The 57,671-nt window shown below is 71.5% G+C and carries 49 protein-coding genes and 1 rRNA gene (1 of these 50 running past the window's edge); 10 read left to right on the top strand and 40 right to left on the bottom strand.

Annotation, left to right across the window (positions count from 1 at the left end; all coding sequences use genetic code 11):
- Positions 1-388 carry the start of a S8 family serine peptidase gene (locus tag AB0K60_RS00250; RefSeq protein WP_364046674.1) on the bottom strand. Its footprint begins 950 nt before the window's first position, so the window shows 388 of its 1,338 coding nt (coding positions 1-388); its start codon is at positions 386-388; its stop codon lies beyond the left edge, outside the window.
- 266 nt (positions 389-654) lie between these two features.
- Here AB0K60_RS00250 and AB0K60_RS00245 point away from each other — a divergent pair, with 266 nt between their 5' ends.
- Positions 655-2,118 (top strand): S8 family serine peptidase, encoded by a 1,464-nt coding sequence (locus AB0K60_RS00245; RefSeq protein WP_364046671.1) that lies wholly within the window; start codon positions 655-657, stop codon positions 2,116-2,118.
- Entirely contained in the window at positions 2,115-3,974 is a 1,860-nt protein-coding gene (locus AB0K60_RS00240) for a RiPP maturation radical SAM C-methyltransferase (protein WP_364046668.1), read from the top strand. Before AB0K60_RS00245 ends, AB0K60_RS00240 begins: the two co-directional genes overlap by 4 nt.
- A gap of 589 nt (positions 3,975-4,563) precedes the next feature.
- Here AB0K60_RS00240 and AB0K60_RS00235 read toward each other — a convergent pair.
- From AB0K60_RS00235 to AB0K60_RS00225, 3 genes are all read right to left on the bottom strand, one after another.
- Complete coding sequence (locus AB0K60_RS00235) at positions 4,564-5,010, bottom strand: hypothetical protein (protein WP_364046665.1); 447 nt, start codon at positions 5,008-5,010, stop codon at positions 4,564-4,566.
- A gap of 3 nt (positions 5,011-5,013) precedes the next feature.
- Positions 5,014-5,376, bottom strand: coding sequence for a hypothetical protein (locus AB0K60_RS00230; RefSeq protein WP_364046662.1), 363 nt, complete (start codon positions 5,374-5,376; stop codon positions 5,014-5,016).
- Positions 5,377-5,466: 90 nt separating this feature from the next.
- Complete coding sequence (locus AB0K60_RS00225) at positions 5,467-6,165, bottom strand: class I SAM-dependent methyltransferase (RefSeq protein WP_364046659.1); 699 nt, start codon at positions 6,163-6,165, stop codon at positions 5,467-5,469.
- Between the two features lie 105 nt (positions 6,166-6,270).
- On the opposite strand from AB0K60_RS00225, the gene AB0K60_RS00220 reads away from it, so the two are divergent.
- From AB0K60_RS00220 to AB0K60_RS00205, 4 genes are all read left to right on the top strand, one after another.
- A complete protein-coding gene (locus tag AB0K60_RS00220; protein WP_364046656.1) occupies positions 6,271-6,999 on the top strand; it encodes a TetR/AcrR family transcriptional regulator in 729 nt (242 codons plus the stop codon).
- Entirely contained in the window at positions 6,996-7,904 is a 909-nt protein-coding gene (locus tag AB0K60_RS00215; RefSeq protein WP_364046653.1) for an ABC transporter ATP-binding protein, read from the top strand. Before AB0K60_RS00220 ends, AB0K60_RS00215 begins: the two co-directional genes overlap by 4 nt.
- Positions 7,901-9,589 carry an ABC transporter permease subunit gene (locus AB0K60_RS00210; protein ID WP_364046650.1) on the top strand — a complete coding sequence of 563 codons (1,689 nt, stop codon included), beginning with the start codon at positions 7,901-7,903 and terminating at the stop codon, positions 9,587-9,589. Before AB0K60_RS00215 ends, AB0K60_RS00210 begins: the two co-directional genes overlap by 4 nt.
- A gap of 191 nt (positions 9,590-9,780) precedes the next feature.
- Complete coding sequence (locus AB0K60_RS00205; RefSeq protein WP_364046647.1) at positions 9,781-10,413, top strand: Uma2 family endonuclease; 633 nt, start codon at positions 9,781-9,783, stop codon at positions 10,411-10,413.
- A gap of 27 nt (positions 10,414-10,440) precedes the next feature.
- On the opposite strand, the gene AB0K60_RS00200 is transcribed toward AB0K60_RS00205, so the two are convergent.
- The 3 genes from AB0K60_RS00200 to AB0K60_RS00190 all read right to left on the bottom strand — a co-directional run bounded on the left by AB0K60_RS00200 (position 10,441) and on the right by AB0K60_RS00190 (position 12,934).
- Entirely contained in the window at positions 10,441-11,556 is a 1,116-nt protein-coding gene (locus AB0K60_RS00200; protein WP_364046644.1) for an SGNH/GDSL hydrolase family protein, read from the bottom strand.
- Between the two features lie 443 nt (positions 11,557-11,999).
- Positions 12,000-12,554 (bottom strand): hypothetical protein, encoded by a 555-nt coding sequence (locus AB0K60_RS00195; protein WP_364046641.1) that lies wholly within the window; start codon positions 12,552-12,554, stop codon positions 12,000-12,002.
- Positions 12,551-12,934 carry a hypothetical protein gene (locus AB0K60_RS00190; RefSeq protein ID WP_364046638.1) on the bottom strand — a complete coding sequence of 128 codons (384 nt, stop codon included), beginning with the start codon at positions 12,932-12,934 and terminating at the stop codon, positions 12,551-12,553. Before AB0K60_RS00190 ends, AB0K60_RS00195 begins: the two co-directional genes overlap by 4 nt.
- Positions 12,935-13,252: 318 nt before the next feature.
- On the opposite strand from AB0K60_RS00190, the gene AB0K60_RS00185 reads away from it, so the two are divergent.
- A complete protein-coding gene (locus AB0K60_RS00185) occupies positions 13,253-13,915 on the top strand; it encodes a hypothetical protein (protein WP_364046635.1) in 663 nt (220 codons plus the stop codon).
- On the opposite strand, the gene AB0K60_RS00180 is transcribed toward AB0K60_RS00185, so the two are convergent.
- The 4 genes from AB0K60_RS00180 to AB0K60_RS00165 all read right to left on the bottom strand — a co-directional run bounded on the left by AB0K60_RS00180 (position 13,868) and on the right by AB0K60_RS00165 (position 19,956).
- Positions 13,868-14,326, bottom strand: coding sequence for a hypothetical protein (locus tag AB0K60_RS00180; RefSeq protein ID WP_364046632.1), 459 nt, complete (start codon positions 14,324-14,326; stop codon positions 13,868-13,870). The two genes, AB0K60_RS00185 and AB0K60_RS00180, sit on opposite strands and share 48 nt — an antisense overlap.
- A gap of 50 nt (positions 14,327-14,376) precedes the next feature.
- Positions 14,377-17,640, bottom strand: coding sequence for an AAA family ATPase (locus AB0K60_RS00175; protein ID WP_364046629.1), 3,264 nt, complete (start codon positions 17,638-17,640; stop codon positions 14,377-14,379).
- A gap of 34 nt (positions 17,641-17,674) precedes the next feature.
- Positions 17,675-19,069, bottom strand: a complete 1,395-nt coding sequence (locus AB0K60_RS00170; protein WP_364046626.1) for an oxygenase MpaB family protein — start codon at positions 19,067-19,069, stop codon at positions 17,675-17,677.
- A 134-nt stretch (positions 19,070-19,203) separates the two neighbouring features.
- Positions 19,204-19,956, bottom strand: a complete 753-nt coding sequence (locus AB0K60_RS00165; RefSeq protein WP_364046623.1) for a Crp/Fnr family transcriptional regulator — start codon at positions 19,954-19,956, stop codon at positions 19,204-19,206.
- 208 nt (positions 19,957-20,164) lie between these two features.
- On the opposite strand from AB0K60_RS00165, the gene AB0K60_RS00160 reads away from it, so the two are divergent.
- A complete protein-coding gene (locus tag AB0K60_RS00160; RefSeq protein ID WP_364046620.1) occupies positions 20,165-20,755 on the top strand; it encodes a sigma-70 family RNA polymerase sigma factor in 591 nt (196 codons plus the stop codon).
- Between the two features lie 43 nt (positions 20,756-20,798).
- On the opposite strand, the gene AB0K60_RS00155 is transcribed toward AB0K60_RS00160, so the two are convergent.
- Entirely contained in the window at positions 20,799-22,364 is a 1,566-nt protein-coding gene (locus AB0K60_RS00155; RefSeq protein WP_364046617.1) for a hypothetical protein, read from the bottom strand.
- 17 nt (positions 22,365-22,381) lie between these two features.
- Entirely contained in the window at positions 22,382-22,804 is a 423-nt protein-coding gene (locus tag AB0K60_RS00150; RefSeq protein WP_364046614.1) for a hypothetical protein, read from the bottom strand.
- A gap of 273 nt (positions 22,805-23,077) precedes the next feature.
- On the opposite strand from AB0K60_RS00150, the gene recQ reads away from it, so the two are divergent.
- A complete protein-coding gene (gene recQ / locus AB0K60_RS00145; protein WP_364046611.1) occupies positions 23,078-25,234 on the top strand; it encodes a DNA helicase RecQ in 2,157 nt (718 codons plus the stop codon).
- Positions 25,235-25,504: 270 nt separating this feature from the next.
- Here the strand turns inward: recQ and AB0K60_RS00140 are convergent, their stop codons facing one another.
- From AB0K60_RS00140 to nadD, 4 genes are all read right to left on the bottom strand, one after another.
- Positions 25,505-26,608 carry a glutamate--cysteine ligase gene (locus AB0K60_RS00140; RefSeq protein WP_364046608.1) on the bottom strand — a complete coding sequence of 368 codons (1,104 nt, stop codon included), beginning with the start codon at positions 26,606-26,608 and terminating at the stop codon, positions 25,505-25,507.
- A 489-nt stretch (positions 26,609-27,097) separates the two neighbouring features.
- On the bottom strand, positions 27,098-27,733 hold the full coding sequence (locus AB0K60_RS00135) for a histidine phosphatase family protein (protein WP_364046604.1): 636 nt from the start codon (positions 27,731-27,733) through the stop codon (positions 27,098-27,100).
- On the bottom strand, positions 27,730-28,137 hold the full coding sequence (gene rsfS, locus AB0K60_RS00130) for a ribosome silencing factor (RefSeq protein ID WP_364046601.1): 408 nt from the start codon (positions 28,135-28,137) through the stop codon (positions 27,730-27,732). The genes AB0K60_RS00135 and rsfS overlap by 4 nt, the downstream gene beginning before the upstream one ends.
- Positions 28,138-28,255: 118 nt before the next feature.
- The gene (gene nadD / locus AB0K60_RS00125) at positions 28,256-28,867 is read right to left on the bottom strand and encodes a nicotinate-nucleotide adenylyltransferase (protein ID WP_364046598.1); all 612 of its coding nucleotides are present in this window, start codon (positions 28,865-28,867) and stop codon (positions 28,256-28,258) included.
- A 185-nt stretch (positions 28,868-29,052) separates the two neighbouring features.
- Between nadD and AB0K60_RS00120 the strand changes: the two genes are divergently transcribed.
- A complete protein-coding gene (locus AB0K60_RS00120) occupies positions 29,053-30,066 on the top strand; it encodes a M48 family metallopeptidase (protein ID WP_364046595.1) in 1,014 nt (337 codons plus the stop codon).
- Between the two features lie 126 nt (positions 30,067-30,192).
- Here the strand turns inward: AB0K60_RS00120 and AB0K60_RS00115 are convergent, their stop codons facing one another.
- The 23 genes from AB0K60_RS00115 to rrf all read right to left on the bottom strand — a co-directional run bounded on the left by AB0K60_RS00115 (position 30,193) and on the right by rrf (position 57,657).
- Positions 30,193-32,301, bottom strand: a complete 2,109-nt coding sequence (locus tag AB0K60_RS00115; RefSeq protein WP_364046592.1) for a protein kinase — start codon at positions 32,299-32,301, stop codon at positions 30,193-30,195.
- Positions 32,302-32,464: 163 nt separating this feature from the next.
- Complete coding sequence (locus AB0K60_RS00110; RefSeq protein WP_364046589.1) at positions 32,465-33,787, bottom strand: glutamate-5-semialdehyde dehydrogenase; 1,323 nt, start codon at positions 33,785-33,787, stop codon at positions 32,465-32,467.
- Positions 33,788-33,796: 9 nt separating this feature from the next.
- The gene (gene proB / locus AB0K60_RS00105; RefSeq protein ID WP_364046586.1) at positions 33,797-34,936 is read right to left on the bottom strand and encodes a glutamate 5-kinase; all 1,140 of its coding nucleotides are present in this window, start codon (positions 34,934-34,936) and stop codon (positions 33,797-33,799) included.
- Between the two features lie 199 nt (positions 34,937-35,135).
- On the bottom strand, positions 35,136-36,485 hold the full coding sequence (gene obgE / locus AB0K60_RS00100; RefSeq protein WP_364046583.1) for a GTPase ObgE: 1,350 nt from the start codon (positions 36,483-36,485) through the stop codon (positions 35,136-35,138).
- A gap of 120 nt (positions 36,486-36,605) precedes the next feature.
- Positions 36,606-36,863: a 50S ribosomal protein L27 gene (gene rpmA / locus AB0K60_RS00095; RefSeq protein ID WP_364046580.1), complete on the bottom strand. Its 258-nt coding sequence runs from the start codon at positions 36,861-36,863 to the stop codon at positions 36,606-36,608.
- 22 nt (positions 36,864-36,885) lie between these two features.
- A complete protein-coding gene (gene rplU / locus AB0K60_RS00090; protein ID WP_364048113.1) occupies positions 36,886-37,200 on the bottom strand; it encodes a 50S ribosomal protein L21 in 315 nt (104 codons plus the stop codon).
- A gap of 212 nt (positions 37,201-37,412) precedes the next feature.
- Entirely contained in the window at positions 37,413-40,331 is a 2,919-nt protein-coding gene (locus AB0K60_RS00085; protein WP_364046577.1) for an Rne/Rng family ribonuclease, read from the bottom strand.
- A gap of 105 nt (positions 40,332-40,436) precedes the next feature.
- A complete protein-coding gene (locus tag AB0K60_RS00080; RefSeq protein ID WP_364046574.1) occupies positions 40,437-41,219 on the bottom strand; it encodes a TIGR03936 family radical SAM-associated protein in 783 nt (260 codons plus the stop codon).
- 319 nt (positions 41,220-41,538) lie between these two features.
- A complete protein-coding gene (locus AB0K60_RS00075) occupies positions 41,539-43,461 on the bottom strand; it encodes a TIGR03960 family B12-binding radical SAM protein (protein ID WP_364046571.1) in 1,923 nt (640 codons plus the stop codon).
- A 118-nt stretch (positions 43,462-43,579) separates the two neighbouring features.
- A complete protein-coding gene (locus tag AB0K60_RS00070; protein ID WP_364046568.1) occupies positions 43,580-43,759 on the bottom strand; it encodes a hypothetical protein in 180 nt (59 codons plus the stop codon).
- Positions 43,760-43,844: 85 nt separating this feature from the next.
- Entirely contained in the window at positions 43,845-44,741 is an 897-nt protein-coding gene (locus AB0K60_RS00065; protein ID WP_364046565.1) for an aminoglycoside phosphotransferase family protein, read from the bottom strand.
- Entirely contained in the window at positions 44,741-46,183 is a 1,443-nt protein-coding gene (locus AB0K60_RS00060) for a hypothetical protein (RefSeq protein WP_364046562.1), read from the bottom strand. The genes AB0K60_RS00065 and AB0K60_RS00060 overlap by 1 nt, the downstream gene beginning before the upstream one ends.
- A 202-nt stretch (positions 46,184-46,385) precedes the next feature.
- Positions 46,386-46,643, bottom strand: a complete 258-nt coding sequence (locus AB0K60_RS00055; protein WP_364046559.1) for a hypothetical protein — start codon at positions 46,641-46,643, stop codon at positions 46,386-46,388.
- A gap of 187 nt (positions 46,644-46,830) precedes the next feature.
- Positions 46,831-47,997: a rod shape-determining protein RodA gene (gene rodA / locus AB0K60_RS00050; protein WP_364046556.1), complete on the bottom strand. Its 1,167-nt coding sequence runs from the start codon at positions 47,995-47,997 to the stop codon at positions 46,831-46,833.
- Positions 47,994-50,048 (bottom strand): penicillin-binding protein 2, encoded by a 2,055-nt coding sequence (gene mrdA / locus AB0K60_RS00045; RefSeq protein WP_364046553.1) that lies wholly within the window; start codon positions 50,046-50,048, stop codon positions 47,994-47,996. The genes rodA and mrdA overlap by 4 nt, the downstream gene beginning before the upstream one ends.
- Positions 50,045-50,560, bottom strand: a complete 516-nt coding sequence (mreD, locus tag AB0K60_RS00040) for a rod shape-determining protein MreD (protein WP_364046550.1) — start codon at positions 50,558-50,560, stop codon at positions 50,045-50,047. Before mreD ends, mrdA begins: the two co-directional genes overlap by 4 nt.
- Before the next feature lies 1 nt (position 50,561).
- Positions 50,562-51,617, bottom strand: a complete 1,056-nt coding sequence (gene mreC / locus AB0K60_RS00035) for a rod shape-determining protein MreC (RefSeq protein ID WP_364046547.1) — start codon at positions 51,615-51,617, stop codon at positions 50,562-50,564.
- Positions 51,617-52,648 (bottom strand): rod shape-determining protein, encoded by a 1,032-nt coding sequence (locus AB0K60_RS00030; protein WP_364046544.1) that lies wholly within the window; start codon positions 52,646-52,648, stop codon positions 51,617-51,619. Before AB0K60_RS00030 ends, mreC begins: the two co-directional genes overlap by 1 nt.
- 335 nt (positions 52,649-52,983) lie before the next feature.
- Positions 52,984-53,394: a nucleoside-diphosphate kinase gene (ndk, locus tag AB0K60_RS00025; RefSeq protein ID WP_364046541.1), complete on the bottom strand. Its 411-nt coding sequence runs from the start codon at positions 53,392-53,394 to the stop codon at positions 52,984-52,986.
- 162 nt (positions 53,395-53,556) lie between these two features.
- Positions 53,557-55,494, bottom strand: coding sequence for a hypothetical protein (locus AB0K60_RS00020; RefSeq protein WP_364046538.1), 1,938 nt, complete (start codon positions 55,492-55,494; stop codon positions 53,557-53,559).
- A gap of 11 nt (positions 55,495-55,505) precedes the next feature.
- Positions 55,506-55,904 carry a DUF4233 domain-containing protein gene (locus AB0K60_RS00015; RefSeq protein WP_364046535.1) on the bottom strand — a complete coding sequence of 133 codons (399 nt, stop codon included), beginning with the start codon at positions 55,902-55,904 and terminating at the stop codon, positions 55,506-55,508.
- 89 nt (positions 55,905-55,993) lie between these two features.
- On the bottom strand, positions 55,994-57,283 hold the full coding sequence (locus AB0K60_RS00010; RefSeq protein WP_364048111.1) for a folylpolyglutamate synthase/dihydrofolate synthase family protein: 1,290 nt from the start codon (positions 57,281-57,283) through the stop codon (positions 55,994-55,996).
- A gap of 257 nt (positions 57,284-57,540) precedes the next feature.
- Positions 57,541-57,657, bottom strand: a 5S ribosomal RNA gene (rrf, locus tag AB0K60_RS00005).
- Between the last annotated feature and the right edge of the window lie 14 nt (positions 57,658-57,671).

The raw sequence follows: 57,671 nt of genomic DNA, 5'->3' as shown, positions 1-57,671 counted from the left end.
AGACCGGGTTCGCCTCGACGCGCAGGACGTCCTCGTGGCGGGCCAGGTCCGCCAGTTCGGCGGGCGTGCCGGAGACGGCGACGGCGTCGGCGAGCCACAGGCCGTACGCCTCGGGGGCGGCGGCGAGCACCCGCGCCTGACGCTCCCGCAGTTCGTCGCGGAGATTCTTCCGAAACGCCTCCCCGTGGCCGTACCGCTCGGTGACCAGGCACAGCAGCTCCGCCCTCGCCGTGGCCAGGCGCTCGCCTTCCGTCATCGCACGGAGCCGGCGCAGCGTCTCGCGGCCGGGTTCCAGCGGCGTGGTCCGGACCAGCGCCGTGATCACCTCGTCCTCGCCCGCCCGCGCGACGTGCCGGCGGAAACCGTCGCTCAGCTTGCCCTCCGTCATCGCTCTCCCTCCGTGCGCGCTGCCGACGGTAAGCGGTGACGGGCGGGCGGCGCCTCAGGGTGCGACCCAGTGCTACGCCCGGTATGCGGCCCGACCCCAGGGTTTTCCCTTGGTCGCACCCTGGGGCGAGATCCCGGCCCGGGGCCGTCTACTGACCCAAGGACGCCGTGGGGGCAAGCCGTCATCACCGTGGGCGCGTGCACGCGCCGCGGACGTTTCGCCTGCCCCGGAACGGGTCCGTCCCCGTCGCTGGAGGAGTTGATCGGATGCCCGAGGCCGGATCCTTACCGGAGACTCTGTACGCCCAGGCGGTGCCGTGGCCCGCGAATGGCAGGCGGTCACTGTTCGATCATGATGTGGTCACGGAGGAGAACGTCCTGGCCTTCGTCCCGGACTTCGAGCTGGCCGAGGAGGCGGCGGACCGGTTGCGGGAGCGCGGGTTCACGGTCTACGACGAACGGGTGCCCGCGATCGGCATCTGTGGGCCGCCGTCCCTGTTCGAGGAGGCGTTCGGCTGCTCGCTGCTGGTCCAGGAGCGGATGGTGATGAAGTCCGACGGCGTCCAGGGCGCGGTGTCCTTCGTGGACTGCGTGGACGCCCGCGTGCCGGGTCTCATCGCCACCGCGGGCACCGGTTTCGACGACGTGCTGGTGGGAGTGGCGATCGAACGGCCCCGGCTCCTGTTCGAGGGCTCCATTCCCCCCAAAAGGGACGCCTGGCATCTGGCCGTTCCCGGCGACGTGGCGCTCGCCTGCAACGCGGAGCGGGCGCATCGCAAGGGATACACCGGATCGGGCGTCGCCGTGGCGATCGTGGACACCGGCTTCTACCGTCACCCGTACTTCATCGACCGCGGCTACCGGATCGACCCCGTCCGGCTGGGGCCGGGCGCCGAGCATCCGGACGAGGACGCGCTCGGCCACGGCACCGTCCTGGCCGCGAACCTCCTCGCCGTCGCGCCCGACGCGCGCCTCATGCCGGTGAAGATGAACCAGGCGAGCGCCACCGGCGCCCTCATCCGGGCGGCCCGGAGCCGACCCCACGTCATCGTCATCGGCTGGGGCGGCGACGTGGAGCGGGGGCCGCTGAGCGCCGCGGACCGGGTGCTGGCGATGGCGGTGGCCCACGCCGCTCATGACGGCATCGTGGTCGTCGCCGCCGCCGGCAACGGGCACTTCGGCTTTCCTGGGCAGCATCCGGACGTGATCTGTGTCGGCGGCGCGTACCGGGACGCGAACGGCCGCCTCCGCGCGTCCGACTACGCCAGCGGCTTCACCAGCGGCGTCTACCCCAACCGCGACGTCCCCGACGTGAGCGGCCTGGTCGGCATGCGCCCCGCCGGGGAGCCCCCGTCCGGGGAGGGATATCTCATGGTGCCGCTGCATCCGGGCTCCCGGATGCGGCTGACGTACGCCGAGCGCTCCGCCGACGCGGCCGCGGCGGACGACGGGTGGGCGGCGATCAGCGGCACCTCGGCCGCCGCCGCGCAGGTGGCCGGCGTCTGCGCCCTGATCAAGCAGGCCGTTCCCGAGGCGAATCGCGACACCATCCGCCGGTGCCTGCGCGACCACGCCCGCGACGTCGCCGAGGGGCACTGCTTCGACCGCCCCGGCATGAGCCACCCGGCCATCCCGGGGGCGTACGACCGGGCGACCGGAGGAGGACTGGTGAACGCGGCGAAGGCGATGGTGGCCACGGGCCAGATGCACCACCGCTACATCCGGGTGTGAGCCCGCCGCCGCCGGTGTACCCGCGCGTGCTGCTGCTCAGCATGCCCTGGCACGCCCTGGACAGGCCGTCGCTCGGGCTCAGCCTGCTCCAGGCCGGGCTGCTGCGCGACGGTTTCGCCTGTGACGTCCGCTATCTCGGCTTCCGGCTCGCCGACCGCATCGGCTCCGAGGACTACCAGTGGATCACCGACGAGCTGCCGACCACGGCGTTCGCCGGCGACTGGCTGTTCACCCCCGCCCTGTACGGCGAGCGCCCGGACGCCGACGCGGACTACGCCGCGCGGGTGCTGGGCCGTACCGGGGAGGGGCCGGGCCGGACGCTCGACCGGCTGCGGCGGCTGCGGGCGCACTGCGAGCCGTTCCTCGACGACTGCCTGCGGTCGATCGCCTGGCAGGACTATGACGTGGTCGGCTTCACCTCGACGTTCGAGCAGAACATCGCCTCGCTCGCGCTCGCCCGCCGGGTCAAGCGGCTGCACCCGCGGCTCGTCATCGTGTTCGGCGGCGCGAACTGGGAGGGCGAGATGGGCCACGAGCTGCACGCCCGCTTTCCCTTCGTCGACGTGGTCTGCAGCGGCGAGGGCGATGTGACGTTCCCGGCCTTCCTGCGGCGGCTGCGGAAAGGCGCCGACCCGGCGACCGTTCCGGGCCTGGTGCTGCGCCGGGGCGGCGCGAGCGTGCGCACCCCGCCCGCGCCGCCCATCGGCGACCTCGACCGGCTCCCGTTCCCCCGCTTCGACGCCTACCTCGCCGACCACGCGGCGAGCGCGAGCGTCGCGGACATCCCCCCGGAGCTGCTGCTGGAGACCTCCCGGGGCTGCTGGTGGGGCGAGCGGCGCCACTGCACGTTCTGCGGCCTCAACGGCGGCACGATGACGTACCGGGCCAAGAGCCCCGGGCGCGTGCTCGCCGAGATCGAGTACCTGCGCGGCCGCCACGGCGCCACCGCCGCGAGCGTCGTGGACAACATCCTCGACATGCGCTACTTCGGCACCCTGCTGCCCGCGCTCGCGGCTGCCGGGGCGCCGATGGACCTGTTCTACGAGGTCAAGGCGAACCTCACCGCCGCCCAGGTGCGGATGCTCGCCGCGGCCGGAATCCGGCGGATCCAGCCGGGCCTGGAGAGCCTCAGCGACCACGTACTGTCGCTGATGCGCAAGGGCACCACGGCGCTGCGCAACATCCAGCTCCTCAAGTGGTGCCGTGAGTTCGGCGTCCGGCCGGAATGGAACCTGCTGTACGGGTTCCCCGGCGAGACCCCCGAGGACTACGAGGGCATCCGCGCCCTGATCGACTCGATCGACTTCCTGCAGCCGCCGGGCGGCGTGCACGCCCTGCGGCTGGACCGCTTCAGCCCCTACCACGCGGACCCGGCCGCGTTCGGCCTGGTCAACGTCCGTCCGATGGCCGTCTACCGGCACCTGTACCCGTTCCCCGAGCCCGCCCTGCGCAGGATCGCCTGCTTCTTCGACTACGACCGCGCCGACGGCGTGGACCCGCTCTCCTACGCGGCCCCGGCCCTGGACCGGGTACGGGAGTGGATCAGGACCGGCCCCCGGGGGACGCTCGCCCTGCTCCGCCACGTCGACGGTCACTTCGTCCTGCTCGACTCCCGCGGCGGGCGCACGACCGGCCACCCTCTCCCCGGCTGGCGAAGCGCCGTCTATCTGCGCTGCGACCGGGTCACCGGGGAGCGCGCCGCCGTCGCGACGGGCGCCGCCCACGGCGCGGACGCGGAGGCCGTGCGCGCGTTCCTCGCCGAATGCCGCGACCGCCGCCTGATGGCCGGGGTCGGCGGCCAGTGGCTGGCCCTGGGCGTACGGTCCCCCGCCCGGATGGAACCGGACGATCTGTGACGCTCCTTGCGATCACCCTCAGACCCTCCGTTCGCGGACGGCTCTGATGCTCGCGCAGCGGGCCGACGGCGTGTTCCTCGGCGCAGGAGGCGCCTGTTCCGGAAGGCGCGGGCATCGGGGCGCCCCGGAGCACGACGTCGTCGTCTCGGGACCGGTACGGCTCCCGCGTCGCGTCGCGCGAGCCGTACCGGAGATCAGGTGGCGGTATGCCCGCCGGCCCCCGAGCCACGCGGCCAGGCTTCCCGGTCGCGGTCGCCGGGCCACCCGGTACGCGGAACCTGTCGTCGGCCCCGGCACGTCCGCTTGCCGCTCCGGCTCATTGGCGTGAAAGCACAAGACACGGAATGGCGGCCGCAGGAGGCCGGTGCCGGGCGACGATCGGTGCCGCCTGCCGGTGGCCGGGGCTGATCACGCCGGAAGCACTGCGTCCGTCCCATCATGGAGTCATGGGATGACTTGCTCAGCATAACAGAACGGACACGAGGTCCTCCGCCGGGGGCGGTGGAAGGTCACCACGCCCGCCCGATGCGGCCGCTCAAGCGACCGCCAGGCCACCCGCTCGCCCACAACCGAAATGCCGCCGGACGCGCTAGTCGCCTTTTCGATGCCGGAACAACCAGAAGAGCCCGAGAACCGGCAGCACGAGCGGGATGAACACGTAGCCGCTGCCGTACCCCGACCACACCGTGGCCCGCGGAAACGCCTCCGGATCGAGCAGGCTGAACGTGCCCACCACGAGCACCCCGGTGAGCTCGATCACGCAGGCGGCCAACGCCGTACGGCGAGCCCCCCGGATCAGCGCCACCGTCAGCACTATGTACACCAACGCCGCGAACGCCGACAACGAATAGGCCAGCGGCGCCTCGTCGAACCGCGTGGCGAGCTGCACCCCGGCACGCGCGCCCGCCGCCAGGGCGAACAGCGCGTACACGGCCACCAGAACCCGGCCCGGCCCGGTCCCCACGCCGCCCTTCGCGGAGTCCTTCACCTGCTCGCCGCCGTCCTTCCGCAGGCCCTCACCCGTCGCGCCGGCCATGCGTCACGCCGTACCCGACCACAGCTGCAGCAGCCGCCCGACGAGCGCCGGAAGCGCGAGGCAGGCCACCGCGACCACGCCGGTGCCCCACCGGGTGCGCTCCGCCATGCCCCAGTACGCCCCGAACACCGGGACCACCACCGTCGTGGCGAGATAGCCGAGAAAGACCACCGTCTGCTCGACCTGCTTGCCGCCGATGAGCTGCACGATCGCGATGACGGCCTGCACGAGCAGGGCAACCTCCAGCAGACCGAGCCCGACCAGCAGCACGACGCCGATCGGCCGGTTGCGGATCGCCGTGACGACCGCGATCAGGGCGACCACCAGCGAGCCGACGATCAGGCCGGTGGCGAGCGGGCCGATCATGGCGCGGCGAAGTCGGAGACGTTGGGCACGCCGAGTAGATTATCGGCTTCCCCGCCCGGTCTCCCATCCAGAGGCGGAAGACAGACACGCTCAGTCGAAGAAACGGCCGGCGTGCACCTCATCCCACTCGTACCCGTCGCCGACCGGCCGCAGGTCCGCGAACACGGTCGCCCCGTCGCACCCGGCGTGCACCGGATGCCACGAGCACATCCGGCAGATCCCCTTGATCGTCTGCACGTCGATCATCCGTACGTGCGTCGGGTCCGCGACCGCGTTCACGTGCCGCCACCACGGCGCGAGCACGTGCAGCAGCCCGCCCGGCCGCAGCACGCGCCGGATCTCCGCCAGCAGCGGCAGGTAGTCGGGCAGATGCTCCAGCACGTGCACGGCGAACACCCGGTCGGCCGCCCCGTCGCGGAACGGCAGCCCGGCCGACACGTCGGCCACCACGTCCACCGCCTTGGTCCGCCGCACGTCCACCCCGACGTGCTCGGGATCCTGCTTGACCTCCCCGCACCCCAGGTCGAGCACGACCGGCGCCCTGCCGCCGACCCGCACCCAGTCCCACACCGCGTACACGCCGTCCAGCCGCCCGAGCAGCGCGCGCAGCAGTTCCAGCTCCCCCTCCGCCGCCACGTCGCCCCGCACGTGCGCCACCCCGCCGTCGAAGCACACCTCGACCTCCAGCCCGGCCAGCCTGCGATCGTGCTTCAGCAGATCACGGGCGGCCTCGTCGAGGAACCTGTCGCGAAGGGCGAGACGGGCGGCGGATGGGCCTTGGCTCGGCATATGCCGCGTGTACCCGGCAATCGGGCGTACATGCCGACGGCTCTAACCCTTGGCGAACCGGAGCGCTATAGTCAGACCGACGGTCGGTTTAATTAAGGAGCGCGCATGGCCCGCACGGTCGATCAGGAAGCCCACGCCGCCCGGCGCGAGGAGTTCCTCGACGCGGCGAGCCGCCTCATCCAGACGAAGGGCTACACCCGGATGAGCATCCAGGACGTCATCGACGCGGTCGGGGCGTCGAGGGGCGCCTTCTACCACTACTTCGGCTCCAAGACCGCCCTCCTCGAAGGCGTCGTGCAGCGTATGGTCGAAACCGGGACGGCGGCGCTCGCCCCCGTCGTCGAGGACCCGCGCCTGCCCGCCCTGGAGAAGCTCAACGCGGTCTTCTCCGGGCTGGCGACCTACAAGACCGAGCGCAAGGACCTCATCATCGCCCTCGTCAGCGTCTGGGCGTCCGACGAGAACGTCCTGATGCGGGAGAAGTTCTACCGCGCCGTCATCGCCCGCATGACCCCGCTGATCGCCGCGATCGTCCGGCAGGGCGTGGCCGAGGGCTCCTTCACCCCCGGCGACGACCCCGACGCGACCGCCCTGGTCTTCGCCACGCTCGTCATGGGCGCCAACCAGACGGCCATGAACATGTACACCGCCCACCGGGCGGGCGCCGTCACCGTGGAGGAGATCGTGGCCGCGCTCGCCGCCTTCGGCACCGCCTTCGAACGTCTCCTCGGCATCCGCCCGGGCACGTTCGGACTACCCGACTACGCCACCGTCATCCGCGAATGGATCGACGCGTTCGACACCGCCTCACCCGCACAAGGGGGTACGGCATGACCGCCGTCATCGAGACCGACCGTCTCACCAAGGGCTACGGCTCCCGCCGCGGCATCATCGACCTCGATCTGCGCGTGGAGGAGGGGGAGACTTTCGGCTTCCTCGGCCCGAACGGCGCGGGAAAGACCACCACGATCCGCACCCTCCTCGGACACATCCGTCCCACCTCCGGCCGCGCCCGCCTCTTCGGCGTGGACGTCACGGCGGACCCGGTCGCGATCCACCGCCGCGTCGGCTACCTGCCCGGCGAGTTCACCCTCTACGACCGCCTCACCGGCGGACAGACCATCGAGTACTTCGGCAACCTGCGCGGCGGCGTGGACCCCGCCTACCGCAAGTCGCTCATCGAACGCCTGGACATCGACCCGTCCCGCAGATTCAAGGAGTACTCCAAGGGCAACAAGCAGAAGATCGGCCTGGTGATCGCCTTCCAGCACCGCCCCGAGCTGCTGATCCTGGACGAGCCCACCTCCGGCCTGGACCCGCTGGTCCAGCAGACCTTCCACGCGCTGGTCCGCGAGGCCCGCGACGAAGGCCGCACCGTCTTCCTGTCCAGCCACATCCTGTCCGAGGTCGAGGCCGTCTGCGACCGCGTGGCGATCATCCGCGACGGACGCCTCGTCCGCACCGGCCGCGTCGACACCCTGCGCGACCTCGCCCACCACCAGGTCGAGCTCCGTTTCGCCACGGACGTCCCGGCGGCCGAGTTCGCGAACCTGCCCGGCGTCTCGGAGGTCACGGTCGAGGACCACACCCTGCGCATGCGCGTCACCGGCCCGATGACCCCCGTCGTCCGAGCGGCGGCACACCACGAACTCCTCGACTTCGTCTCCCGCGAGCCAAGCCTGGAAGAAACGTTCCTCGCCCAGTACGGCACCGCCACCACGGAGATGAGCCCCCGATGACCATGCACCTGCCCCGCCTGGCGGCCCCTGCCGCCGCCGCCCCGCTCCCGCTGCGCACCCGCCTGTTCGGCCTCGGCAGCGTCTTCGGCAAGTCGCTGCACGACTCCCGCCGGGCGTTCACCGTCGAGGCCGTTCTCCTCGGCGGCGTCCTGCTGGCCGTCTCCGCCGGGGTCGGCTCGGCGTACCCGACGCAGCGGGCGCGCGACGAGCTGGTCCGCCTCGCCCACGACATCGGCCCCGCCGCCCAGGGCATCGCCGGCAAGGCGGTCAACGTCGGCACGATGGGCGGCTACGTCGAGTGGAAGTACGGCCCCGTCTTCCTCATGGCCGCCGCCATCTGGTCGATCCTGGCCCTGACCCGCACCCTCGCCGGGGAGGCGCGCGGCGGCAGCCTCGACATCGTCTCCGCGGCGCCGCTGAGCCGCCGCCGCGTCGCCGCCGAGAAGGTCGCCGCGCACGTGGCGCTGCTGACCGGCGTGGCGGTCATCATGGCGCTGGCGGCCTGGCTCGCGGGGGCGGCGTTCGCCAAGCTGCCCGGCGACGAGGTGCCGCTCCAGGCCGCGCTCGGCCTGGCGCTCTGGATCGAGGTGATGGCCCTGGCCTTCGGCGGCCTGGCGTTCCTGCTGTCCCAGTTCACCGGCCGCGCGGCGGCGGCGTGGATCGCCGGATTCGTCCTGGTGGCCGGGCCGCTGCTGAACAACTACCGCACGCTCGTCCCCGCCTTCGACCCGCTCGCGGAACTGACCCCCTGGGCGTGGACGGCCGATCACCTCCCGCTGGCGGGCCGGTACGACTGGGCCTCCCTGGCCCCGGTCGCCCTCCTGGCCGCCGTCTTCCTCCTGGCCGGAGTCGAGGCGTTCGCCCGCCGCGACCTGGGCGCGACGACCGCCTTCCGCGTCCCCGGCCTGCCGCCGCTCGCCCTCGGCCTGCGCGGCCCCGCCGGACGCTCCTTCGGCGAACGCCTGCCCCTCGCCGCCGCGTGGGGGCTCGGCGTCGCGGCCTTCGGACTCGCCATGGCCGCCGCGAGCGGCTCCCTCGCCGACGAGTTCGCCAGGTCCCCTGAACTGGCCGAGACGCTGCACCGCGTGTTCCCCGGCTTCGATCTGGCCACCGCGGGCGGCTTCCTCCAACTGCTCGTCCAGTTGCTCTACATCGTGGCCGGTTTCGCCGCCGTCACGCTCCTCTCCGGCTGGGCCTCCGACGAGACCTCCGGACGACTGGAGGTCGTGCTCGCCGCACCGCTGTCCCGCGCCGCCTGGGCCATACGCACCGGCCTCGGCGTACTCGCCGCGATCGCCCTCATGACAGCGATCATGGCCGCGGGCGTGGGCGTAGGCGCGGCAATCGCCGGCGACGACGCACTCACGCCGATGACCGGCACCCTCGCCCTGGGCCTGTTCGCCGCCGCCATCGCCGGAGTCGGCTTCGCGATCGGCGGACTGCTCCGGCCCTCGTGGGCCTCCCCGGCCGCCGCCGTACTGGTGGTCGCGACGTACCTGATCGACCTCCTCGCACCGGCCCTCGACCTCCCCGACCAGGTACGGCAACTCGCCCTCACCGCCCACCTGGGAATGCCGATGACCGACACCTGGGACGCCACCGGCGTGACGACCTGCCTGGCGCTCGCCCTCGGCGGCCTGGCTCTCGGCGTCCTGGGCTTCACCCGGCGAGACCTACGCCCCTGACCTCGGCCGGCCGGCCCCGCTCCAGGCGCCGGCCGCGGCCGTGACCGAGTCACAAGACCTACCGGGCGCGCCCCGGTGTCGCGACCGTGGAGATGGGGGCGGACTCGGCGGGGAAGCAGTTGTGAAATACGCACCGCACGAACGTCGTCACCGTGCGAGACTATCCCGGCGCTGATGAGAGGTGGCGATCAATGGCGGCCGAAGCAGCGGTGGCGAAGAGCACGATGGATCATCGTCCTTACACCATCCACGACCTGCTCACGCTCGACAACGGCTATCACCGTTTCGAAGTGCTCGACGGGACGCTCATCATGAGCCCCGCGCCTGGATACGATCACCAGGAGTTCGGCGACAACCTCCAGACCCTGCTGGCCCGCCGTGCTCCCAAAGGGATCAAGGTGCGCACCGCCGGAAACGTCCGGCTGTTCAACAGCGATGAGAACGGCCTGATCCCGAGTCTGGTCATGGTGCGGGAGGGTGTCTCCACCAAGGGGCGGACGTGGCTGGAGGCCGATGAGCTGCTCTGCGTGATCGAGATCGTCTCGCGCGGCAGTCGCCATCTCGACCGGGTGACCAAGCCGTCCGTGTACGCCGAGGCGGGCATCCCCTTCTACTGGCGGGTGGAACTACAGCCGTTCCCCGGCCAGTCGCACGGTCACCAGGTGCCCGCCATCCTCGTGCACGAGTCGCACGAAGGCGCGTACCGGCTCGTCGAAAGCCTTCGCGGCGGGCAGACCGGCAAAATCATGCGTCCGTTCCCGGTGGAGTTCGATCCCGCCGAGTTGCTCGACGAGGACTGGCCGCAGACCTGGTCGCCCGAGTAGGCCGGGGGAACGCCGCCGTACGCGCGGTCAGTGCCGCTCGATGCGGTAGTTGTACATCGGCCGTCCCGGGCCTGCGGCGATGCGCTGCTTCACCAGGTCGGCCAGCCGCCGGTAGCCGCCGTGGGTGGGGTGGAAGCTGTTCCTGTTCACGGGCGGCAGGCCGGGTTCGAGGAGCACGCCGTGCACGAACGGGTCCGCGGTGCCCACCTCGTGTCCTTCGAACGCGTCGTAGCCGTCGATGTACTCCACACTGCCCTGCCCGCGGAACGCCGCGATCATCCGGTCCAGCCCGTTCGCCACGCGCCCGATCTCATCGTCGAGGGCCCTGGTCATCCGGTTGATCCACCGCTGGTCCTCGACGCTCACGCTGAAGGCGGGGACGGGCCCCAGAACCGCGACGTCGTCGGCGGGATTCCGGGGGAACGGCCGGGGGTAGCCGACGACGATGATCCGCGCATGCGGCGCCCTGCTACGGATTCCGGCCAGGACGTCGTACAGGGTGCGGGCGAGCCCAGTGATGCGCCGCCTGACCTCGGGTTCCTGATCCACGCATCCGGACGACCAGGACACCTTGACGAAGCACTCGGTGAGGACCGTCGAGAAGCCCGCGTCGTTGCCTCCGAGCGTGAGCGTCACGAGGCTCACCGACGAGGTGACCCGGTCAAGCTGCGGCGGTTGCCCGCCCTGCCCCTTCAGGAAGCTCCCGGTGGTCGCGCCGCCGCACGCCCAGAACCGCACGTCGCCGAACCGGTACGCCTTCGCCACCGCCAGCACGTACGACTCGCGTGACCGGCGGCACCGCGCCGCGCCCTCGTTCAGCGGCACCTTCTCGATCTCCTCGTCGTAGACGCCCTCCCCCGACGAGTAGGAGTCCCCGAGCCCCACGTACGAGCCGCCCGTCGCCACCTCCCCCCCGCTCAACGCCCGCGGCACGGGAATCTCCCCGCGAACTCCATGCGGAGGACAGCCCACCGCGAAACCCGCGCATATCAGCGGTTCATAGACACCGGCGACGACCCCGGCCCCCGCGAGCAGCACCCCGACGACGGCCGCGACCGCCACCTCGGCCAGCCGCCGCGACCGACCGCCCCATCGCGAAGAGGATTCCCCGCCCTCGGCGTCCTGTTTCGCCCCGGGTACCACCGCCCGACGCCTCCCACCCTGTCACCGTCGGCCACTCTTCCCGCGGCGGCCACCAACCGCCGGCGTCATCCATCCCGATCTCCAGCATGGACCACGCCCTACCGGATCGCGCGCCGCGATTCCCGACGGACACCGAGTCGGCCGTAGAGGGAGGCCGCACCCAGCTCTGAGCAGGTTTGACCGTGTTACCACGGTAATCGAGGACCCCAACTTCCAGTATTGCTACAGCCCGACGGCGGGGCGGCCTCCCCACTCTCGGCTTCCTGCTTCCCCACGGGCACGACCGTCCGACGCCTCCCGCTCATCACCGACGGTCATCCTCCCGCGCCGCCCAAGGCCCCGGCGTCCCGATCTCGGTTCCAGCATGGCCTACGCCCTCCCGCCTAGCGCGCCGCCATCCGAGACCACGGAGCCCGCCGGGCGCGACCTTCGATTTCGACCCTCTAGTTGTTCTTGATCATCCGATCGCCGCCAAGGGCAAGCAGCAGGAACATGTCGAACTGATGGAGGTCGGCCTTGTCCATGCGCTTGATCGCCTCAATTCCGGAGCGTGCCGTGTTGATGTGGCCAAGAGCGCCGAGGCGGGTTGCGTCGAAGTCGGGGTCGTAATCGGCACCGTGCCGGGCTTCCAGAAGCTCATTGAAGGCACTGGCGAGCACTTCCAGATCCGTCGGTACGCCGCCGATGACGGGATCGATCAAAAGGAGCCGCACAGGGGTGGGTGGTGTGCGGCCCGCCACGATGTCCTCCACCCATCGAGCGGCCTTTTTGAAATTGCCATGGGCGTACCAGCGCCCGATCGCCCGCTGATGCTCGATCGGCCCCATCCTCGCCGCGCGCCTCGCGCCGTGCTGGACAAGCTCGTAGAAGAGGGCGTAGTAGGCCGTTGAGGTGGCACGCCTCAGGTATGCGGTCCGAGGACGCCCGCGGCCCGCGGTACGCCCCGCGAGAGTGTCAGCCAGGTGAAGGTAGTCGTCCGCCTTGAAATCTCGCCTCACGCCCTGTCCTGTTGGTCCTGCATCAGGTTCTGGTCGATCACGCCCGTGCTGTTGTCATCCAGCGGTTCGTCGGCGTTCTCCCGGGCTTCGAACTCTTCCTGCGTGAACAGGGTGACGTACACGTGCTCATCGATCTGGCGTTCAGCGGCAAGCCTGTTCACCTGTCTACGCAGCGCGTGCGTGAGCTCGGCGGGCCATCCGTCCTCATCAGGCGAATCCACGACGATCACGGCCTTGAGCGCCGCCTCGCCGTCGGCGTCCAGATACGGCTCGACCGAGGCCCGCTGGATGTTCGGCACCTCCGGAAGGCGCATGTTCCGGATCGCCTCGGCCAGCTCGTTCAAGACCTCGCCCTGCCGTTTCATGCTCATGACGACCATCTTCGCACTTCCCGGCTGCGATCAGAGGGCGGGCGCAGGCTGCATCGCCGACGAATCCAACCCCGACGGATGTCTGTCCGGAGCCGAACGAACACAGATGGTAGCGGCCTTCAGCGACACTCGCATCTCGAACGCAGTGGCGGGGTCCGGGTTGCACACCGTTCCTCGAGCAGCAACGAAGATCATTCACGTACATCCAAGCGATCCGCGTGAACCGCTGCGGATGGTCGGCTCGTGATGCAATCATTACTCAAAGCTTCCGCTCGATCACAGTGCGAATGGAAGCGGTCCCCCGGTGATGGTAAGAGGAGGTCCCTCGTGGATCGCGAGCGATTCCAGGACACGTCGGCCTGCCCCGATCATGGGCAGGGGCCGATGGCCAAGGCGGTGCACGGGTTGCTGGCCGCGATGGGCGGGCAGCGGTTCCAGCCCACCCTGGCGACCGTGTACAACACGCTGGCCGATCCGCCTGGGCCGCCGGGGTACAGCCTGTTTCCCGTCGCTCCTGCGCTCTGGGACGTGGCGGGTCAGGAGCCGCAGCGGTACTTCACGCTGCTCTCGCGCGGCGTCAGGGCGATGCCCCTGCCCGACATCAAGGACCTGACGCCGCTGGAGGACGTGGAGGCCCCCGCCACCCGCCTGGACGGCATGACCCTGGTGTTCCAGGGCGTCGCCGTGCAGACCGCCACGAGCCCGGCGGGGCTGGCGCTCGCCGCGAACGTGCGGGAGGGCTACTACCGGCGCGGCGACGTCGCGATGTCCGTCGCGCGGGAGCGGTCGACGATGGCCATCGCGGTGGATCGGGACGGTCATTCGCTGGTGCTGTCGGCGGTTCGCGGGGTCATCGTGCCGCCCGTGCCCGCGGCGCTCGGCGAGTATCGGGTTGGCGGCACCATTGTCAGCGGGCTGAGCGACGTGCTGGACGCCTTCTGGTCACTGCTCCAGCGGGTGGAGGCGCTCGACGGCCGCCGTACCGGGTGAGTCGCCGCTCCGCCCGCCGTTCGAGCAGAATCCGATGCAGTCCAATTCCCCGAGCTTCTTGCCGTTGAAGACGAGGGTGAACTTGCCTTTGACCACCGCTTTTTGGGGCTCCGCGGAGGTCGCGATTCCGTTGACCGACGCTTTCCTTCCGTCCGCGGTCTGACCTGTGCATTCTATCGGCGTTTTGGTGCCGGTCAGTTCCCCGGACTCGCAGTCAAGGTCGTCGGCGAGTTTGACTCCGGCGAGCTGCTCAATGGCGAGGCGCCCGAGGACCTTCACCGAGCCTTCGGCTTCTCCCGCCTGTACGCCGTCCGCGATTCCCTGCTGGATTTCGCCACAACCCGTCGCCCCGGCCAGAGCGAGCGCCATGGCCAGGCATACCGGGCTGAACTTAAATCGCTTCATGATCACGGAGGCAAAGCGTACCAATCCATCGGATGGTATTCGCGTGTGTTCAGGCATTAATTGTTCAGGCGGCGTTCCAAAAGGAGGGCGCCGCGGTTGGTGATCGCGGCGGCGGCCTGGGCGCGGAGGGTGTCGGGGGCGGGGCCGGGGCAGGGGGTGTCGTCGAGAAGGTCCGCCCAGTCGAGCAGGGATTCGGCGAGCAGCAGGGGGACGTCGCGGCGGCGGTGGACCTCGGCGGCGGAGGCGAAGTGGCGGGCGGCGCGCTCCGGGTCGCCGAGGGCGATGGACAGGTGGGCCAGGTAGTGGTGGCCGCAGTGGTGGGCGATGACGGTGTGGCCGAAGGTCTCGGCGTAGGGGACGAGGATCTCGTACAGGGGGCCGGCCAGGTCGGGGCGGCGCAGGTGGCGGGCGGCGACGGCGAGGTTGTCGAGGGCGGGGCGCTGGGCGAGGTCGGCGCGGGGCACGGGGCCGTGCACGGCGACGGCGCGGTCGAGGGCGTCGGCGGCGGTCTCGTCGCCGAGCTCGCACAGCAGGCGCGGCACGAAGTGGGCGGGGTCGCGGGCGGTGGCGACCTGCGTGGCGTCGCGCAGGCGGTCGCGCAGTTCGGGGAGGCGGCCCTGCAGGCGGCGGATCTCGGTGATCTGCTCGATGTAGAAGACCATCGCCTCCTCCTGGCGGCCGAGCGCGATGCCGGTGCGCAGGGCCCGCTCGGCCTGCGCCTCGGCGCGGGCGATGTCGCCGCGCATCAGCGTCAGCCCCGGCCGGGAGAAGTCGATCAGCCAGTTCAGGTGCGGCTGGGCGAGCCCGCGGGCGAGCGCGTCGGCGGCGTCGAGCAGCTCGGCGACGGCCTCGACGTCGCCGGTGTCCAGCATGGGCACCGTGCGCTGGAAGGTGGCGTGGAACAGGGCCAGGTCGTCCCCGGTACGGCGGGCCGCCCGCAGCATCTCGTCGCCGTCGCGGGCCCGCTGGCGCACCGAATACACGGGCACCACGGTGAGGCTGCGCAGCCCCAGCACCCGCACGAGCGTGCGCGCGTCGCCGCACCGGCGGGCGAGGGCGACCGCCTCGTCGCTCAGCGCGAACCGCCGCTCGCCGTCGGGCGCCCAGGTCAGCTCGGCGGCGAGCTGGGCGGTGAGCAGCGCCCGGGTGCTCACGTCGTCCTCGGCGACCAGCCCGAGCGCCTCGGTGAGCAGGGCGATCCGCCCGGGATCGGTGGCGGCGGTCTGGCTGAAGAAGCCGCGGTCGCCGGCGAGCGCCGCCCGCACGATCAGGTCGCCGCGCCCGCACGCGCGGGCCAGATCGCCCGCCTCGGCCAGCGCGACGCGGGCGTCGGGGTCCCCGGCCAGCCACATCGCCGTGCCGTACTCGACCATGATCTCGGCACGGGCGGCGGCGGCCGTCGAGGGCGCCTGGCCGAGCAGGCCGAGCAGCCGCCGGTACCAGGTGACGGCCTCGTCGTGCGCCAGCCGGGCCAGCGCGTGCCGGGCGGCGTGCCCGGCGGCCTCGACCGCCTCGGCGACGCGGCCCGGGTCCCGGCCGCGTTCGGCGGCGGCGAGCAGGTGCCCCGCCACCACGTACGGCCGCGCCCGCATGATCCCCTCGTCGGTACGGCGAAGCGCGTCGGCCACCCGCCCGTGCAGCAGCGCGGCCCGCGGCACCGACAGCGACCCGTACACCGCGTCCCTGGTCAGATCGTGGGCGAACTGGCACTGCCCGTCGGCCGTCACCGTCACGAGTCCGGCCGCGGCGGCCTCCTCGACGGCCGCGACGAACCGCTCCTCGTCGGCCCGCAGCGCCTCCCGCAGCTCCGCCGACTCCAGCCGCTCGGCCACGGCGAGCAGATGCACCAGCTCGCGGGCGGCCGGGGCGAGCTGGGCGAGGCGGGCGACGACCATGCGGGTGACCGAGCCGGGCACGGTGAGCCGCTCCAGTTCCTCGCTCGACCCAAGCTCCCGCACCACCTCGCTGATCAGGAACGCGTTCCCGCCGGTCACCTGGTGCAGCCGGGCGGCGTCGGCGCGCACGTCGCGCAGGCGCGGCCCGCCGACGGCGCTCAACGCGTCGGCCACCTCCTCAAGCCCGAAGCAGCCGACGCCCAGCACCTCGGCGTCGGCCTCCAGACGGCGCAGCTCGCGGACGGCCGGGTCGTCGGCGTCCGGCGGCACCGGGCGGCAGGTGGCGAGCACCAGCAGGGGAAGGTCGCCGCGGTTGCCGATGAGCGCGCGCAGCATGCGCAGCGACTCGGCGGTGGCCCACTGCAGGTCGTCGACGAGGAGCAGCACCGGGCGGACCGAGGTGAGGCGTTCGATGAGCGTCCGGGCGGCGGCCATCATCTGGTAGCGCTCGGACACCGGTTCGGTGGCGGGGGGCACGGTGAGCGCGAGGGGCGGGTCGGCCAGCGCGGGGGCGAGCCGTACCAGGTGCCCGCAGCCGCTCGTGCCGCCGCCCACGCCCGCGCGCAGCAGCAGCGCCGGGTCGGTGCGGGCGAGCCGCTGCACGGCGGAGGCGATCGGCTCGTACGCCTGCCTGGCCGGGTCGGTGCAGCGCCCGGCGAGCACGGTGAACCGCCGCTCGGCGGCGCGGCGGGCGATCCGCGCGGCGAGCCGGGTCTTGCCCACGCCCGGCTCGCCGCGCAGGATGACCACGCGCCCGCCGAACTCGGCGGCGGCCAGCTCGTCCTCCAGGACGGTCAGCTCGCCCTCGCGCCCGACGAACGGCAGCACGTGGCTGCCCTCCAGCCACGCGGGCAGCGGCACGCCGCGGTCGGCGGCGGCGTTGCGCCACAGCAGCTCGTAGGTGTGCAGCGGCTCGCGCAGGCCCTTGGCGGGCATCGGGCCCAGGTCCTTGAACTCGTGCCGGTTGCGCCCCTGGGCGATCCGCCGTACCAGGTCGGTGCAGAGCACCTGGCCGCCCTCGGCCATGTCGACGAGCCGGGCCCCTTCGACGGCGGGCAGGCCGCTGACGTCCTGGAGCCGCCACGACACGTCGCCGACGCTGAGCGCGGCGCGGATCGCGATCGGGTCGGGCGCGTGCTCGTTCTCCTCGGCGATCGCCCGCTCCACCGCGGTGATCGCGTCCAGGCCGGCCGTCGCGGACGGGAACACGGCCATCAGGCCGTCCCCCAGGCTCTTGGTGAAGATCGCGCCCCCGGCGGTCACGATCGAGTGCTGCAGCCGGTACAGGCGGTGGAAGTGCAGGTCGGCGAGCTCCTCGCCGAGCCGGGTGCGGGTGGCGGTGGAGCCGACCACGTCGGTGTAGAGCAGGGTGGCCGTGGTCACCGTGCCCGGCGGGGGGATCGTCCCAGGTGCGGAGGCCGTCACCGTCCCGCGTCTCCCTTCGGCACCGCCGTCGTCCCTATCGCCCAAGCGGCGCCCGTACGGCCCGGCGGATCCGGCGCCGCACGGCGCGGGCGCTGCGGGCGAGCGGCGAGGGCCGGATGCCCCAGGCGCGCGACAGCTCCGGCGGTACGCGGAACGGCGCCTGCCCGCCGGAGTACCGGTCGGCGTAGGACACGATCACATACCGCCCGGCCTTGCGGATCAGCCAGCGCAGCACCGGGCCCGCCGGATCCGGCAGCCAGGCGTGGCGGTGCGCGGCGTGGGAGATCGCGAACAGCGCGGTCGCCCACCAGGCGGGCGGGGGTACGGCGAGCAGGTGGGGGACCCGGTTCACGCCGTGCTCGCCGTCCCGGAAGATCCAGTGGATGAGGCTGCGGGGGACCTTGCGGAAGCCGAGATACATGAAGTTCTCCATCTCGGCCAGCAGGGTGGCCATCAGGCGACGGCCCTCCTCGCTCGTCTCCAGGCGGCGGCCGAGGTGGGCGTTGATGGGGTCGAGGTCGTCGAGGGTGAGCGGCCGGTCCCGGCATACCTCGACGCCCATGAGGTACCCGAAGACGCTCCAGATGTAAAGGTTGGCGGCGCGCTGCTCGGGGGTGAGATCGACGCCGAGGCGCTCCATCGCCTCCCAGGTCACCACGGAGAAGTCGATCAGCGTGGCAAGCAGGAGCTCCTGGTTGACCGGCGGGCCGTACCGCTCGGTGTCCCACTCGCCGTCCTCCAGCACCAGGACGCGGACGAACGCGTGCAGCAGGCGCAGGCCGATGGCGGTGGCGTGGCCGGGCGAGCCCGGTTCCAGGCCGCCGGGGCCGCGCAGGCCCATCACGTCGATGAGCATCTGGCCGGTCTCGGCGACGCGGCGGGTGAGGTTGCCGGTGGCGAGGTCGGAGACGCCGGCGAGCACCTTGGCGCTGGAGACCTCCGCGTACGCCATGGGAAGGGCGGCGAAGAACAGCGCGACCGACTGGTAGAGACCGTAGTCCCGGAAGGCGTCCTGCCCCTTACGCAGGAGCTCGGCCTCCTTGCCCCACTCCGGCAGCGCGGCATCGAAGCCGAAAGCGTGTAATGGGCGTGGATCGTCACCATCCAAACTGTTGTCGGAGGCGATGTCCGAACCGGTGGCGGCCGACGCCCGCGCCTTTTCCTTCGCCGCTCCCAATTCGGCGATGAGGGAACGCACGAGCGAGCGCGCGTCGGCCAATTCGGGATGGGCGCGCCGATACTCGGCGATGAACGCCTCGACCTCCGGATCGGTGCGCCGCCGCAACCCGCGAAAATGGGTTTCGGACCAACGCGGCTCGGTTTCCGGTTCGTCCGCCGAGCCGTTCTCCGTCGTTCGCTCGATCGCTTCACAGGCTTCGGCGTCGCCCGCCTTCCGGGCGGCGTCGTCGGCGGCATCGTGGACGCTCATCGCTAAGAACTCCCCCGCTGGCCTCGCCGGTTTCTCATCCCGCCGGTCTCCCCGAAATCAACGGCATTCGGGATCTTGTACGAATACAGGGGCAAGGATATAGCTCACCGGTGCGAGGGCGAGGGGGATTTGCGTTACATTCCCGACATTCCCGCACGGCGGCGCAGCGCGGCGACATCGCGCAGCACGATGACCCGGCCGCGCGTCTCGATGAATTTCCGGGCGGCGAGCGACTGCAGCGCGCGATTCACCGCCGGCCGCGAGGCGCCGATCAGCGCGGCCAGGTCGGACTGGGTGAGGCCGCCGTCCACCACCGCGCCGTCGCGCACCTCGCCGCCGCCGGGCGCGTCGGCCAGCCGCAGCAGCAGCTTCGCCAGCCGTCCGGCCAGGTCGAGGAAGACCAGGTCGGCCGCCCGCTCGGTGAGGCTGCGGACGAGCCCGCCGAGCATGTGCAGGAACTCGTCGGCGAGCGCGGGATGCTCGCGCATGAGCGCGAGCAGTTGCGCCCGGGGCAAGGCGAAGACGTAGGTGGGGCGCGCGGTCACGATCGAGGCCGAGCGCGGCGAGCCGTCGAGCAACGCCAGCTCGCCGAACGTCTCCCCGGGGCCGAGGGTGTTGAGCACGATCTCGTCACCGTGCTCGGCGGCGAACACGACCTTGACCAGGCCCTCCAGGACGGCGTACAGGGAATCGCCCGGATCGCCGCGGTGGAAGATGATCTGCCCTGCCTTGTAGCGCCTGGTCATGCCCGCCCGGGCCGCGGAGGCGATGCCGTCGTCGCCGAGCACGCGGAACAGCGGAATCGTGCGCAGCAGCTCGGCGACGCCCTGGGCGTCCCCGGCACCGGGCCGACCGGGCCCTCCGATTACCGGCGGTTGCGCGCTCATGGCAGCACTGTAGGCCGATTCGCGGCCATTGTGATCCTCCGGGTCGGTGATCCCTTCGGCGTACGGCGGGGCGGGCCGTACGGGCGGTGTGCCGAGAAGAACAGGCGGACTGTCACCGGAGAGACAGCGGATTACGGAGGTTCCGGGCACGGTCTCTCAAGGTGAGCGATCAGGGCGTTTCAGTGACCTTGCCGGTTTGGAGGCCCGAATGCAGCCAACGACGATCGCACCACCCGGCGACGACACGGCGGAGCTGGTCGCCGCGGCGCGCGACGGCGACGCTGCGGCGTGGCGGCGGCTCGTCGAGCGGTACGACGCCCTGCTGAGCGCGCGGGTGCGCCGGTTCCGCCTCGACCACGACGACGCCGAGGACGTCATCCAGACGACCTGGTTGATCGCCCTGCAGCACCTGCACCGGCTGGAGCACGACGACAAACTGGGCGGGTGGCTGCTCACGATCGCCACCCGCGAATGCCTCCGGCTCATCCGGCGGCGACGCGAGGTCTGCACGGCCGATCTGAGCACCATCGACCGCCCCGTGGACAACGTGGCCGCCGCGAACCGCGAATTCGCCCGCAGCTGGCTGAGCCGTACCCTCACCGAGGTGGTGGGCGAGCTGCCGCCCGCGCACCGGGCGCTGTTCCGCGCGCTCACCGAGGCCGGCGACCCGCACTACGCCGACGTCGCGCGAAAGCTCGGCCGGCCGATCGGCAGCATCGGCCCCTCCCGCGCCCGCTGTTTCCGGCGGCTGCGCGGCATGCTGGAGACCCGCGAGGTCAGCGCCGACTTCCTCGACTGAGCGCCCGCGCCCGGGCCGCGGCGTCGCCGCGCGCCGCGTTCCGCTACGGCGCGGCGGGGCGGATCGGGCGCGGCACCGCGTACTCGGTGACGTCCAGGCGGGCGAGTTCGGCCGCGTCCGGGTCGATGGTCACCGGGGAGCGGTAGAACTGGCGGACGATCAGGCCGCGCAGACCGGGGCGCGACGCCCGTTCCTCGTGGTCGCGCACCTTCTTCTCGAACCACTCCGCGTACGGCTCGGGGACCTCTCCCAGCCGCAGCTCCGCCGCCAGCTCGTCGGCGGCCGGTGGATCGAACGGCGGGCGGAACATGTCCGGAACCGTGAGATACATGCGGAAATAGCTGACGATGAACCGCATCCGCTCCCGGTACGACAGCCAGTTGGCCACGCCCGACGTGGCGCCGTCCGCGGTCGAGGCGGCGAAACGCTCCGCGAGCTCGCGGACCTCGGCGTTGCCGATGGGCGCGTGGACCGCACGCGCGTCCACCCCGGAAGGCGGCACCAGGGGCTTGCCCAGCCGGATCTCGCTGACCGGCGTGCGCAGCGACATCACGTACCGGGTGTACAGCCTGGCCCACCCCTCCTCCAGCACCCGCACCAGGAACGGCTGGTCCTCGTGCGGGGAGATGTAGAGCCGCAGCCGGTGGAAGGGCCGCCTGGTCAGCGTCGCGAGCACCGACCGCCACGAAACCCGCAGCATCCACCGGATCGGCCGGTACAGCACCAGCTCCAGCGCCTTCTGCGCCCGCGCCTGCTCGTACGCGGAAAGGGCGATGTTCGCACCCAGCAGCAACTCCGCCCGCTCGGCCGGATCCTCGGTGTCCGCCGCCTGGTGGAACATCCTGGCCGAGATGTCGAGATACTCCTCATCCGCCGGGGCGAGCAACTCGGACAGGAACTCCGGCCGCCGCACCAGCCGCACCGGCCGCCGCCCGCCGGCGGCCTCGACCGCGGACGACCCCGCCCTCGACGGGGTCTCTCCCGGCCCGTCGGCATCGACCGGCTCCGCCGTCCTCACCGCAGCGAGCGCGGACGCCTGCGCCGCCGCATGTCCCGCAGGCACGTCGCCGACGGTCGTCTGGCCGCCCGGAGGCGACACGCGCAGGGCACAGGTCGTCCCCTCTCCCGTCCCGCCGGAGTCCGGCCGCCAGAGACTCGCCGCGAAGCTGCCCGTCTCCAGGAAGATCGACCGATTGGCCAGCCCCAGCGCGAGCTGGTAGGTCGGCCCGAGCAACCCGAGCATGATCGACCGAAAGTGCCCTCTGAACCATCCCGGCACATTCAGCCGGGCGCCGAGCTCGGCGAGGAACGGGGAGTCCTTGGTGAGGTCGAGGCTCTCGCCGATCGCCTTCGAACTCCACACCGCGAAACAGAACCAGTTGGCCGCGTCCCTCCCCAGCCGCTCGGCGAGATCGAGGGCGATCCGGTGGTACGCGTGCGCGATGATCATCGCCTCGCGCGTGGGCGTGCGATCGGTGAAGCCCGCGATGCGCAGGACGTCGTCCACGGTCAACGGCGACGGCTCCGGCGACGGCGCCGCGCTCGGCGCCACCTCCCGCATCGCATCGGCCTCGGCGCCCGACGGCGTGGTCTCCGGCGAGTGTCCCATCTTCTCCACCACCCGGCTCAGGTGTGCACGGCCAGGTGGAAACCACGGTCCACGTACGTCCCCGAGCTGTCGGTCGTCGTGACGAACACCCCGTTGGGCACGCCGGACCGCCCGACGACCGTGATGTGGGCCGCGGTCTCGATCCCCACGCTCCCCGAACCGCCGATCACCCCGATGTACGCCGAGCGGCTCACGTCGTGAGCGAATATCACCTCGTACAGCCCGGGTCCGAAACGTTGTGAGGAGACCGCGTGGAACCCCCGTGCGAGCGACCCGTCGGCGTTGACCACGGCGAAGTACGTCCGCGCCGTGCCCGGCGCCTCGGCCGGTTCCGGCGTCTGGGCGGCCACCATCGTCCTGGCGGCGGACTCTCCGGCCGGTGATGACGGCCGATGATCCGCCCCCGGACGCTTCTTTGCCTTCTCCCCCACTTCAGACATGAGCCCTCCCGCTCGAAAGGCCTGCGAGCAGGCCCTGAGACATCAGACGCGTCATTAGGGAATGAGGAGCCTCGACATCGCGAAATACCCGCACGGCCAACATTTCCGTCGGCATCCCCCGCCGGTGTCACGACGTTCCATCGCCCGTTCCTCTACACGGCTCTCCACACAGCTCTGCACATAGCTCTCCGCACAGCTCTCCACACGCGCAGGTTATCCACAGGCGTCCGTGGCATGGCCCGGCGGCGTTCCGGGTTCTCATAGAGTGGCCGGGTGACTTCCCCAGACATCGGCACCGGGGCGAGCCAATCCGCTCACGTGCTGCGCCGCGTCTTCGGCTACGAGACGTTCCGCGACGGCCAGCAGGAGATCATCGAGCATGTGGTCTCCGGCGGCGACGCTCTGGTGCTCATGCCGACCGGCGGCGGCAAGTCGCTGTGCTACCAGATCCCGTCGCTGGTCCGCAGAGGCGTGGGCGTCGTCATCTCGCCGCTGATCGCGCTCATGCAGGACCAGGTGGACGCGCTCACCGATCTGGGCCTGCGCGCGGGGTTCCTCAACTCCACACAGGACCTCGACGAGCGGCGGCTCGTCGAGACGCAGTTCCTCGGCGGCGAGCTCGACCTGCTCTACCTGGCGCCGGAGCGACTGCGCTCGGAGGCGACGATGCGGCTGCTCGACCGGGGCGAGATCGCGCTGTTCGCCATCGACGAGGCGCACTGCGTGGCCCAGTGGGGTCACGACTTCCGGCCCGACTACCTGGCCCTGTCCGCGCTGCACGAGCGATGGCCGAAGGTGCCGCGCATCGCGCTCACCGCCACGGCCACGCCGGCCACGCACGCCGAGATCGCCTCCCGGCTCAACCTGGAGCAGGCGCGGCACTTCGTGGCGAGCTTCGACCGCCCCAACATCCAGTACCGGATCGAACCCAAGACCGACCCCAAGCGGCAACTCCTGCGGCTGCTGCGCTCCGAGCACGCCGGGGACGCGGGCATCGTCTACTGCCTGTCCCGGTCCTCGGTGGAGAAGACCGCCGAGTTCCTCGCCGCCAACGGCATCACGGCGCTGCCGTACCACGCCGGTCTCGACAACGCCACCCGCGCCGCCAACCAGGCCCGCTTCCTGCGTGAGGACGGGCTCGTCATGGTCGCCACGATCGCCTTCGGCATGGGCATCGACAAGCCGGACGTACGCTTCGTCGCCCACCTCGACCTGCCCAAGTCGGTGGAGGGCTACTACCAGGAGACCGGCCGCGCCGGACGCGACGGCCTGCCGTCCACCGCCTGGCTCGCCTACGGCCTGCAGGACGTCGTGCAGTTGCGCAAGCTGATCGACACCTCCGAGGGCGACGACGCCCACCGGCGAAGGCTGGCCGGCCACTTGGACGCCATGCTCGCGCTGTGCGAGACCGTCGAGTGCCGCCGGGTCCGGTTGCTCGACTATTTCGGCGAGAAGAGCGACCCCTGCGGCAACTGCGACACCTGCCTCAACCCACCCGAGTCGTGGGACGGCACCATCGCCGCTCAGAAGCTCCTGTCGGCGGTGTACCGCCTGCGCCGCGAGCGCGGCCAGAAGTTCGGCGCGGGCCACGTCATCGACATCCTGCTGGGCCGCCGCACCCCCAAGGTCGTCCAGCACGGCCACGACACGCTCACCGTCTTCGGCGTCGGCGCCGACCTCGGCGAGGGCGAGTGGCGCGCCGTCGTCCGCCAACTCCTCGCCCAGGGGCTGCTCGCCGTGGAAGGCGACTACGGCACCCTCGTGCTCACCGACGACAGCGCCGAGGTCCTGCGCCGCCGCCGCGAGGTACGACTCCGCCGCGACCCCGAGCGCCCCATCCGCCCCGCCAGAACCGACCGCGCCGTGACCGACCCCACCAGGACCGACCGCGCCGAGGGCAGCACCTCCCGCAGCGACGCCACCGGCAAATCCCGCCGAGTCGCCGCCGCCGACCTGCCCCCCGAGGCCCAGCACCTGTTCGAGCGCCTACGGGCTTGGCGCGCCGCCACCGCCAAGGAACAGGGCGTCCCGGCCTACGTCGTCTTCCACGACGCCACCCTGCGCGAGATCGCCCTGCACACTCCCACCACCGTCGCCGCCCTGTCCGCCGTCAACGGCGTCGGCGAGAACAAACTGAACAAGTACGGCGACCAGATCCTCGCCCTCGTCACCGAAAACCAAGCGGACGCCCAGCACGGCACCCAGCACGGCACTGAGCCCGACGCCCAGCTCACGGCCGAGCCCGCCGCTCGACCAACCACGAAGCCCACCACAGAGGCCACCGCCCGGCAAGGCACCGACCAGCCCGGCATGCGGAAACCCCCAGGCACCTCCCATCCGGTCCCAGGCGCCTCCGGTCATGACGACGAGGTGCCCTTTCCCCTCACCGAACCGCCCCTGTTCGACGAGGAGGAGTGGACCCACCGCTGACGCCACCGCACCGCCACGGCGAGGCAATGCGGCCACAGCGCCGGTGCCTCACACCGAAATCCGGCCCTTGGGTTCCACGACGGATACCTCGCGATCATGCGCGGTGATCGTCCAAGTGCCGTGCAGAGTGCCACTCCCGGCTCCGCCATCGCCACCGAATCGTCGGCGACTCACGCACCGATGCAAGGCCTCAGGACGCTCCGCCGTTGACAAAGCGAAGCCGTTCACGAAGCCGAAGCCGTTCACGAAGTGAAGCGGCCACGGTGCCGGTCACGGGAGGCCAAGGCCGCTCGCCGTCTCGGTGGTCAGCAGGTCGACGACGTCGGCGAGTTCGCCGCGTTCGGCGAAGGCCGCGCGCTGGCGCGCCGCCGAGCTGCCCCGCGACAGGGCCGCGTTGGCGAGTTCCCGCACCATCGGCCAGTCGCCGAGGGCCACCAGGGTCGGGCGCAGCTCCTCCAGCAGGGATTCCACGCGTTCGCGGGCGGGGATCGGCACCGGATCGAGGACGGTGACGAGGTCGCCGTCCATGCCGTAGCGGGCCGCGCGCCAGGTGGCCGCCCGTGCCAGGGCGGGTCGTACCGGCGGAAGGGGTTCGTTCGCGGCGGCGGCGTCGCGTTCCTTGATGACCAGGGCCCGGAACAGGCCGGCGATCAGGATCACGTCCTCGACCAGCGGGGTGGCGTCGCAGACCCGGAGCTCGACCGTGGGCACGTGCGCGGACGGCCGCACGTCGAAGTAGATCATGCCCGCGTCGAGCATCGCGTCCGCCCGCACCAGGTCGGCGACGGCCTGGTCGTACTCGGCCGCGTTCGCGAACGGACCGGCAGGCCCGGCGGTGGGCCAGCGTTGCCAGGCCACCGTCCTGCTGCTGTCGTAGCCGCTGTCAGCCCCCATCCAGTACGGCGAGCTCACGGTGAGCGCGAGAAACACCGGAAGCCACGGCTGGACGCGCTGGGCGACCGCGACGGCGAGATCGCGGTCCGCGACATCGGCGTGCACCTGCAGCCCGCACACCATCTGCTGCCGGGCGATCAGCTGGTAGTGGTTGTGCAGATACTCGTACCGCTCACCGGCGGTGATCTCTGCAGTCTCGGGGGTGGTGAGCGGGGCGGTGCCGGCCGCCACCGGCGCCAGCCCGAGTTCCCTCGCGGCCTCCACCATCCGGGCCCGTAACTCGGTGAGGTCCTTGCGGAGGTCGCCGAGGTAAACCCACGGCAAGGTGTTGGTCTCCACCGCCGACCGCTGCAACTCGGCGGTGTAACGCCCACCCGCCAGCCGTTCGATCACTTCGGCCCCACGCGGCACGAGGCGACGGCTGGAGAGATCGACGATGTGAAATTCTTCCTCTACACCCACGCTGACGTTGTCATCCATGCGGGGAGAAATACCCGGATAAACGTGCACTCTCCGGAAATATCCAGAGTTAGCCTCAATCGCGGTGCAGGTTCTTCCCCCTCGCCCCGCGAGGGCCAGCGGTCCTGCCCTACGCAAAGTCGACATCCTGCCCTACGAGGGGCCGATGTCCTTGCCCCGCAGAGACCGGCGCCCTGCCCCACCAGCGGCCGGCACCCTGCCCCTACAAGGGGCCGACATCCCGCCCCACAAGAGGCCGATGTCCTTGCCCCGCAGGAGACCGACGCCCTACCCCACAAGAGGCCGACGCCCTGCCCCACCAGAGCCTCCTCGCTCCGCGACAGGTTGATGTCGTGCCTTGCGAGGGCTGACCACGTCACGCGATCAGCCCTCGGCGCTCTGGGTCAGCCCTCTTTCGCCCGGTGAGCCCTTCTCCGCAGTCCGGATTGACCCTCCTCGTACCAGGTCAACCCACTTCTCCGAGGCCGGACCGCCCGTCGTCGATCCGGGTCAGCCCTCGTCGGTCTGGGCCGCGATGTCGTCGCTGCGGACCGGTTCGGGCAGCGTGCCCGCGTTGTGCTCCATCAGACGCCAGCCCGAGCGGCCCTCCTGTACCACCGACCAGGAGCAGTTGCTCAGCCCGCCGAGGGCGTGCCACAGCTCCTCGGGCAGGCCGAGCAGGTGGGCCAGGCCGAAGCGGATCGCGGCGCCGTGGGAGACGACGACGAGTACGCCGTCGTCGTCGAGGCGGTCCGCCCAGCGCCGGATCGCCTCGGCGACCCGGACGGCGACCGTCATCGCGGGCTCGCCGTTCGGGATCGTCCAGATCGCGTACTCCTTCGGCCACCGCTCCTTGATCTCCTGAGAGGTGAGCCCCTCCCAGTCGCCGCCGGAACGTTCCCGCAGGTCCTTGTCGACGTTGATCTCCAGGCCGGTGAGCCGGCTCAACGACGCCGCGGTGTCGTACGCGCGCCGCAGGTCGGAGGCGACCAGCATTGACGGCTTCAGCGAGGCGAGCAGCGACGCCGCCCGGGCGGCCTGCGCCACGCCCGACTCGTCCAGCGGGATGTCGGTGTGGCCCTGAAAACGATGCTCGACGTTCCACCTGGTCTGGCCGTGACGCCAGCAGACCACGCGCTTGCTCACGTGACGGCCCCGCCGCGGGCCCGCTGCATCGCCACTTGGGCGACGGTCTCGGGGAGCGTGATGACCGGGCAGTCCTTCCACAGCCGCTCCAGGGCGTAGAAGTGGCGGTCCTCCTCGTGCTGCACGTGTACGACGACGTCGACGAAGTCGAGCAGCACCCAGCGCCCTTCGCGCTCCCCCTCCCTGCGCACGGGCTTGGCGTCGGCCCTGACCCGCATCCGTTCCTCGATCTCGTCGACGATGGCGCGGACCTGTCGGTCGTTGGCGGCGGAGCAGAGCACGAACGCGTCGGTGATGACGAGCTGCTCACTCACGTCGTAGGCGATGATGTCGTCGGCCAGCTTCTCCGCCGCCGCCTCCGCGGCGACCCGCACCAGCTCGATCGATCTTTCGGATGCTGCCACGATGTGGTTTCGTCCTCCTGGGTGAGCGAACCCTCTACGGGCTGTCTACTCCTTCAGGGTGCCCACTCTCTCCCCGTTAGTACAACCCCGTTTGTCACCAGCGTAACGGGGTACTCATTCACCCGTCGCCGCGCCGGTAGAGGTGACGTTTGCCGATGTACTGGACGATCCCGTCCGGGACCAGGTACCAGATCGGCTCTCCGGCCGCGACGCGCTCGCGGCATTCGGAGGAGGAAATGGCCAGGGCCGGGATCTCGATGAGGCTCACCTTGCCCTCCGGCAGCCCCGGGTCGTGCAGCACGTGGCCGGGGCGCGTACACCCGACGAAGTGCGCGATTTCAAACATCTCGTCCGCGTTGTGCCAACTGAGGATCTGGGACAGCGCGTCCGCGCCCGTGATGAAGTAAAGCTCCACGTCCGGGCCGTATACGGCTGAGATGTCACGGAGCGTGTCGAGCGTGTACGTCGGGCCGGGCCGGTCGATGTCCACCCGGCTCACCGAGAAGCGCGGGTTGGAGGCGGTGGCGATCACCGTCATGAGGTAGCGGTCCTCGGCCGCCGACACCGTGCGCTCCTCCTTCTGCCACGGCTGGCCCGTCGGCACGAACACCACCTCGTCGAGGTCGAAGTGGTGGGCCACCTCGCTGGCCGCGACCAGGTGCCCGTGATGGATCGGATCGAATGTTCCGCCCATGATGCCCAGCCGCCGGATCGCCGCCCCATTTCTCATGAGAGTGACGATAACTGGGGCCGCGCAGTGGACCGCAGGCACCCCCGTACCTTCAACCTCACCACCAACGTCACCGTGTGTGACGACCACGCGGGAGGGATCGCACGTCTATGCCCCGTCGATGGTGAAATCCAGCCCTCCGCAAACCCGCGCGGACGAACGTGGGCCGACGTAGCATGCCGACCATGACGACCACTCCGGATCGCAACCGCGTACAACTTCCCGGCATCAGCTCCCGGGCCTACGAACACCCAGCAGACCGGTCCGCACTGGTCGCTATGCGTTCGCTCAGTGGATTCGACACCGTACTCAAGCAGATGTCCGGCCTGGTCAGCGAGCGCCGGCTACGCCTGATGCGGCTCGCCTCCGCCGTCCGCACCAGCGACACCCAGTTCCGGTCGCTGCATGATATGGGGCGCGACGCCGCCTATATCCTCGACCTGCCGCGGATCCCCGAGATCTACGTCCAGCAGGATCCCTCGGTGAACGCGATGGCGATCGGCTTCGACGACCCGTTCATCGTCGTCACCACCGGCCTGCTCGACCTCCTCGACGAGGAGGAACTGCGCTTCGTGGTCGGCCACGAGACCGCGCACATCCTGTCCGGGCACGCCGTCTACCGCACGATGCTGCTCATCCTCACCCGGCTCGCCACCCGCGTGGCCTGGATCCCGCTCGGCTACATCGGTCTGCGCGCCATCGTCGCCGGACTTGAGGAGTGGTTCCGCAAGTCCGAGCTGTCGTGCGACCGGGGTGGCCTGCTGTGCGGGCAGGACCCCGAGGCCGGCATGCGGGCGCTGATGAAGCTCGCGGGCGGCACCCGCCTGCACGAGATGAACATCGAGGCGTTCCTGGAGCAGGCCCGCGAGTACGACACCGCCGGCGACGTGCGCGACGGCCTGCTCAAGGTCCTCAACCTGCTCGGCACCACGCACCCGTTCGCCGTCGTCCGCGTCGCCGAGCTGGACCGCTGGCGCCGCAGCGGCCAGTACGAGGCGATCCTCGCCGGCAACTACCCGCGCCGCGAGGACGACCACAACGTCAAGATCACCGACGAGATCCGGGAGGCGGCGCGGTCCTACCGCGAGTCGTGGTCCCAGTCCCAGGACCCCTTCATCGGCGTGCTGCGCGACGTCGCCGAGGGCGCGGTGAGCGCGGGCGAGCGCATCTTCAACCGGTTCGCCCGAAGGGACAACTAGCGCGGGTCGAGGCGGCCGTCCGGGCACGCTCAAGCGCCACGGGAGTCGCACGGGGGTGGTCGTCGGCCCGGACGGCGTGCTCAAAAGAACCGCGCCCAAAAAGAAGCGTGTTCAGAAGAAGCGTGCTCAGAAGAACACCGCGACCGCCCGGACGGCCGCCGCGCAGACGGCGACGAAGCCGCCGAGGACCGCGAGGGCGCGCAGGCCCTCCTTGCGCAGTTCCGGCATGCGCATCCCGGCGCGCTCGACCTCACGCCCGACGAGGCCGCCGCACACGATGCCGAACACCACGCCCGCCAGCGCGATCGGACCGGGCAGGTTCCACCATTCCTGCGGCTCGCGCATGCCCGAGGCCAGCCACAGGCTCAGCGCCGCGCTGCCCACGGCGGGCAGGCCCGGCCAGACGACGGCCGTGACGAGCGCGCCCGCCAGGGCCAGCGGGAAGGTCAGCACCCGCAACACGCCGCGCGCACGGCCGGGCCTGCGCCCGCGCAGCAGCCAATGACCGCCCCACAGGGCACGGGCGAGCACGGCGAGGCCCGCGGTGATGAGGAACGTCGCGGGGGCCCAGACCACCGACACCACCACGCTCGGCACGGCCGTGACCGCCAGCGCGACGAGGATGACGCCCGCGCCCACCCCGGAGGAGCCCTCCCCGGGGCGCGGCTCGGCGGCCGGGTCGCCCGGCTGCCCGGCCGCCACGGCGCGGCGACGACGCGGGCGGACCCGGGCGGCGGCGCGCACACCATCCGAATCGCGTACGCCATGGTCCCGCGCCGCGTCGCCGTCCCGCGCGGGCGACCGTCCGATGTCGGAATCCCGCCCGCCGGGCACGCGCCCGGCCTCCGGGTTCCGCGCACCTGAAATCCGGCCGCCGTCGGAGTCGCGCCCACCGGACGCGCGCCCCACGTCGGAGGCCCGCACACCCGAGATCCGGCCACCGTCGGAATCCCGCCCACCAGGCACGCGTCCGACATCGGAGGCCCGCACACCCGAGATCCGGCCACCGTCGGAATCCCGCCCACCAGGCACGCGCCCCACGTCGGAGGCCCGCACACCCGGGGACCGTTCAACGTCCGAATCCCGCGGACCCGGATCCCGCCCCCCATCCGGGCTCCGCGCGCCCGAGGATCGTCCGCCATCGGAATCCCTCGCGCCGGGGTCCCTTACCCCTTGGTCGCGTCCGCCCGGGGTGCGCCCGCCGTCCGGGTTCCGCGCCCCGGCGAGCCGGCCTGCGTCCGGGTGCCGCGCGTCCACCGGGTTGCGCACGTCCGGGTTCCGTGGCGCGCCGTCCGAATCGTGCGAGCCGTCCGCGGGCGAGATTCCGTCCGCGTTCCGTGACGCGTCCGGGCTCCGGCCCTCCCCGCGGCGGGCCCAGGAGTCGCGCGAGGACGGCCTGCGTCGCCGCGACGTCCGCTCCGCAGCGGCGGCGCGTACGAGCCGTGCGAGCCGTCCGGCCAGGAGCGCCGCCGTGGGGCGCTTGGCGGGCTCCCGGTGCAGGGCGGCGCGAATGTGCGGCAGGAGGGCCGCCGGTACGCCCGCCAGGTCGGCCTGCCCGTTCAGAATCGCGTACATCTGCGCCTCGGCGGTGCCCCGGCCGAAGGTGGGGCGCCCGGTGGCCGCGAAGGCCACCGTCGCCCCCCAGGCGTGCAGGTCGGCGGGCTCGCCCACCGGCTCACCGGCGAACACCTCCGGCGCCGCGTATCCGGGCGTGCCGAGGAAGGCGCCGGTGTCGGTCACCCGGGTGGCGTCCATCACGTGCGCGATGCCGAAGTCGATGAGGACCGGCCCCTCCGCCCCGATCAGCACGTTCGCCGGCTTGAGGTCCCGGTGCACGACCCCCGCCGCGTGGATGGTGGCCAGCGCGGCGGCCAGGCCGTGGGCGAGTTCGAGCAGACCGGCGCCGCTGAGCGGGCCGCCGCGCCGTACCGTGTCGAGCAGGGTGTCGCCCTGGATGTAGTCCATCACCAGGTACGGCCGGTCCCCGGAGAGGTCGGCGTCGATGACCCTGGCGACGTACGGGCTCTCCACCCGGCGCAGCGCGCGCACCTCGCGGTCGAGCCGCATCCGCGCCGCCGGGTCGTCCTCGATCTGGCTGCGCAGCAGTTTCACGGCGGCAGGCCGACCGCGGCGGTCGCGGGCGAGATAGACCTCGCCCATGCCGCCGCGTCCGAGGCGCTCGTAGAGCGTGTACGGGCCGACCCGCCCGAGGTTGCCCGCCCGCCGTCCACCCATAGGAGGTAAAAGGTTAGCGTTCCAGTACCTAAAAACCCGCGCGGCACGCCGAAAACGGTCTCAGGAGCGGCGCGGCCCCCGGGTCCGGAACGCCCTTTTCAGTACTTCTGACCGGGCTGTCCCGAATCCGCCGCCGCGCCGAGCCGGACGCTCCGGACGCGGGTCAGCGCCCGGCGATCACCGTGCCGGAGGCGGTGCGCAGGTGGCCCTCCCCCGTGTAGACCCACTTGGTGGAGGTCAACTCCGCCAGACCCATCGGCCCGCGCGCGTGCAGCTTCTGCGTGGAGATGCCGATCTCCGCGCCGAAGCCGAACTCGCCGCCGTCGGTGAAGCGCGTGGAGGCGTTCACGGCGATCGCGGCGGAGTCCACGGTGGCGACGAATCGGCGGGCGTTGCCGACCGAGCGGGTGACGATCGCGTCGGTGTGGGCCGAGCCGTACGCGCGGATGTGGGCGACCGCGTCATCGAGAGAGCCGACGACCGCCGCGGCGATGTCGTAGGAGAGGTACTCGGTGCGGAAGTCGTCCTCGGTCGCCTCGACGACCGTGACGCCGTCCACCCCGCGGGCCAGCTCGACGATGCGCGGATCGCCGTGCACGGTGACCCCGGCCTCGGCGAGCGCGCGCAGCGCCTTCGGCACGAACTCCTCGGCGACCGCCTCGTGCACCAGGAACGTCTCGGCGGCGTTGCACACCGACGGCCGCTGGGCCTTGGAGTTGACGAGGATCTCCACGGCGAGGTCCAGGTCCGCCTCGGCGTCGACGTACACGTGGCAGTTCCCCACGCCGGTCTCGATCACCGGCACGATGGACTCCTCCACCACCGAGTTGATCAGCGACGCGCCGCCGCGCGGGATCAGCACGTCCACCAGTCCCCGCGCCCGCATGAGGTGCTTGACCGAGTCGCGGGTGACGCCCGGCACGAGCTGCACCGCGTCCTTGGGCACCTCGGTCCCATCCAGCGCGTCCCGCATGATCGCCGTCAGCACCGTGTTGGACTCGTACGCACTCGACGATCCGCGCAGCAACGCCACGTTTCCGCTCTTGAGGCACAGCGCCGCCGCGTCCACGGTGACGTTCGGCCGCCCCTCGTAGATCATGCCGACGACGCCGATCGGCACCCGGATCTGCCGCAGCTCCAGCCCGTTGGGCAACGTGCTCCCCCGGACCACCTCGCCGACCGGGTCGGGCAGGTCGGCCACCTGCCGCACCGCCTCGGCGATCTTCTCGACGCGCCCGGCGTCGAGCCGCAACCGGTCGATCATCGCCTCGGCGACGCCGGCCTCGCGGGCGCGGGCGACGTCCTTCTCGTTCGCCGCCACGATCTCGTCCGTACGGCTCACCAGCGCGTCGGCGATCGCCCGCAACGCGGCGTCCTTGGGCGCGCGCGGCAGCGGGGCCAGCAGTGCGGCGGCGGCCTTGCCCGCGCGGGCCACCCTCAGGAAGTCGTCGGCCTCGCGGGCTTCGGCCCTCTTGGAGTCGGCCATCATGCTCTCCTACGATCCGGTCAGGGGTTCCAGTATGACGATGTCGTCGCGGTGGATGAGCTCACGCTCGTACTCGGGGCCGAGCGTGGCGGCCAGCTCGCGCGTGGACCTGCCGAGCAGGTCGGGGATCTCGGCGGCGTCGTAGTTGACCAGGCCGCGCGCCACCGCCTCCCCGTGCGGGCCGCACAGGTCCACCGGGTCGCCCACGGAGAAGTCCCCTTCGACGCCGGTGACGCCGGCCGGCAGCAGCGACTTGCGCCGCGCCACGATCGCCTCGACCGCCCCGGCGTCCAGGTGCAGCCGTCCGCGCCCGGTGGTGGCGTGGGCGAGCCACAGCAGCCGGGTGCCCGGGTGCCGCCCGCCCGGGTGGAAGTAGGTGCCGACGTCGGACCCGGCGAGCGCGTGGGCGGCGTGCGCGGCGGCGGTCAGCACCACCGGCACGCCCGCGCCGGTGGCGATCCGCGCCGCCTGCACCTTGGTGATCATGCCGCCGGTGCCGACCCGCCCGGACCTGCCGAGCTCGACGCCGACCAGGTCCTCGGGCCCGCGCACCTCGGCGAGCCGCCGCGCGCCGGGCCGCCGGGGGTCGCCGTCGTACAGCGCGTCCACGTCCGACAGCAGCACGAGCGCGTCGGCGTGCGTCAGGTGGGCGACCAGCGCGGCGAGCCGGTCGTTGTCGCCGAAACGGATCTCGTCGGTGGCGACGGTGTCGTTCTCGTTGACGACCGGGACGATGCCGAGCTCCAGCAGCTTGGCCAGCGCCCGCTGGGCGTTGCGGTGGTGCGCGCGGCGCATCATGTCGTCGGCCGTCAGCAGCACCTGGCCGACGCGCAGGCCGTACCGGGCGAAGGAGGAGGTGTAGCGCGCGACGAGCACGCCCTGGCCCACCGACGCGGCGGCCTGCTGGGTGGCGAGGTCGCGCGGTCGCGCCGACAGCCCGAGCGGGCCGAGCCCGGCCGCGATCGCCCCGGACGAGACCAGGATGATCTGCCTGCCCGCGGACCGCTGCGCGGCGAGCACGTCCACCAGCGCGTCCACCCGATCGCCGTCGATGGTGCCCTGCGGCGTGGTCAGCGAGGACGACCCCACCTTGACGACCACCCGGTTCGCCGCCCGCACCAGCTCGCGGTCCACTGCCTCACCGTCCATTTCGCGCCATTTCGCGATCGGGTACGGCGCCCGCCACGAACCCCGCCCCACGATCGGCTCCACTGCCACCAGTCACGCTCTCCACCAAATCATCGGCGCCATCTCCGCCCGCACACCGGCCCCGCCGCCACGGCCCACACCGGGCCCGCGCAGGCCCGCGCAGGCCCGCCCGCCGCCCGCGATCAGACGCCGCCCGCGATCAGACCAGGCGCTCGTCGGTGCCGCGTGGCCCCATGTGGGCCTCGGCGGAGACGTCCGGCCGCCAGTCGAAGACGTAGCCGCCCTCCAGTGGCCCGATGACCACCGTGACCCCCTCCACCGCGCCCGCCTTGGCGAGGGCCTCCTCGACGCCGAGGCGGGCCAGGCGGTCGGCCAGGTAGCCGACGGCCTCGTCGTTGTTGAAGTCGGTCTGCCGGATCCAGCGCTCGGGCTTCTCCCCGGTGATCTGGAAGGTGTCGTCGTCCACGCGCCGTACCTCGAATCCGGCCTCGCCCAGCCTCGGGGGCCGGATGACCAGGCGGGTCGGCTCCTCGACCGGCCGCGACGCGCGGTCGGCGGTCACCATCTCCGCCATCGCGAACGACAACGGGCGCAGCCCCTCGCGCGCCGCCGCCGACACCTCGAAGACCTTCAGCCCGCGCTCCTCCAGCATCGGCCGCACCAGCTCGGCCAGCTCCCGCGCCTCGGGCACGTCCACCTTGTTCAGCACGACCAGGCGCGGCCGGCCCTCCAACTCGCCGTACGCCTCCAACTCGGCCTCGATCACCTCGTAGTCGGTGACCGGGTCGCGGCCCGGCTCAAGGGTGGCGCAGTCCAGCACGTGCACGATGGTCGAGCAGCGCTCGACGTGCCGGAGGAACTCGTGCCCCAGCCCCTTGCCCTGGGACGCGCCGGGGATCAGGCCGGGTACGTCGGCGACGGTGAAGACGACCTCCCCGGCGGTGACGACGCCGAGATTGGGCGCCAGGGTGGTGAACGGATAGTCGGCGATCTTCGGCCGGGCCGCCGACAGGGCGGCGATGAGCGAGGACTTGCCCGCGTTGGGGAAGCCGACGAGCGCCACGTCCGCGACGGTCTTCAGCTCCAGAACCAGGTCGAGCTCCTCGCCCGGCTCGCCGAGCAGCGCGAAACCGGGCGCCTTGCGCTTGGTGGTGGCGAGCGCCGCGTTGCCGAGGCCCCCGTGCCCACCCTGCGCGGCGACGTAGCGGGTGCCGACGCCGACCAGGTCGACCAGGACCTCGCCGGTGGCGGCGTCCTTGACCACGGTGCCGTTGGGGACCGGCAGCACCACGTCGGCGCCGTTCGCGCCGTCCCGGTGCGAGCCCATGCCCTGCTTGCCCGACTCGGCCTTGCGATGCGGGCGGTGGTGGTAGTCGAGCAGCGTGGAGGTGTTGGCGTCCACCTCCAGGATCACGTCGCCGCCGCGCCCCCCGTTCCCGCCGTCGGGACCGCCGAGCGGCTTGAACTTCTCCCGATGAATGGAAGCGCAGCCGTGTCCTCCATCACCCGCCTTGATGTGGAGGACCACCCGGTCCACGAACTCAGCCACGGCCTTGCCCTCACGCTCCCCTTGATGACGATGCGCTCACCCGGTGAGCGCCATCACGCAAATGAGGCGGATCGAAAGCTCGATCCGCCTCATCGTGTGACGTTTTCCTACGTCGCGGATCTACTCCGCGACCGGGACGATGCTCACGGCCCGGCGCCCGCGCCGCCTGCCGAACTCCACATGCCCCGCGACCAACGCGAAGAGCGTGTCGTCGCCACCGCGGCCGACGTTGTCGCCGGGGTGGAAGTGCGTGCCCCGCTGGCGGACGATGATCTCGCCGGCGTTGACCAGCTGGCCGCCGAAGCGCTTGACGCCGAGCCGCTGAGCGTTGGAGTCACGGCCGTTCCGGGTGGACGAAGCACCCTTCTTGTGTGCCATTTCGGTTTCCCCTTCAGGCCTGCTACTGCCCGGCGTTCATGCCGGTCACCTTCACCCGCGTGTACCGCTGGCGGTGACCCTGGCGCTTCTTGTAGCCGGTCTTGTTCTTGTACTTGAGAATGCGGATCTTGGGGCCCTTGGTCTCGCCGAGGATCTCGGCGGTCACCTGGAACCGCTTCAGAGCCGCGGGGTCGGTGGTGACATCGCCGTCGTTGACGACGAGCACCGCCGGCAGAGACACCGTGGCGCCGACCTCACCGGCGACCCTGTCCACCTCGAGGACATCGCCGACGGACACCTTCTGCTGCCTGCCGCCGCAACGGACGATCGCGTACACCGCGGAACCCTTCTTCTGACTGCTCTCGCTGAGATGCTTCACCGTCGCATCGGGATCGGCGACGTGGCGGGTGGCGCGGAAGACGGCACCACCGGATGCACCGATTGATTAGGGTACCGGATTTCCGGCCCCCCGGTCGAACTGACGCCCACGCCGATCACGATCTTGCTCGTTCCGGCCGCACACGGACGGCGTACGGCCGGAACCCACCGCTACTCCGCCTGCTTCACCCTGCGGGTACGCCGCCGGGCCCGCCCCGAGGCCACCTCGCCGACCGGCTCCTCGGCCGCGTTCAGCGCCCCCGTCACGGTGTCGCGCGCGGCCACCGCCGAGGCGGCGACCGCGGCGTCGGCCATCTTCTCCGCGACCTTCTCGGCGACCGCCTTCTCGATGGCCATCTTGCCCTGGGTGCCGCGCGGCTCCGGCTTGCCGTCCACCGGCTCGGTCGAGGTGATCAGCCCGCGACCGCCGCAGCAGTCACACGGCGTGGAGAACGCCTCGAGCAGCCCCTGCCCGACCCGCTTGCGGGTCATCTGCACCAGCCCCAGCGAGGTCACCTCGGCGACCTGGTGCTTGGTGCGGTCCCGGGCGAGGCATTCCAGCATGCGCCGCAGGACCAGGTCCCGGTTGCTCTCCAGGACCATGTCGATGAAGTCGATCACGATGATGCCGCCGATGTCGCGCAACCGGAGCTGGCGGACGATCTCCTCGGCCGCCTCCAGGTTGTTGCGGGTGACGGTCTCCTCCAGGTTGCCGCCCTGGCCGGTGAACTTGCCGGTGTTGACGTCGATGACCGTCATCGCCTCGGTGCGGTCGATCACCAGCGAGCCGCCGCTGGGCAGCCACACCTTGCGCTCCAGCGCCTTGGCGATCTGCTCGTCGATGCGGTAGGCGGCGAAGACGTCGCCCTCCCCCTCCCACCGGGACAGCCGGTCCTCCAGATGGGGCGCGACGTAGCGCACGTACTCCTGCACGGTTGCCCACACGTCGTCCCGGCTGCCGTCGCCGGCGACGACCAGGGAGCTGAAGTCCTCGTTGAACACGTCGCGCACGACGCGGATGGTCAGGTCGGGCTCGGAGTACAGCAGTTCGGGCGGGCTGGAGGACTTGGTCTTGCGCTGGATGTTCTCCCACTGCGCCGACAGGCGGGCCACGTCCCGGCTGAGCTCCTCCTCCGAGGCCCCCTCGGCGGCCGTACGCACGATCACCCCGGCGTTCTCCGGCATGACCTTCTTCAGGATGCTCTTGAGCCGGGTGCGCTCCTTGTCGGGCAGCTTGCGGCTGATGCCGGTCATCGAGCCGTCGGGGACGTACACCAGATAGCGGCCGGGGAGGCTGATCTGGCTGGTCAGGCGGGCGCCCTTGTGCCCGATCGGATCCTTGGTGACCTGCACGAGCACCGACTGGCCGGACTTCAGCGCCGACTCGATGCGCTTGGGCTGGCCCTCCAGGCCGGCGGTGTCGAAGTTGACCTCGCCCGCGTACAGCACGGCGTTGCGGCCCTTGCCGATGTCGATGAAGGCGGCCTCCATCGACGGCAGCACGTTCTGCACCTTGCCGAGGTAGACGTTTCCGACGTACGACTGGCTGGACTCGCGGTCGACGTAGTGCTCGACGAGGATGCCGTCCTCCAGCACCGCGATCTGGGTGCGACCGGCGTGGCGGCGCACCACCATGACCCGCTCGACCGACTCGCGGCGGGCCAGGAACTCCGACTCGGTGATGATCGGCGGACGGCGGCGGCCCAGCTCGCGGCCCTCGCGGCGGCGCTGCTTCTTCGCCTCCAGCCGGGTGGAGCCGCGCACGCCCTGCACCTCGTCCAGGCTCGTGGGCCGGCCGACGCGGGGGGCGCGGATGCGCACGACGGTGTTCGGCGGGTCGTCCCCCGCAGGCTCCTCGCCCTCCTCGTAGGCGCGTCGCCTCCGCCGCCGCCTGCGGCGCGAGCCGGTGACGACCGTTTCCTGCTCCTCGGCGGGCTCGGCCTGCTGCTGGTCCTCGGCCTCGGCCTCGTCCGCCCCGGCCTGAGCGGCCTCCTCGGCCTCGCCGCTCGACTCCTCCGTCTCCTCGCCGTCCCGGCCGCGGCTGCGGTTGCGCCCGCCTCTGCGGCGACGCCGACGACGGCCGCCGGTCTCGTCGGAGGTCTCCTCCTCGCCGCGCTCGACGGCGTCCTCGGCCTCTTCGGCGTCGTCGGCCTCGGCGATCTCGTCGATCTCCGGCTCGGGCCCGCGGACCGGCTCCCACCGGGCACGCGCCTGGTACGGCTCGGGCGCCTGGAAGATCGGCTGGAACACCGCCGTGGGGGGCTGGAAGAGCACCCCGGGCGTCTTGGCGCGGCGCAGCGCCTGGGTGGCGAGCCCGAACGGGTCTGCGAGCAGGTTCCCCGTCGTCTCCTCGTCCTCGTCCTCATCCTCGTCGTCGTCCGCCGCGGCCTCCTGGTCGACGGCGTCGTCTTCGTTCTCCTCGGTCAGGTCCTCCAGGTCCTCGCCGGGGGGCTCGTCGTCGAGCGGCTCCTCCTCGGGCAGTTCGTCCTGCTCCGCCGCCACCGGCTCCGGCGCGTCCGCCGTGCCAACCTCGGGGCCCGCCTCAACGCCTGCTTCGGTGCCCACCTTGGCGCTCGGCTCGTCGCCGGTGCCAACGCCCGGTTTCGCACCGGCCTCGGTCACCGCATCGGCGGCGGCGAGGGGCGTCTCCTCCGCCGGTGCCGCCTGCCTGCGCGTACGGCTGCGCCGCGGTGGGGCGGCCTCCGCGTCCTCGGCGGCGGCCTGTGTCTTGCGCGTCCTGGTGCGTCGTGGCTTGGCGGGCTGTTCCGCCTGTTCCGGTTGGTCCTGCCGCGCCGTCGCCGCGCTCGGCGCCACCCCGTCCGAGGTGTTCCGCTCCGGCTGCGTCGCCTCCCCGCCCGCGTCGGCCTGCTCGCCGGGCGCCGGTTCGGGTGCCGGTTCAAATGCCGGTTTGGGTGCGGGTTCAGGCGCGGGTTCGGTCAGCAGTCCGGCCGCGCGCTCGGCCTCTTCCGGCGGCGGACCGGCCGGCCTGCTGGCGGCACGGCGACGCCGAGTGACCTTCGGTGTCTGTTCTGTTGTCGAGTTGTCGCCGGGGCCTGCGGCCCCCGCTGTGGTCGGCTCGTTCTCGAGCATGCGGGCGCTCTCCCGTCAGCTCCCGGGCACGTCGCCGCGCCGCGCGGGAGCCATCGTCTCTCTCGCGGTCCGCCGGGCCCGACCAAGGGCGCCGGCGCCAAAGTCCTATAGGTCGCCTAGGTCGCCGCCGACGCGCTGCCCAGCCGATTCCGTCCCGCCGCCGCGAACGCCGCGGTCAAGGTCGAGCGGGTCGGCAGGCTCACCGGTCGCCGCGTCGAGCGGTCCCTGCGCCAGCCGGGTCACCTCGGGGGGTGACGGCGGCGCGAAACCTGCGACGAGACGCAGACCCGTGAGCACGTCGTCGGGTCGAACGGCAGGTGTCAGGTGCCGCACGACCATGCGCAGTATCGCACATGGCCGGGCCTGCTCCTGGCCTGCTGCTTCGCCTGTTCCCCCCGCTACGGCGAGCGTCAGGACCGCCTCCCGGGCGTTGAATCGGCGCAGACCCTTCTTGGTCATGCGCTCGACCTCGACACTTCCGGCGGCGAGAAAACGCTCCGCTGCCCGTGTGACAGCGACCGGATCGGCCCCCGGCAGCCGCACCTCCCACTCCGAGCCTTCCAGCCGGTCGGCCAGGCTTCCGCCGTGCGCCTCGACCACATCGAGCACGTCGATACCGGGTGGCAGCGAGGCGTCGAGGTCGTCACGCAACGCCCGCGGGTCGCAGGGCCGGGTGACGCCGATCTCAAGGTATTCGGCCTCGCTGGCCACGCCCGTGGGGGCGGCGCCGGCGTAGGAAATCTTCGGGTGGGGGGTGAACCCCGCGCTGAACGCCACCGGGATGCCGGCTCGGCGCACCGCACGTTCGACGGCGCGCGAGATGTCGCGGTGGCTGGTGAAACGAAGACGACCGCGTTTGGCATATCGCACACGCAGGCGCTGCACCACAGGCGCGGGTGGAGGCCCATCGGGAACAGGCTTCAGGGTCAGGTGTTCCTTCCTGTGTGTGTCCGTGTCGGTATGTGAAGGTGACGCCTCCACATACCGCTTATCCTCCCAGGATAAGGCCAAAGTCTGGTACCCCTGATTGCCGATCGCGTATGGCCCGGCCCGGGGCGCCCGGCGACCCGTCCCGCAAAGGCGCTGGTAGAGGCGCTTTTCAGACCATCGCGGACCATCCCCCGCCCCGACATCACCGGCCCCGCCGTACCCCGCCGTACCCCTCCGTGCCCCGGGGCGCAGCGGAGCACGCCTCAGGGCACGGACGTCACAGCACGGTGAGCGGGAGCAGTTTGCGCCCGGTCGGGCCGATCTGAATCTCGGTCTGCATCGAGGGGCAGACGCCGCAGTCGTAGCAGGGCGTCCAGCGGCAGTCCTCGACCTCGCCGCCGGCGATCGCGTCCTGCCAGTCCTGCCACAGCCACTCCCGGTCGAGGCCGGCGTCCAGATGGTCCCAGGGCAGCACCTCGTTCTCGTCGCGCTCCCTGACGGTGTACCAGTCGAGATCGACGGCCTCGTCGGCCAGCGCCTTTTCGGCGCATTCGGTCCACCGCTCGTAGGAGAAGTGCTCGCTCCAGCCGTCGAAGCGTCCCCCGGCCTCCCATACCGCCCTGATCACCTTGCCGACCCGGCGGTCGCCGCGCGACAGCAGGCCCTCGACGATCGACGGTTTGCCGTCGTGGTAGCGGTAGCCGATCGCCCTGCCGTACTCCTTGTCGGAGCGCAGGGCGTCACGCAGCGCCTTGAGCCTGCGGTCGACCGTCTCGTGGTCGGTCTGCCCGGCCCACTGGAACGGGGTGTGCGGCTTGGGCACGAAGCCGCCGATCGACACCGTGCAGCGGATGTCCCGCGACCCGGTGACCTCCCGGCCGGCCTTGATGACCTTCTTGGCGAGATCGGCGATGCGCAGCACGTCCTCGTCGGTCTCGGTCGGCAGGCCGCACATGAAGTACAGCTTCACCTGCCGCCACCCCTGGCTGTAGGCGGTGGTGACGGTGCGGATCAGGTCCTCCTCGGTGACCATCTTGTTGATCACCTTGCGCATGCGCTCCGATCCGCCCTCCGGGGCGAAGGTGAGCCCGGAGCGGCGGCCGTTGCGGGAGAACTCGTTGGCCAGGTCGATGTTGAAGGCGTCCACGCGGGTCGACGGCAGCGACAGGCTGGTGTCGGTGCCCTCGTACCGGTCGGCGAGGCCCTTGGCGATGTCGGCGATCTCCGAGTGGTCGGCGCTCGACAGCGAGAGCAGGCCGACCTCGTTGAAGCCGGACTCCTTGAGCCCCACCTCGACCATGTCGCCGATCGTGGTGATCGAGCGCTCCCGCACCGGCCGCGTGATCATGCCGGCCTGGCAGAAGCGGCAGCCGCGCGTGCAGCCGCGGAAGATCTCCACGCTGAACCGCTCGTGCACCGTCTCGGCGAGCGGCACCAGCGGCTTTTTCGGGTACGGCCACTCGTCCAGGTCCATCACGGTGTGCTTGTGCACCCGCCACGGCACCCTCGGCCGGTTCGGCGCCACCCGCTTGATGCGGCCGTCGGGGTGGTACTCCACGTCGTAGAACCGGGGCACGTACACGCCGCCGGACTCGGCCAGCCGCAGCAGCAGCTCGTCGCGCCCGCCGGGCTCGCCCTCCTGTTTCCACTCGCGGATCACCTCGGTGATCGCTATCGCGACCTGCTCGCCGTCGCCGAGCACCGCCGCGTCGATGAAGGCGGCGATCGGCTCGGGGTTGAACGCGGCGTGCCCGCCCGCCAGGACGATCGGATCCGCCTCGCCCCGGTCCGCCGACTCCAGCGGGATGCCCGCCAGGTCGAGCGCGGTGAGCAGGTTGGTGTATCCCAGCTCGGTGGCGAACGACACGCCGAGCACGTCGAAGGCCCGCACCGGCCGATGCGCGTCGACGGTGAACTGCGGCACGCCGTGCTCGCGCATGAGCGCCTCGAGGTCCGGCCAGACCGCGTAGGTGCGCTCCGCCAGCGTCTCGGGCAGCTCGTTCAGGATCTCGTACAGGATCTGCACGCCCTGGTTGGGCAGCCCGACCTCGTACGCGTCCGGATACATCAGCGCCCATCGCACGGACGCCTCGTCCCACTCCTTGACGGTCGAGTTGAGCTCACCCCCGACGTACTGGATCGGCTTCTGCACGTGCGGCAGCAGCGGCTCCAGGCGGGGAAACAGTGACTCGACAGACATGGCACCAGCCTAGCCGCGATGCGGACCCCGCCAGGCCGGTACGCACGCGCGACCGGCACGGGCGGATTCCCCGGCCCCGCTTGGGAGCTCGCACACCCAAGCACTCGGGCCGGGGCGCTCACACCGGGGCGGGGCCGGGAATGTCGATGTCGCTGCCGCTCATCATGAGCACGACATGCCCCTCGTAGCAGGTCATCTCGACCGCGATCACGCCGGGCGCGAGATTGTGCAGGGCGCGGACGTGGTTCGCGGGCAGCAGCATGCGCCGGTCGCACTCATCGCAGAAAACCAGGAACATGGCGATCACCCTCCCCGCCGCGTAAGGGGCGTGACCCCATTCTGCCGGATACCGCCGCAAAAATCCTTGACTTAGGCAAAGATTTTCAGAAGGCGTTCCACGGCCGGTCGTCGCCCGCCTGCAGCGACGTGAGGCGCAGCCTCAGCTCCTCGTGGGCGCGCGGATCCCGATGCGCGTTGCGCAGCACGGCGGTGAGCGTCTGCAGCTCCCGCATGTCCCGCAGCACCGGATACCCCGGCCAGGCGGTCATGTCGTACCCGTACGCGTCGCAGAACGCTTGGCGCTGTTGCTCGGTCAGCCCGAAGCGCACGCCCGTCAGGGTCGGGGCGAGGTCGATCTCCCTAGGCCCGGCGCTCACCGAGTCCCAGTCGCACAGCAGGAGCCGCCCAGAGGTACGCAGCAGGTTTCCACGGTGGGCGTCACCGTGGATCAGCCCGTACGGCAGGCCGAACTCCAGCCGCTCGTAGTAGGACTCGGCGAGCACCGAGCACCGCTCGACGAGCCACGCCCGGTCCTCAAGGGTCAGGACGCGGCAGGCGTCGATGGCCCGCCTGACCGAACCGAAGGGATCGTACGTCGGCAGGTCGAACGGCACCTGAGGCAGCGCGTGCAGGTGCCGCAGCATCGCACCGAGCGCCGCCGGCTCGGGGAGGGGCCCCACATGCCCCTCGTGGTACCAGAACGTGACGAAGAAGCCCTCCGCCGCGATCGGCTGGCGCACCTCAAGCGGGCGGACGGCGGGGAAGTCCTGCTCGATCAGCCACCGCGTCACCCGCACCGAGGTGAGCAGCCGCTCGTACTTGCCCGGCGTGGCCGCCTCCGCCAGCCGCAGCACGACGTTCTCCCCGGGCAGCTCGTACACCAGGTTGGCGTAGTCGCGCATCAGACGCGCCCCGGCCGGGTCCAGCCCGGCCTGCGCGCAGGCGAGCTCGATCGCGGCGAGCGCGCGGGGCAGGACCGGGTTCTCGGCGGCGATCGACATCAGCGGCTCCCTTCGGGCAGCGCCCGTGCGGCGGTGTGGGTCAGGCCCACGGAGCAGAAACCCTCGATTTGACGGGCGAGGCGCTCGCCTCCCGGCCGGGCGGCGAGCAGCTCGCGTCCGACGTCGAGGGTGGTGGCGAGATGGCCGATGCGCCGCTCGGGCGGCAGCGCGAGCAGCGGCTCCAGGACCTCCCGGGCGCTGTCCTCGTCGTCGTCGGCCAGGTGCGCGACGACGAGGTAGGCGCGGGTCATCGCCTCGCAGCCGTAGGAGCGCTGGGCGCTGTCGTCGCGTGCGTACAGGTCGAGCGCGCGGCGGCCCTCCTCGATCGCCTTGTCGACGTGCCCCAGGTGCAGCCGGGCAACGGCGGCGTAGTAGTGCTGCTTGGCCGCGGGGAAGGCGAACTCCCCGCCGACCTCCTCGTGCAGCTCGTCCCCGGGCTCGCCGCGGTGCCTGGCCTCGTCCGCCTGCCGCAGCGCCTCGACGGCCTCCCGCTCGCGCGCCAGCACCGCCAGCGCCCGGGCGCGGATCATGTGCAGCCGGGCCGCGCCCGGCCCGTGCGGCAGGTGGGTCACGCCGTCCTCGGCGTACTCCACCGCGTCGGTGTAGCGGCGGTCCCAGAACGCGACCGACGCCTGCATGCCGCGCGACCACCCCATCAGCGAGGTCTGCCCGGCGATGCTGCCGTAGGTGAAGGCCGCGCGGGCGAGCTGATCGGCGGGGACGCGGCGGCCCATGTCCATGCTGGCGTTCGCCATCAGGCCGCTCAGCGCGCCGATCAGGAAGTACAGCTCGATCGCCTGCGGCGGGTGGATGCGCCGTTCGAGCGCCTGGCGGGCCCGCTCCTGCAGCTGGCGCATCTCCACGAACAGCGGCAGCGGGGCGTCGACGACGTACCGGCGGCAGACCCACACCATCTCGGCGCGCAGCCGCTGCAGGGTGCCGGGGCCGATCTCGCTCGTCTCGGCCCGCTCGGCATGCTCGCTGGTCTCCCTCGCCACCGCCGCGACCGGGTCCACCGCCAGCAGCGGGCGGCCGTCCACGGGCGTGTAGTCGCGGGCGAAGCCGAGCTGCACCGGGCCGGTCGCGAACAGCCGGCACAGCAGGTCGGTGTAGTCGCGGTCGGGCCGGGCGCCGGCCTCCCACTCGCGCCAGGACCGCTCGGTGAGGCCGCGGCGGCGCAGCCCCTCGCGGTCGCACATGGCGTGGAAACGCCTGATCGCCTCCTCGACCGTCCACCCGTTCGCCAGCCGGTAGCACTTCAGGCGGGTGACGTCCGGGCAGGTCGCGTGGATCTCCTCGGCCATCTGGCCGACGATCACCGCGGACGGCGGCCCGTCCCGGCCCGCCAGCGTGCGTTCGCGCACGGCCGCGGCCACGCCGTGGACCGAGCGGTCCCGGCCGCGGGCGGCGCCGTGTCCGGAGCCACGGGGGGTGTCCATCATCCTTGCTTCACGTCCCTGCTCGCCGAAGTGATCTCGGGGGCTGTCCGGGTACCGCGCCGGTCGAGCCGATCGGTGGGTTCCTTACCCCGGCAACCGTGGGATCAGTGCGTATCCTGCCGCGAACGCGGGCGGCACGACATGCGGGCCGTCCGCCGCGACGGCGGCGGATTCGCCTCCGCCTCGCCGTGTCCGAAGTCGGCGATCACGCCGTGCGGGGGTTCGACCCGATGGGCGCGACGGTGCCGCCCTTGTGCAACTGCGCGAGAAAGAGTTGCCCGCACAGGCTGCTCGGCGTCTCGGCGAACCACACCTGCGGCGGATCTCCCGCGTCGGCGGCGACCCAGCGGCCCGCGGCGTACACGATTCGGTAGTCGGGAAACGCGTCTCGGAGCAGCCGTAACGCCCGCCGCCGGGTCTCGGCCTCCCATCCCGCCAGGTCATCGTGCGCCGTCTCCCGCATCGCGCGTCCTCCGTCAGGGTTCGTTAAGCCCCGCAACTCCTGGTGTTCCCAGAATGTTCGCTTGACGGCGAAGGCGCCAGTGAGAGCCGGAGCCGCCGAACATGCGGTCGGCTCTCATGTTCCGCCCAACCGGCCGAACCCGACTAGAACCCGGCTAGAACCCGGTTAGAACCTAGCTAGAACCTGGCTATCGAAATGACCGTACCCGGATGTGAATCGCCTGCAACACGCCAATCGCGATCATGTTCGCGAAGGTCGCGGTCCCGCCGTACGACACGAACGGCAGCGGCAGACCGGTGATGGGCATGATCCCGATCGTCATGCCGATGTTGATGAAGGTCTGGAACGCCAGCCAGCACACGATGCCCGCCGCGACCATCATCCCGAACCTGTCCTCGCACTGGCGGGCGATGCGCAGGCCGCGCAGCAGGACCACGCCGAGCAGGATCACCACCGCGATCGACCCCACGAAGCCGAACTCCTCCCCGGCGACGGTGAAGATGAAGTCGGTGTGCTGCTCGGGCACGAACCGCCCCATCGTCTGCCCGCCGCGGAACAGGCCCTTGCCGAACACCTCCCCCGACCCGATCGCGATCAGCGACTGCGTGCTGTTGTATCCGGCGCCGCGCGGATCGCGCGACGGATCGACGAAGGCGGTGAACCGCTCCACCTGGTACGGCTTGAGCACGTCCATCGACCACACCAGCACCGCGCCCACGGCGGCGACCAGCGTGAAGAGGGCGATCCACCGTTTGCGCAGCCCCGAGAAGACCAGCACCCCGACCACGATCACGCAGAACACCATCGTGGTGCCGAGATCCGGCTGCAGCAGCACCAGCGTGATCGGGATCGACGTGGCCACGAGCGACAGCAGCACGTCGAGCCCGCGCGGCCGGTCGGTGCCCTCCACCGGCCGGCCGAGCAGCATGGCGAGCATGAGGATCAGCGCCGGCTTGGCCATCTCGGACGGCTGGAAGGCGAATCCGCCGCCGAGCAGGATCCACGAGTGCGATCCGTTGACCGTCGCGCCGAGCGGCGTGATCACCGCCACCAGCCCGGCCACCCCGGCCAGGTAGGCGAGCGGCGCGTAGGATCGCAGCTTGCGCGCGTCCGCCATGGCGACCGCGCCGAACAGCACCCAGCCGATGGCGAGGTTGAGCAGGTGCTTGTTGATCAGCCCGGTGGGCGCGCCCGCCGCCCAGGTGCGGGTAGAGGACCACACCAGCAGTGCGCCGAACACCGACAGCAGCGCCACCGAGATCAGCAACGCGCCGTCCATCTGCCGCACCGCCGACCGCACCTCCAGCGCCCTGCCCGTGAGGGACCGCCGCTGCGCGGCGACGGCGCGGGTCATGGCGCCACCGTGCCGTCGGGCGCGATGACGGGCGGACGGTCCGGTGGCCTGCTGCCGGGCAGCGCCGGCGGTCTCCCGTTCAGGCCGAAGATGCCCTCATAGATCTTGCGTACGGCCGGCGCCGCCGTCTGGGCCCCCATGCCGCCCTGCGACACCATGACCACCACGACGAACCGCGGGTTCTCCGCCGGGGCGAACGAGGCGAACCAGGAGGTGTCGGCCTTGCCGTACACCTCGGCGGTGCCGGTCTTGCCGCCGACGTTCACCTTGTCGAACGGGAAGCCGGCGAACGCCCCGGCCGCCGTGCCGTCGGACGGCACCTGGCTGAGCGCCCTGCGGATGTAGTCGCGCACATGCCCGGCGATGGGCACCTCGCCCACCACCGGCGGCGTGATCTCCTTGACGATCTTCCCGCCCGGGCTGACGATCGCCCAGCCCACGCGCGGGCTGCGCACCTTGCCGTCGCCGACCATCGCCGCGTACGCCACCGCGAGCTGCAGCGGCGTTACCAGCACGTCGCCCTGCCCGATCGACAGGTTCGCGGCCTCACCGGGCCAGAACTTGAACCCGTCGACGCAGTTCTCGTACGCCAGTCGCTTGAGGAACGCGGCCCTCGCCGGATCCGTCTTGGCCACCTCCGGATACCCGGTCTTGCTGCGCGCGCAGTTGTGCTTGCTGGTCTGCCGCCACAGCTCCTTCTTCCACGCCCGGTCGGGAATCCGCCCCGGCGACTCCCCCGGCACGTCGATGCCGGTTTTGCGGCCGAACCCGAGGGCACGCGCCATCCGCGACATCGGCTCCTTCATGTGCGGCTTGCCGTCGATGCCGCCGTCGCGCTGCCACATCTCGTACGCCGCGCGGTAGAAGATCGTGTCGCACGACTTCAGCAGCGCCGTGTGCAGGTCGATCGTGCCCAGCGGGATGCCGCGGAAGTTGTTGAACGCGCGCCCGCCCACCATGACCGACCCCGGGCAGGCGTACTTGCCCTTCAGCGGATAGCCGTCCTTCACCATCGCCGCCACCGACGACAGCTTGAACGTCGAGCCGGGCGCGAACTCGCCCTTGATCGCCCGGGACACCAGCGGATTGCCCGCCTTCTGCGACAGCAACCGCTCGTACTCCCCGCTGGAGATGCCGCCGGTCCAGATCGTCGGGTCGTAGCTCGGCATGCTCGCCAGCGCGATCACCCGCCCGGTGCGGGGGTCGAGCACCACCCCGGCGGCCCCGTCGGCCTTCGGCTGCTGCCGCATCGCGTCGGCGAGCGCCGCCTCCACCACCGCCTGCACCTTGGCGTCGATGCTCGTGATGAGCGTGTCCCCCGGCGTCGGCGGCACCTGCCGCTCCAGGCCGAGGACCTTGCCCATGCGGTCCACGCCGATCCTGCGCTCACCCGGCCTGCCGCGCAGGTATTCGTCGTACACCGACTCCAGCCCGTCACGGCCGACCAGGTCCATGCCGGAGAAGTCCTTCTTCAACTCTGATTTGCGCTCAAGCTCCTCCTGCGTGACCGGCTGCAGATAGCCGAGCACCTGCGCCGCGTGCCACCGGCCCGGATACTCCCGCACCGCCTGCACCTCGGCCGTCACCCCCGGAAACGCCTCCTGCCGCTCCAGGATCTGCAGCGCCTGCCGCGAGGTCACCCGCTGCGCGATCGGAATCGGCCGGTACGGCGAGCCCGGCCAGCACGGCCGCGTCACCTTCGGCCCGCACGGGCGGATGCGCTTGTCCAGCTCCGCCACCGGCTCGCCGAGCACGCCGGCGAGCCGTTGCAGCACCGATCTGCCGCCGTCCTTCATCTTGCCGAACCGGCCGGGGTCGATCGAGACGACCAGCGCCGCCCGGTTGCGCACCAGCGGCCGCCCCGCCGAGTCGAGGATCTGCCCCCGCAGCGCCGGGATCACGACGTTCCTGGTCCTGGTCTCGGTCGCCGCCGCCACGAACTCCTTGCCGCGCACCACCTGGATGTGCCACAGCCGTACGGCGAGCACCGCCAGCATGGACATCACCAGCACCTGCAGCACGACGAGCCGGCCCCGCCTCGATCGCCTCACGCCCGCCCCCACACCCGCAGCGCGACCGCACGCGGCCGCGACTTGCCGAGGGCGCGCCCGATCACCCACACCACCGCCGGCACGGCGAGCAGGTTGTAGGCCACCAGCGGGATCCACGACCGCACCAGCACCGCCTGCTCGGCCCGGGGATCGCCGAGCAGCGCGGCCAGCCCGGCCGACAGCAGCGGCGCGGCCACGGCGCACGCCACCGCGCACGACAGCACCGCGCCGGGGGCGCGCTCCCTGGCCCGCCCGGCGAAGTATCCGATGAGGCACATCACCAGCGCGTGCTGCCCGATGAGGTGGTCGGAGGGCGGCATGACGTCCCCCGCGAGGCCCGCGGCGAACCCGATCGCCGCCCCGGCCCTCGCCCCCCGCAGGAACGACAGCGTCACCACGACGGGCACCAGCAGGTCCGGCCCGCCGCCGGGCAGCGCGAGCCGGCCGATCACCGAGACCTGCGCGACCAGGACGGCCACGACGGCCAGCACGACGGCGACGCCACGCAGCACCTCAGGCACCCCCGTCCGCCCGCTCGCCCCGGCCGGCGTTCCCGCCTCTGTTCCTGCGCGAGTCCGCGTCCCTGCCCGCGTCCCTGCCCGCGTTGCCCCGCTCGGAGCCCGCGCGGGCGTCACGATCCGTCTCCCCGGCCGTCCTCCCGCCCGTCTGCCCGCCCATCTGCCCGCCCGCCGCGGCCCGGGCGGGCGGAAGCACGGCGTCCCGCGGATCCCGCCGCGGCCCCTGCACCACCACGCCGATCACATCCAGCGCCGAGAAGTCGGCGTACGGCCGCGCGATCGCCATCTTGGTCAGCTCGCCCGGCGTCGGCTCCACGCGCTCGATCACCCCGATCGGCACCCCCGCCACGTACGGCGCGCCCTCCTGGGAGCCGAAGCTGACGATGCGCTGCCCGGGCGTGAGCGTGACGCTGGAGTCGAAGAGCCGCAGCCGCACCAGGGCGTCGCCCATGCCGCGTCCCAGCCCCTTCACCACGCCGATCTCGTTGCCGCCCTCCAGTCGCGCCCCCACCGCCGAGGCCGGATCGGTCAGCAGCGCCACCGTCGAGGAGTGCTCCGACGCCCGGATCACCCGGCCGACGAGCCCTTCGGGGTTGAGCACCGTCATGTTCGGCCTCACCCCGTCGGCCGTGCCGACGTCGATCTGCGCGACCTCCTCCAGCCCCGGCACCCCCCGCCTGGCGATCACCTGGCCCGGCACGATCCGGTAGCCGCCGAGCCCCGCCAGCCCGAGCAGGCGCCCGAGCTGCTCCGAACGCTGCCGGTCCATGGCCCGCGCGGTCAGCTCGGCGCGCAGCCGCCCGTTCTCCCGCTCCAGTTCCTCGATGCGCCGCCGGGCCGAGGGGGCCTCGGCCAGCGTCGCGGCGAAGTCCCGCACGGGCCGCACGAGGTTCGCGCCCGCCCGCTCGACGCCGGAGAACACATCGGCGCCGAGTCCGTGCAGAGCCTCCAGCGGAGAATGTCCGCCGCCCCGATGGTCCACCGTGATCAGCACCAGCGCGGCGGCGAGCAACAGCCCGAGCACCACCCGGGCCCCGCGGGTGTCCCGCATCAGTGCCGGGGCTCCGGAACGAGGACCTGCTGAAGCGCCTCGAAGTCCTCCACGCACTTGCCGGTGCCCAGCGCCACCGAGTCCAGCGCGTTGTCCACCAGGTGGATGGGCATGCCGGTCTCCTCGCGGAGCCGGTCGTCCATGCCGCGCAGCAGGGCCCCGCCGCCGGTGAGCGCGATCCCCCGGTCCATGAGGTCGCCCGACAGCTCCGGCGGGCACTTGTCCAGGGTCGTCTTGACCGCGTCCACGATCGCGTTGATCGGCTCCTCGGTGGCCCTGCGGATCTCCTCGCCGGTCACCACGACGGTCTTGGGCAGGCCGGTGACCAGGTCACGGCCGCGGATCTCCGCCTGGCAGTCCTCGTCCATCGGGCAGGCCGAACCGACCGCGATCTTGATCTCCTCGGCGGTGCGCTCCCCCAGCATGAGGGAGTACTCCTTCTTGGCGAAGCTGATGATCGCCTGATCGAGCTCGTCCCCCGCCACCCGGATCGACTGGCTGGTCACGATGCCGCCCATCGAGATGATCGCCACCTCGGTGGTGCCGCCGCCGATGTCGACCACCATGTTGCCGGTGGGCTGGTGCACGGGAAGGCCCGCTCCGATCGCCGCCGCCATCGGCTCCTCGACGATGTAGACGCGCCGCGCCCCCGCCTGGTACCCGGCCTCCTTCACCGCCCGCTGCTCGACGCCGGTGATGCCGCTCGGCACCGCCACGATGATGCGCGGCTTGGCGAACAGGCTGCGGCGATGGATCTGCTGGATGAAGTAGCGCAGCATGCGCTCGGTCACGTCAAAGTCGGCGATGACGCCGTCCTTGAGGGGGCGGACCGCGACGACGTTGCCCGGCGTACGGCCGATCATGCGTTTGGCCTCGATGCCCACCGCGACGATCTTCCCCGTGGTCGTGTTGATCGCGACGACGGAGGGCTCGTTGAGCACGATTCCGCGCCCCCGTACGTAGACCAACGTGTTGGCGGTGCCCAGGTCGACCGCCATGTCGCGGCCGAGAAAAGCCAGCTTGCTGCCCATGAGGAAAGGAGCCTTCCGTGGTGGTTACAGGAAGGTGGTGCCCCGGAGAGGGCATCTTATTGCTGAACGCATCTGAATCGTAACGGAACGTATCCAGTGCTGGCGCAAGCAGGTCGTCTCGTTCTCGGAAAATCTGGCGGCCCGGCCGCATGACGGCAGTGGCCAAGTCGTGGGCCAGGTCGTGGGCCGGGCAAGGACCTGACCGATCCGCCGGTCTCTCGGCGGCGGCTCCACCTGTGCTCGTGGAGCTCCGATGATCGTGGGGCCGGGTTCACCGGCATGCGAACGCGGAGCCCGGCGTCCTGGTCACGCCGGGCCCCGCGTTCCTGCGCGGATCAGAAACGATCCGGGAAGAAGATCTTGATCTCGCGGGCGGCCGACTCCGGGGAGTCGGAGCCGTGCACGACGTTCTCGCCGATCTCCAGGGCGTGGTCGCCGCGGATCGTGCCGGGAGCGGACTTGACCGGGTCGGTCGCGCCCGCCAGCGCGCGGAACGCCTCCACCGCCCGCGGCCCCTCCAGCACCATCGCCACGAGCGGCCCGGAGGTGATGAACTCCACCAGCTCACCGAAGAACGGCTTCTCGGAGTGCTCGGCGTAGTGTGCCTTGGCGGTCTCGGCGTCCAGCGTACGCAGATCCATCGCCGCGATCTTGAGCCCCTTGCGCTCGATGCGGGCGATCACATCGCCGACCAGGCCGCGACGGACTCCGTCCGGCTTGATGAGGACAAGCGTGCGCTCGGACACGAGGTTCTCCTTATGAGTGGGATGAGAGGGCCGCGAAACACGGCCTGATTAGCCCCGAAGCTTACCGGCCTTCACCCATCCGCCATCCCCGTCCGCCCACCGGCATCCCTGCGATCGCCCCCACAATCGCCCCCGCCCGCCATCCGCGGCCCGCGAAGCCGATCAGGATGTGCCCTCGTCACGACGCTTACGGTCGATCTCGCCCGTGCCTTCCCCATCGGGCTCGCCGCCGCGCACCTCCCCAAGACGATCCAGACGGCCGCCCCCTCCGAACGAGCCGAGGGAGGCTTCGGGAGAAGGGCTCGGCGGCGGCACCACCGGCCGCCTGCCATGAACGGGTTCTCCCCGGGCCACCAGAACGTCCATCGTGCCGGTGGAATGGACCCGCCTGTCCGGAACGAGCCCGACGGGCGCCGTACCGGGATCGGACATGGCCGCGCTCTCGCGATCGCTCTCCGCTCGTTTCTCCCGCGTCGGCCCGGTCTGTACCGCGCCGCTGAGGCCGTCCTCCTTACGGCGAAGCAGGATCGCGGTGAGCACCAGGCCCGCGACGACCGTGAAGCCGCCGATGAGCGCCCACGCGTGCAACGTGGCGACGAACCCGTCGACCAGGGCGCGGGCCGTCGGGTTGGGCAGTTCCTCCAGCGCCCGCACCCGCGCGATCTGCATTCCGGTGCCGAGCAGGAACCCGGCCAGGACGGCCGGAAAGCACAGGGTGAGGGCGAACAGCGCCGCCCCGGCCGATCCCGCCCAGAGCGCGGCGGCCAGCGACACGGCGACGCCGACCGCGACCAGCGTGAACGGTACCGTCAAGATGATGCCGTCGGCGGTCGGAACCAGTACCCGGATGGCGGCGAGACCGACCACCAGGGCGGCCAGACCGGCCCGGACCAGATTCGCCGAGAGCACTTCGCTCCCCCGGAAACCGCGGGCCTCCCCTGCGGCGCCCGGATCGTCCCAGCCCACCCGGACCTTCGGCGTCCTGACGACGCCCGAGGGCTCGGAGTCCCCGTCGTCATGCGATCCGGTACGGCCCCTGTTGCCCGATGCGTCGACCGATGCATAAACCGACGCGTCGGCCGATCCACCCGCCGCCCGCGACCTCATCCGGCCCGCCAGCACGGGCACGGCGAGCGCGAGCACGACCGCGATCGTGAAGGGCAACCACAACCCGAGCAGGCCGGGCCCGCCCACCCCGCCCAGTTCGACATAGGTCGTCTGCGCCGCCGTGGGCAGCACCACGATCCCGGCGATCGTCATCACGATCGCGAGGACCCGTCCGGAGACGCCGTCGGGTGCGCCCAGCAGGCCCAGAGCGAACAGCATGATCACCGAGACCCCGGCGGCCGCGAGCGTGAGCGCGGCCAGCCAGTCGAAGGTCGTCCCCAGGGCCAGCGCCGCGATCCCCGCGGTCGGCGCCACCGCCGACAGCAGCCGCCCGCCCGCGATCACGGTCGGCCGCGTCGCCCGGGACTCCCCGCTCACCAGCCACAGCACCAGGTAGACGGCGCCGATGGTGAGGGCCAGCCCGGTGATCAGCGGATAGGGCTGCAGGGTCACCCGCCATGAGGTCGCCTGGTCCAGCGGCCACAGCGCCAGCGCCTGCGCGGTCAGCATGCTCGCCGTGAGCGCCCCCGCCCACAGCGCCAGCAGCGCCCGCCGTGCCCCGCCCTGCCGCTCCCACGCGGCCAGCAACGTGGCCGGCATCAGCAGCCCGGCCCCCACCCCGTGCAGGCCGCGCAGCACCCCGGCCACCAGCGGCGTCGCGGCGAAGCCGCCCGCGGCCTCGGCGGCGGCCAGCAGGGCCAGCCCGGCCAGCAGCAGCGGCGCGGCGTGGAACCGCCGGGCGGCGAGAACCGCGAGCGGCACGGTCAGCAGCATCGCCGGAAGCGACATTCCGTGCGCTCGGATCATGGCGGCACGGGAGACCTCGGGCGGAAGGAGGTCCCCGACCACCGAGACGGTGTTGGGGATCGTGACGATCGCGAGAGGAATCGCGAGCGCGATGAGGAGCCCGACCACGATGTCGAGCACCACCGGGACACGGATGGCGCGGGCGACACCGAAAGCCCGCGCCCGCTGAATCTGGGGGACGGCCATGTCGGCCGACTTTAGCGTGAAGTCACGCCCTCGACACGGTGAGCGACGAATATTGCTGTGAACCACAAGGCGGCAAACAGGACGCCAAGGAAGAACATCGTCGAAACCAGAAACCCGGTCGCGATCGCCAGCACCTGCATGACGGTCCCCAGCGTGTACGCCAGCGGCTTGCGCAGCATCGCCGCGAGCACCACGCAGCAGACCGCGAGCCCGAGCCCGACGGACACCGCCACGACCGGCGCCACGTTCCCCACCGTGATCGCCACCGGGGTGATCAGCCCGAGGACGACCGCCTCCATGCCGAGCACGCCCGCGCACAGCCGTCGCACGCCCGGCGTGACCTTGATCCGGCCGGTCAGCACGGCCGACAACAGCCGTCCCCCGCCACCGTTCGTGCCGTCACCACTCATATCCACAATCCGCCTTAAGAGGGGTCATCCCGACGCTCGCCGTCGTTCCCGCTCACCCGTCACGTCATCGTCCGCCGCTCGCCGCCCGGCTACTTGTCGCCCACCCGGAGCAGGCTCCTGGCGTCGCCCGCGGTGACCACCGAACCGGTGATCAACACGGCTCCGCCACCGAGATCGTCCACCTGATCCGCGAGGCCGACCGCCACGTCGATCGCGTCGTCCAGCCGCGGCACCTCGTGGACCCGCTCGGCGCCGAACACCCCGCGGGCGAGCTCCGCCAACTCGCCGACGTCCATCGCCCGCGGCGAGGAGTTCTTGGACACGACCACCTCGCTCAGCACGGGCTCCAGCGCGTCCAGCATGCCCGGGACGTCCTTGTCGGCCATCATCCCCACCACGCCCACCAGGTGGTTGAACGAGAAGGACTCGGTGAGCGCCCGGAGCGACGCCTCCATCCCGCCCATGTTGTGAGCGGCGTCGATCAGCACCGTGGGCCCGCGCCTGACCACCTCCAGGCGTCCGGGCGAGCGCACGCCGGCGAACGCCTGCCGGATCAGTTCCTCGCCCAGCGGCTCGGCCGTGCCCGCGAGCGTCTCCACGGCCGCCAGAGCGCACACGGCGTTACTCGCCTGGTGCTCGCCGTACAGGGGGAGGAAAATCTCCTCGTAGACGCCCTTGAGGCCCTGCAGCCGCAGCAACTGGCCGCCTACGGCGAGCTCCCTGTGCAGCACGCCGAACTCCAGCCCTTCCCGCGCCACCGTCGCCTCGACCTCGGCCACCCGGCGCATCAGCACCTCGGCCGCGGGCAACTGCTGCTGGGCGAGCACGGCGATCGAACCGGGCTTGATGATCCCGGCCTTCTCCTGCGCGATGCTGCGGATGTCGGGGCCGAGATAGTCGATGTGATCCAGCGAGATGGGCGTCACCACCGAGACCGCGCCATCGGCCACGTTCGTAGCGTCGAACGAGCCGCCCATCCCGGTCTCGAGAACCACGACGTCCACCGGCGCGTCGGCGAAAGCGGCGAACGCCATCGCCGTGAGCAGTTCGAAGAACGAGATCCGCACGCCCTTCGCGTCGATCATCTCGACGTACGGCAGGATGTCGGTGTAAATCTCGCTGAACCGCTCCTCCGTCAGCGGTTCACCGTCCACGCAAATACGCTCCCGCATCGTCTGCAGGTGCGGACTGGTGAACCTGCCCACCCGGAGATTGCGCTCCCGCAACAGGGCCTCGGTCAGCCGCGCCGTACTCGTTTTGCCGTTGGTGCCGGCGATGTGGATGACCGGGCAAGCCCGCTGGGGCGACCCGAGCAGATCCATCAACGCACTGATCCGCTCCAGCGTGGGCTCGAACTTCCACTCCACGCCGCGGTCCATGATGGCCCGCTCAACCTCTCGATATTCCACGCCAGAAGCCTACCGACGCCCCTCACCCCCACCACCCACCACTCCAGATCGCACATCCGGCCCACCGGCTTTCAGCCCGCCCTGACGCCATGCTGATGACGATCGTTTGCCCGGCTGCCACCGCCCCGCGCCAGCGACCAGAACCAGGCAAGCACCCCCGGACATGCGAAAGCCCCCGGACACCGAGACACAAATCCCGGCCCGAGGGCCTTTCACACTATGAAGATGTCCGGCGGCGTCCTACTCTCCCACACCCCTTCGAATGCAGTACCATCGGCGCTGGAAAGCTTAACTACCGGGTTCGGAATGTGACCGGGTGTTTCCCTTCCGCTATAACCGCCGTAACCCTACCAAACAC

The organism is Thermopolyspora sp. NPDC052614, assembly GCF_040678635.1.
Lineage (GTDB): Bacteria > Actinomycetota > Actinomycetes > Streptosporangiales > Streptosporangiaceae > Thermopolyspora.
The sequence above is the reverse complement of the archived record's forward strand: the minus strand, read 5'-3'. Positions and strand labels throughout refer to the sequence as shown.

Excerpts from the sequence above, each read along its gene's own strand:
- AB0K60_RS00245 (WP_364046671.1), top strand. The coding sequence starts at position 655 with ATGCCCGAGGCCGGATCCTTACCGGAGACTCTGTACGCCCAGGCGGTG.
- AB0K60_RS00235 (WP_364046665.1), bottom strand. The coding sequence starts at position 5,010 with ATGGCCGGCGCGACGGGTGAGGGCCTGCGGAAGGACGGCGGCGAGCAG.
- AB0K60_RS00170 (WP_364046626.1), bottom strand. The coding sequence starts at position 19,069 with ATGAGCGTCCACGATGCCGCCGACGACGCCGCCCGGAAGGCGGGCGAC.
- AB0K60_RS00010 (WP_364048111.1), bottom strand. The coding sequence starts at position 57,283 with ATGGACCGCGGCGTGGAGTGGAAGTTCGAGCCCACGCTGGAGCGGATC.
- AB0K60_RS00210 (WP_364046650.1), top strand. The coding sequence starts at position 7,901 with ATGACCATGCACCTGCCCCGCCTGGCGGCCCCTGCCGCCGCCGCCCCG.
- AB0K60_RS00015 (WP_364046535.1), bottom strand. The coding sequence starts at position 55,904 with ATGAGTGGTGACGGCACGAACGGTGGCGGGGGACGGCTGTTGTCGGCC.
- AB0K60_RS00165 (WP_364046623.1), bottom strand. The coding sequence starts at position 19,956 with ATGAGCGCGCAACCGCCGGTAATCGGAGGGCCCGGTCGGCCCGGTGCC.
- AB0K60_RS00115 (WP_364046592.1), bottom strand. The coding sequence starts at position 32,301 with ATGGGTGGACGGCGGGCGGGCAACCTCGGGCGGGTCGGCCCGTACACG.
- AB0K60_RS00155 (WP_364046617.1), bottom strand. The coding sequence starts at position 22,364 with ATGGGACACTCGCCGGAGACCACGCCGTCGGGCGCCGAGGCCGATGCG.
- AB0K60_RS00060 (WP_364046562.1), bottom strand. The coding sequence starts at position 46,183 with ATGATGGACACCCCCCGTGGCTCCGGACACGGCGCCGCCCGCGGCCGG.
- mreC (WP_364046547.1), bottom strand. The coding sequence starts at position 51,617 with ATGCGGGACACCCGCGGGGCCCGGGTGGTGCTCGGGCTGTTGCTCGCC.
- AB0K60_RS00225 (WP_364046659.1), bottom strand. The coding sequence starts at position 6,165 with ATGCCGAGCCAAGGCCCATCCGCCGCCCGTCTCGCCCTTCGCGACAGG.
- AB0K60_RS00065 (WP_364046565.1), bottom strand. The coding sequence starts at position 44,741 with ATGTCGATCGCCGCCGAGAACCCGGTCCTGCCCCGCGCGCTCGCCGCG.
- AB0K60_RS00055 (WP_364046559.1), bottom strand. The coding sequence starts at position 46,643 with ATGCGGGAGACGGCGCACGATGACCTGGCGGGATGGGAGGCCGAGACC.
- AB0K60_RS00140 (WP_364046608.1), bottom strand. The coding sequence starts at position 26,608 with ATGGATGACAACGTCAGCGTGGGTGTAGAGGAAGAATTTCACATCGTC.
- AB0K60_RS00120 (WP_364046595.1), top strand. The coding sequence starts at position 29,053 with ATGACGACCACTCCGGATCGCAACCGCGTACAACTTCCCGGCATCAGC.
- AB0K60_RS00205 (WP_364046647.1), top strand. The coding sequence starts at position 9,781 with ATGGCGGCCGAAGCAGCGGTGGCGAAGAGCACGATGGATCATCGTCCT.
- AB0K60_RS00190 (WP_364046638.1), bottom strand. The coding sequence starts at position 12,934 with ATGGTCGTCATGAGCATGAAACGGCAGGGCGAGGTCTTGAACGAGCTG.
- nadD (WP_364046598.1), bottom strand. The coding sequence starts at position 28,867 with ATGAGAAATGGGGCGGCGATCCGGCGGCTGGGCATCATGGGCGGAACA.
- AB0K60_RS00020 (WP_364046538.1), bottom strand. The coding sequence starts at position 55,494 with ATGGCCGTCCCCCAGATTCAGCGGGCGCGGGCTTTCGGTGTCGCCCGC.
- AB0K60_RS00220 (WP_364046656.1), top strand. The coding sequence starts at position 6,271 with ATGGCCCGCACGGTCGATCAGGAAGCCCACGCCGCCCGGCGCGAGGAG.
- proB (WP_364046586.1), bottom strand. The coding sequence starts at position 34,936 with ATGGACGGTGAGGCAGTGGACCGCGAGCTGGTGCGGGCGGCGAACCGG.
- AB0K60_RS00030 (WP_364046544.1), bottom strand. The coding sequence starts at position 52,648 with ATGGGCAGCAAGCTGGCTTTTCTCGGCCGCGACATGGCGGTCGACCTG.
- AB0K60_RS00230 (WP_364046662.1), bottom strand. The coding sequence starts at position 5,376 with ATGATCGGCCCGCTCGCCACCGGCCTGATCGTCGGCTCGCTGGTGGTC.
- AB0K60_RS00160 (WP_364046620.1), top strand. The coding sequence starts at position 20,165 with ATGCAGCCAACGACGATCGCACCACCCGGCGACGACACGGCGGAGCTG.
- AB0K60_RS00110 (WP_364046589.1), bottom strand. The coding sequence starts at position 33,787 with ATGGCCGACTCCAAGAGGGCCGAAGCCCGCGAGGCCGACGACTTCCTG.
- AB0K60_RS00085 (WP_364046577.1), bottom strand. The coding sequence starts at position 40,331 with ATGCTCGAGAACGAGCCGACCACAGCGGGGGCCGCAGGCCCCGGCGAC.
- rodA (WP_364046556.1), bottom strand. The coding sequence starts at position 47,997 with ATGACCCGCGCCGTCGCCGCGCAGCGGCGGTCCCTCACGGGCAGGGCG.
- AB0K60_RS00215 (WP_364046653.1), top strand. The coding sequence starts at position 6,996 with ATGACCGCCGTCATCGAGACCGACCGTCTCACCAAGGGCTACGGCTCC.
- AB0K60_RS00150 (WP_364046614.1), bottom strand. The coding sequence starts at position 22,804 with ATGTCTGAAGTGGGGGAGAAGGCAAAGAAGCGTCCGGGGGCGGATCAT.
- AB0K60_RS00070 (WP_364046568.1), bottom strand. The coding sequence starts at position 43,759 with ATGTTCCTGGTTTTCTGCGATGAGTGCGACCGGCGCATGCTGCTGCCC.
- AB0K60_RS00075 (WP_364046571.1), bottom strand. The coding sequence starts at position 43,461 with ATGTCTGTCGAGTCACTGTTTCCCCGCCTGGAGCCGCTGCTGCCGCAC.
- rpmA (WP_364046580.1), bottom strand. The coding sequence starts at position 36,863 with ATGGCACACAAGAAGGGTGCTTCGTCCACCCGGAACGGCCGTGACTCC.